The 57,671-nt window shown below is 31.2% G+C and carries 28 protein-coding genes, 3 tRNA genes and 1 pseudogene (2 of these 32 running past the window's edge); 24 read left to right on the top strand and 8 right to left on the bottom strand.

Translation table 4 applies throughout. The features are described from left to right. A protein-coding gene (locus tag QJQ40_RS01320) for an SGNH/GDSL hydrolase family protein (protein WP_282861506.1) crosses the window boundary here: on the bottom strand, positions 1-2,190 show its 5' portion. The gene continues 3,756 nt to the left of window position 1, outside the view; only the first 2,190 of its 5,946 coding nucleotides appear in the window; the start codon lies at positions 2,188-2,190; its stop codon lies beyond the left edge, outside the window. A gap of 350 nt (positions 2,191-2,540) precedes the next feature. On the opposite strand from QJQ40_RS01320, the gene QJQ40_RS01315 reads away from it, so the two are divergent. Next, entirely contained in the window at positions 2,541-10,463 is a 7,923-nt protein-coding gene (locus tag QJQ40_RS01315; RefSeq protein WP_282861504.1) for an ABC transporter permease, read from the top strand. A 714-nt stretch (positions 10,464-11,177) separates the two neighbouring features. On the opposite strand, the gene QJQ40_RS01310 is transcribed toward QJQ40_RS01315, so the two are convergent. The 3 genes from QJQ40_RS01310 to QJQ40_RS01300 form a co-directional block, all read right to left on the bottom strand. Then, positions 11,178-12,605, bottom strand: a complete 1,428-nt coding sequence (locus QJQ40_RS01310) for a hypothetical protein (RefSeq protein ID WP_282861502.1) — start codon at positions 12,603-12,605, stop codon at positions 11,178-11,180. Then, complete coding sequence (locus QJQ40_RS01305; RefSeq protein ID WP_282861501.1) at positions 12,532-16,743, bottom strand: P97 family adhesin; 4,212 nt, start codon at positions 16,741-16,743, stop codon at positions 12,532-12,534. Before QJQ40_RS01305 ends, QJQ40_RS01310 begins: the two co-directional genes overlap by 74 nt. Positions 16,744-17,546: 803 nt before the next feature. Beyond that, on the bottom strand, positions 17,547-17,765 hold the full coding sequence (locus QJQ40_RS01300) for a hypothetical protein (protein WP_282861500.1): 219 nt from the start codon (positions 17,763-17,765) through the stop codon (positions 17,547-17,549). Between the two features lie 49 nt (positions 17,766-17,814). Here QJQ40_RS01300 and QJQ40_RS01295 point away from each other — a divergent pair, with 49 nt between their 5' ends. Beyond that, a complete protein-coding gene (locus QJQ40_RS01295; protein WP_282861498.1) occupies positions 17,815-20,436 on the top strand; it encodes a hypothetical protein in 2,622 nt (873 codons plus the stop codon). A 304-nt stretch (positions 20,437-20,740) separates the two neighbouring features. Beyond that, positions 20,741-22,383 (top strand): annotated as a pseudogene (locus QJQ40_RS01290) (IS1634 family transposase). A gap of 234 nt (positions 22,384-22,617) precedes the next feature. Here the strand turns inward: QJQ40_RS01290 and QJQ40_RS01285 are convergent. After that, positions 22,618-28,092 (bottom strand): P97 family adhesin, encoded by a 5,475-nt coding sequence (locus tag QJQ40_RS01285; protein WP_282861495.1) that lies wholly within the window; start codon positions 28,090-28,092, stop codon positions 22,618-22,620. A gap of 124 nt (positions 28,093-28,216) precedes the next feature. Beyond that, the gene (locus QJQ40_RS01280) at positions 28,217-32,533 is read right to left on the bottom strand and encodes a P110/LppT family adhesin N-terminal domain (RefSeq protein WP_282861494.1); all 4,317 of its coding nucleotides are present in this window, start codon (positions 32,531-32,533) and stop codon (positions 28,217-28,219) included. Between the two features lie 398 nt (positions 32,534-32,931). Here QJQ40_RS01280 and secA point away from each other — a divergent pair, with 398 nt between their 5' ends. From secA to ychF, 17 genes are all read left to right on the top strand, one after another. Beyond that, positions 32,932-35,907, top strand: coding sequence for a preprotein translocase subunit SecA (gene secA / locus QJQ40_RS01275; protein ID WP_282861493.1), 2,976 nt, complete (start codon positions 32,932-32,934; stop codon positions 35,905-35,907). 873 nt (positions 35,908-36,780) lie between these two features. Further along, a complete protein-coding gene (locus QJQ40_RS01270) occupies positions 36,781-37,479 on the top strand; it encodes a purine-nucleoside phosphorylase (protein WP_282861492.1) in 699 nt (232 codons plus the stop codon). Positions 37,480-37,482: 3 nt separating this feature from the next. Beyond that, on the top strand, positions 37,483-38,766 hold the full coding sequence (locus QJQ40_RS01265) for a thymidine phosphorylase (protein ID WP_282861490.1): 1,284 nt from the start codon (positions 37,483-37,485) through the stop codon (positions 38,764-38,766). Between the two features lie 40 nt (positions 38,767-38,806). Then, positions 38,807-39,472, top strand: coding sequence for a deoxyribose-phosphate aldolase (gene deoC / locus QJQ40_RS01260; protein ID WP_282861488.1), 666 nt, complete (start codon positions 38,807-38,809; stop codon positions 39,470-39,472). An 83-nt stretch (positions 39,473-39,555) separates the two neighbouring features. Continuing rightward, entirely contained in the window at positions 39,556-40,170 is a 615-nt protein-coding gene (upp, locus tag QJQ40_RS01255; RefSeq protein ID WP_282861487.1) for a uracil phosphoribosyltransferase, read from the top strand. 2 nt (positions 40,171-40,172) lie between these two features. Further along, positions 40,173-40,871, top strand: coding sequence for an MPN527 family putative ECF transporter permease subunit (locus tag QJQ40_RS01250; RefSeq protein WP_334305357.1), 699 nt, complete (start codon positions 40,173-40,175; stop codon positions 40,869-40,871). A gap of 151 nt (positions 40,872-41,022) precedes the next feature. Continuing rightward, positions 41,023-43,650 (top strand): endopeptidase La, encoded by a 2,628-nt coding sequence (lon, locus tag QJQ40_RS01245; RefSeq protein WP_282861483.1) that lies wholly within the window; start codon positions 41,023-41,025, stop codon positions 43,648-43,650. 343 nt (positions 43,651-43,993) lie between these two features. Continuing rightward, a complete protein-coding gene (tuf, locus tag QJQ40_RS01240) occupies positions 43,994-45,202 on the top strand; it encodes an elongation factor Tu (RefSeq protein WP_010321121.1) in 1,209 nt (402 codons plus the stop codon). A gap of 967 nt (positions 45,203-46,169) precedes the next feature. Further along, complete coding sequence (locus QJQ40_RS01235; RefSeq protein WP_282861482.1) at positions 46,170-48,332, top strand: putative immunoglobulin-blocking virulence protein; 2,163 nt, start codon at positions 46,170-46,172, stop codon at positions 48,330-48,332. 111 nt (positions 48,333-48,443) lie between these two features. Continuing rightward, on the top strand, positions 48,444-49,070 hold the full coding sequence (locus QJQ40_RS01230; protein ID WP_282861481.1) for a hypothetical protein: 627 nt from the start codon (positions 48,444-48,446) through the stop codon (positions 49,068-49,070). Between the two features lie 78 nt (positions 49,071-49,148). Then, positions 49,149-49,970: a Rho termination factor N-terminal domain-containing protein gene (locus QJQ40_RS01225; RefSeq protein WP_282861478.1), complete on the top strand. Its 822-nt coding sequence runs from the start codon at positions 49,149-49,151 to the stop codon at positions 49,968-49,970. 106 nt (positions 49,971-50,076) lie between these two features. Then, positions 50,077-50,151 (top strand) — tRNA-Cys (locus QJQ40_RS01220). A gap of 9 nt (positions 50,152-50,160) precedes the next feature. Then, positions 50,161-50,237: transfer RNA gene (locus tag QJQ40_RS01215), tRNA-Arg, on the top strand. Positions 50,238-50,393: 156 nt separating this feature from the next. Further along, on the top strand, positions 50,394-50,981 hold the full coding sequence (gene rpsF / locus QJQ40_RS01210) for a 30S ribosomal protein S6 (RefSeq protein WP_282861476.1): 588 nt from the start codon (positions 50,394-50,396) through the stop codon (positions 50,979-50,981). Positions 50,982-51,033: 52 nt separating this feature from the next. Then, positions 51,034-51,582 carry a single-stranded DNA-binding protein gene (locus QJQ40_RS01205; protein WP_282861475.1) on the top strand — a complete coding sequence of 183 codons (549 nt, stop codon included), beginning with the start codon at positions 51,034-51,036 and terminating at the stop codon, positions 51,580-51,582. Between the two features lie 20 nt (positions 51,583-51,602). Next, entirely contained in the window at positions 51,603-51,866 is a 264-nt protein-coding gene (gene rpsR, locus QJQ40_RS01200; RefSeq protein WP_044284513.1) for a 30S ribosomal protein S18, read from the top strand. 15 nt (positions 51,867-51,881) lie between these two features. Next, positions 51,882-52,985 (top strand): redox-regulated ATPase YchF, encoded by a 1,104-nt coding sequence (ychF, locus tag QJQ40_RS01195; RefSeq protein WP_282861472.1) that lies wholly within the window; start codon positions 51,882-51,884, stop codon positions 52,983-52,985. A 46-nt stretch (positions 52,986-53,031) separates the two neighbouring features. Here the strand turns inward: ychF and QJQ40_RS01190 are convergent, their stop codons facing one another. Both QJQ40_RS01190 and QJQ40_RS01185 read right to left on the bottom strand, forming a co-directional pair. Beyond that, entirely contained in the window at positions 53,032-53,829 is a 798-nt protein-coding gene (locus tag QJQ40_RS01190; RefSeq protein ID WP_282861471.1) for a TIGR00282 family metallophosphoesterase, read from the bottom strand. 85 nt (positions 53,830-53,914) lie between these two features. After that, positions 53,915-53,990, bottom strand: a tRNA-Thr gene (locus QJQ40_RS01185). Between the two features lie 403 nt (positions 53,991-54,393). Here QJQ40_RS01185 and QJQ40_RS01180 point away from each other — a divergent pair. The 4 genes from QJQ40_RS01180 to QJQ40_RS01165 all read left to right on the top strand — a co-directional run. Next, the gene (locus tag QJQ40_RS01180) at positions 54,394-56,037 is read left to right on the top strand and encodes a hypothetical protein (RefSeq protein WP_282861470.1); all 1,644 of its coding nucleotides are present in this window, start codon (positions 54,394-54,396) and stop codon (positions 56,035-56,037) included. A 235-nt stretch (positions 56,038-56,272) separates the two neighbouring features. Next, positions 56,273-56,773: a hypothetical protein gene (locus QJQ40_RS01175; RefSeq protein WP_044285905.1), complete on the top strand. Its 501-nt coding sequence runs from the start codon at positions 56,273-56,275 to the stop codon at positions 56,771-56,773. Further along, entirely contained in the window at positions 56,764-57,300 is a 537-nt protein-coding gene (locus QJQ40_RS01170; RefSeq protein ID WP_044285904.1) for a DUF4231 domain-containing protein, read from the top strand. The genes QJQ40_RS01175 and QJQ40_RS01170 overlap by 10 nt, the downstream gene beginning before the upstream one ends. Further along, positions 57,293-57,671 carry the 5' portion of a DUF4231 domain-containing protein gene (locus QJQ40_RS01165; RefSeq protein ID WP_044284508.1) on the top strand. Its footprint extends 2 nt past the window's final position, so 379 of the gene's 381 nt are visible here — the first part of the coding sequence; the start codon lies at positions 57,293-57,295; the stop codon is cut by the window's right edge — 1 of its three bases falls inside, at position 57,671. Before QJQ40_RS01170 ends, QJQ40_RS01165 begins: the two co-directional genes overlap by 8 nt.

The following is a 57,671-nucleotide window of genomic DNA, read 5'->3' as shown; positions in this document are numbered from 1 at the left end:
TGTATAAATTTGCTCTGAAAAAATTGAAGCAATATTTTCAGAAATATCAGTAGTATTGATTTTTTTAATGACATCTAAGAAATTTTTGGCTGCTTGATCATTTAGTTTAGCCCAAACATTAGTACGAACAACAACATCGGCAATTGAAACTAAAAGATTAACAAGCGCGCTCTGGTCTGCCTCATCCAAGTTGAACTCAAAATTATCGTTAATAATCGATACTAATAATTTAACAGATTCATGATGTTTTAGTGTTTCTGAGATAAAATTTCTAATAAAAACAACATTATCGCTGTCATTATCAGGATTTTCTAAATAAGTACGAATTATTTCATGAAAATTCTGTGAATTTTTATATTCGTTTGATCGTTGATGGTAGTCAGTAATTATTTTAGAAAATAATTTTCTTATTGAGTCAAAGGTAAAGACAACTTTTAAGTCTTCCTTATTTTTGAGGTCAATTTTGATAATGTTATTTATTAGCAAATCTTGGATTATTGTTTGACCAAAAATGGATGAAAAAATTAATTCTTTAATTTTTTCAGGGTTTTTATCTGCAAATTCAGAAGTTACAACGGTATTTAAAACGTCAATTATTTGTTTTTCGTCAAAATCAGCAAAAATATAATTAACAAGGCCAGAAATTGTTGCTTTTTCTCAAGTTTTATTATTAGTTACATCTTGAACATAACTCTCAAAACGGTTGATAATTTTGCTAAAAAAGCCACTTGAGTAAATTTTTTGCAAAATTTCAGAAAAAGAAGCCCCTGAATTTTGGTTTTCTTGTCAAAAATCAGTCAAAATTTTTTGCACACTTGAATTATTTTGAACAGCTAACTGGACAAAACGGTTTAAAAACGCACCAAAATTATTATTTAGTATTACGTTTAGAAAATTTTCTATCGGTGATTCTGTTGCTTTTTTAACATTTTGAGTGGTTAGCTCTTCGATTTCAGAGTTTTCTGAAATAAATTTTTCAGGTGAATTCTCAACGGTTAAAGCCTTCAAAATTTCTGAATTTTGACCTAAATTTAGAATTCGACGGTAAGAATTAATGTCTTTTTTGACATAATTTTCGTCTCAGTTTAATTTAGTATTTGCATCTTTTTTGAATTCTAGGTCTTGTTCAAAAGCTAATTTGAACAGCAAATCTTGGGCCATTTTTTTATAGCCCTTAGTTGATGGGTGGATGTCTAGGTCATTTGTGGCAAATTCAGAACTTTTTTCTTGTCAAATTGATTCATTGTATAGATCAACATAGTTTACTTTTTGGCTTTTTGCGGCTTTTTTGATTGTTGAATTCAAACGCTGTATTACTAAATCAGCATAATTTTCTGGAACGCCAATTTCGTTTGTGAGCATTTTTTCAAAGAATTTAATGATTTTTGAAGACAAAGAATTATAGCCAACTAAAACTATTTGTAAATTAGGGTTGATTTTTCGTAAACTTTGAATTAGCAGTTGTAAATTTCTGTAAATTCTTTGAGTTGCAATTTCAATGTTTTGGGCAAATTCAAAATTTGCCTCAGCTTTTGTAGCGAGCTTTTGCATCGGCTTAGCGATTGTGCGAAAATCAATAGCTTCCATTAAATCATTTGCGCCTAATGAAAGTGTTAGCAAATTAGATTTTTGAATTTTTTGATATAGCTTTGGGTAACTATTTGAATTAAAATCACCAAAAATGTCACGAATTTGTTGTCCATAAGGTGAGTCTAATTTTTGGTCTAAATGATAATTGAAATTAAAATGGGTCTTGTCAGAATGTTTATAGACTGGATTTTCGGGATTAAGTAAGTAAAGTCAATCGCTAATTGTTGTTCAAGAAAGAGCCAAATTATCAAAGGATTTAAGTGCATTTGGTTTTATTTTTTGAATAAAACTAGCAAAAAAGGCTGGATATGATAGTCCATTAATTTTGTTATTTGCATCAATGTTTCCGCGGAGGTCAATAGAATAATCTCAATTAAAACCAGCAGAAATTGAATCACCAATTGATAAATAGTTAATTTGGTCTAAAAGTTTTTCAGTTTCCTGGGCTGAATGGGTTATTGGTATGTTAAAATGCTCGGTTTTATCGCGATTTTTTATACCAATCAAAGTAATTCCAGAGACGGCCAGAGATAAAGTGCCAAAACTTAAAAATATTTTGAATGCTTTAGAAAAATCAGGTTTGGAGATATTTTTTTTCATTATTTTACCCCGCTTCTTTTTGTTATTCCAGATTTTTTTAATACAAATGGATTAGATTGGTCCAATTAGATAAGGAGCAAACTAGAAAAATAAAATAAAATAAAAATTAAATTATACTACATTTTTAAATAAAAAAATCTTTTTTAAAAATTTACTAATTTAAAAAAGTTTTTTTAAGGCTAATTCGAGCATGAGTCCTAAAAATTTAAATCGAGATTTTAACTATATATATAATTTAATATTTATATATATGGTCAATTTGTAGAGCTGATTTTTTAATTTTAATTTATTTTTTTGTTTTTATTTTTTATTTTTTAAACTATAATTTTAAGTTTTAAGGTAGGTAGCCTATGAAAAAGATTTTTAAACACATATTTGCAATGTTTTTAAAAACTAAAGTTATTTTTGTTGGGCTAATAACTTTAGTTTTCTTTACCGCCGTAATTTTTACAACTTTATTCACGACAAATCGTGCCTATGAAGACCGGTTAGATGAGTATAAAAATTTTTCTGGTCTTCATGATGTAACGATTAATACTGAATTTAATTATTTTGGAAACGCCCAAAACGAAGGATATGATGAACTCAAACCAGATGTTTATCAGCCACTTGAGTCCGAAAAAAGTAAAAAACAACTAATAATAAAAGATAATTTTATTAGTTTAGGCTCAATTTCACCTAATTTAAGCAAGGATGAATATGTTCTCTCAAGCGAATTTAGTCGCGAATTTTACTTTAATGCAAAATTAAATGATGACAACACATTTTCACTGTCAAAGCAAGCATTTTTGCCAGTTTATACAACAAATGATGGTAAAAATTTTCAAAAAAAAGTAAAATCATATTCTCTGACAACAGCAGATCAAATAACCTTAGACAAAACAACTTACAAAGCCAGTGACATTCTTGTTTATTTCAAACAAGGGGATAAAATTATTATCAATTTTGCTAACTCACTTGTCATTAATGGTGTTACAAAACAAGCTACTTTTGATCCAATTTTAGGCTCAAGTTGACAAAGACAAGGAATTGGCTTTGAATTAAAAGGGCAAGATTTATATTCACTTTTAAATATTAGACAAACAGTTGAAGGTGATTTTGAGATTGGAACTGATAGCTCACCGTTTGTTAATTTTACTCGGAGTGGCGATTCTATTAATGCGCAGTTTAAATCTAGAACTTTTAATTTGAAAAAGGATATAAACTGAAGCTCTAATGAGTTTAAAATTTTAGATCCAGGTCAAAACTACCGACTATTACCAAACTGAGTTCGTGATCTAAGATCTAAAGTTGAGTATATCAATCACAAATATAAACTTAAAGAAATTGATGCAAATAGTCAAAATTTCACTGGTTTTATTAAAGAATATTTGCTTTATTTAAAAAATAATAACCCTAAACAATTTGAAGAATTACAAAATATTAACTACTGGGAAAAACGGATAATAACTACTGATGGTGATCATGAAACTGTTGTCTCTGCTGATCTTTCAATTGCAGATTTAACCGTTAATTTCCAAAAAAAGGATGATCCTTCTTTTGTAAGCACAATTGCCCAAATTGAACAATTAAATAGTAACAATTTAGCACTTGTTACAAATGAAGAATTAAATAACTTATCAAATTCAAATATTAAAAATGCAACCTTTTTGAAACTTTCACAAAATGTTCAAGAATATGCAAATATTTATTTTTATAATTATTTGCAAGATTATTCACAAAAAGTTAATGGAAGAGATGTAAAAGTAGTTGACTCAATTGGAACAAGACAAACTTTTACAATTGATGTTCAACAAAAAGGTCAAAATTCAACAACAAACCAAGTAATTCATTTTATTAATTCCGGAATTAGTCCTGAAGTTTTTAATAAAATCAGTTTTGATAATCAAAATTTAGAACAAAAGCAACAACTTGGAAGACTATTTAACGAAATTCAAGATTATAAATCAAAAAGAGAAACTAAACTATTTCCACAAGTTGGAAAAATTTTAGATAATTCAAATACAAAAATTCCGCCAATTTTTCAGGCTAAAATAATTGCCGCTGCTCATGAGAGTTATGGTATTGATCCAAGTTTAATTGATTTAAAAGTAACTTTTGGTAATGTTGAATTTCAAGATGATCAAAAATTGCTTTACCAAAACATTTTAAATACAAAAATTGTCTTACTTAAAAAAGTTCAAGACGAAAATCCAATTCCAACTACAAGCAATTTTGCCAACCTCGATTTTCACGGAATAATTTTGCTGCCAAATTACCAATTTGGTTATGTTTTTAAAAACCTTGGTGAGACTAAATGGACTCTGCTTCCTGAAAATATTATAAAAACTGACTCTTCAGCTCCTGGAAGTCGCGAGCAGAGAACACAAGCTTTGCTTGCAAATTTCTTGGCAAGTAAAAACTTTGAAATTGATGCAAAAATTTCGCAAAATGGTTGATTTAGACGGGTAGATAATTTTTCAAATACAGCAACAATTCCGTTAATTTACTATTACTTTTCAACTAATGTTCAAAATGAAATTGACACCCAAAAATCAGCCCGTTCATTATTTTTACAAGCTGCTGATGCCTTAAATAATTCTGTTTTAGTCGATAATGGCTTTTTCTTAAAACCTGATGTAGATGCAATTTTTGCCGCTCTTGCTAATGCTGCTGATGAAATTAAATTAGTTGATATTCTTTCTTTTCGAACTAAAAATTATAATTTACTTTCTGAATTACTTGTAAAGGCCGGGCATAATTTAATTAAAAATAACCGCCCAACAATTATTAATGATGTTCTTGCTAATTTTGTTGACCAAATAATTCATAAAACTGAAGAATCTGCCGTTTCAAATTCAGATCGAAGTCTTTATCTTCTTAGACAAATTTTTTCACTAAACTCAGTTTTGTCTACTTTTGGTGTTGATATTTTTGATCAAATTCAACGACTTGGTGGAGTTGAGGCACTAGCTAAGGCAATTAAAAATCCGATTAATTTATTAAATGGATTTAAAAAAATCATTTATTCAATTGACTTTGAAAAAATGCTTACTAATTTAAACAATTGATTCGAAGAAGCTAACAAAAACAAATCAAATTTAATTAGTCTTTTTTCAACTGCTGATTTTGTCAAAGAATTTTTGAAGTCAATTGACCAACAAAGAATAAAATCAGGCCTAATTGATATTGTTAATGAAATTGATTTTAATGCAATGTTTTCAACTGTTGTTGACCAAAAAACCAAAGGCTTTTTTGGATTTTTAACAAAACCAATTGTTGAAAAATTTGCAAAAGACAAACAAGCTCAAATTATCAAAATTCTTGGAAAATTAAACGGAAAAGGTAGCGACAGTCCTTATTCAAACATTAACGAAGGTCTAATTGAATTAATTACTAATTTTGACATTGCAACTTTTGCAAAAAATCTTGATTATTTAACCAAAACCTCTTTTTCAGATGGTTATGATAAATATGTAAATTTGCCTGAAAATTTGAAAAAAGCACAAGAAAACCAAGAATTTTTCAAGCGAAATCAACTACAAGCTAATGATTATTTAATTTCCCTTGTTGGAACCTTCCTTAAAGATGAAAAAACAAGACAAAATACAATAAATTCATTAATTAAAATAATTAATGCCTCATCAAAAGGGCAAGATTCAGGAAGTGGAGAAGTTGGTCTTCGTTATTTCCTTCCTGGAGTTGATGAAGAAAAAATTGACATTTATGACTTACAATTTATTAGTGCTAACTGAAATTCAGCCGTAAATACTGATAATTTGCAAAAAAGTAAGCAAATTGATGTTCTTGCAAGTTCTATTCTGACAAAACTCACTGAGAATCCTGAAATAAAAATTACAAATCTAACACTAAATGAGCGAATTTTTCTAAATAGATATTTAAGAATCGCTAACCTTGATAATATTGAAGATATTAAAAGTAGACTTCAGGAAATCAAAGACATTTTTGAAATCTTTAATTTTAAAAATTATACAAAAACCGGTAATATTATCACAAATATTAAACCGCCAAGTCTTGAAGATACAAATATTTTTGCAAGTTCTGAATCTATTGGTGATATTCTTTACTTTTTAACAAATTCAATCAAAATTCCAGCTCCAGTTGAAGATGGCAATTCTGGTGGAAATCCACTAAAACTAAAGCCAATTTATATTTCAGCCTCAGCCGATCAAATTGATAAATTACAAAGCTCAATTATTAGTAGTCCGAGTTCAATTATTCCACTTGCAATTCGTAATTACCGTTTTTGAATTCGTTTTGTTGCTGAAAACAACCTTCCAAACTTAGAACTCCAGCAAGCATTTAATAAATTATATTCTTTTGCTAGTTCTTCTTCAACAAATGGAATTTTAAATGAAACACAACTTTTTGGTGGAATTAAAAATCTCCAAAACCAAGAAGGACTTTTTGCCGGCCTTCCTGCTGCTTCAAGGTCAATTTTACAACCTTATCTTACAAGTTTGCATTTAAAAAACGATAGTACCTTTAAAAATCTTTTAAATGACCCAGTTTTTGACAAACAATATACTGACCAACATGGTAATAAAAAAACTATTAAAAACTGGCTAATTGAAAATCAAACTGAATTAGTTGAAAATTTAGGATATTTGGCTTATTATTCACAAAATTATCCTTTTGATGCTAACTTTAATAAATCTGTTAAATATATAATGGATAATTATTTGCTACAAAATAAATTTTCTGACTCACCTTTTAAAAAACGCTTTTTATCAACACTTGTTGCTCAATATGCTAATTTAAATCCTCTGCTTGTTGGGTTAAATTTAGACTCTCTTGGACTTGGACAATTTTTTTCAGCACAACTGCCACAAATTCCTTTATGATTCTCAACAAATCCTGATGCCTTAACAGAAACTGAATCAAACAATTTTAACCTTGCCTTTATTTTACAATCAAGAATTCCATCTGTAAGACAAATTCAAGCTGATCCTTCAGCGCAGCAGTCACAACTCATTGAGCTCTTATCATCACAAATAAAAAATAGTGAAGAACTTCCGCCATTTATTTATAGTAATTTGGCAAGCAGTGTTTCGCTTGATTATTATAAATTAAAAGATATTTCTGCTTCAATTTTGGAAAAATCAAAAGATAATCCTGAATTTTTTGGTGTTAATATTTACAAATTTTACGAAAAATTCTTCGAAAAAATCATTGTTACCCGTCTTGCAAGCAACTCAATTAATATTGATGATAATCGTGCATATGTTATCAAAGTCAATAATACCTATTTAGAACAAAATCAAAAAGAAATCTACCAAGGACAAATTCCTGACAATGCTAGTGATATTGAAAAATTAATTGATCAATTAGATGATAAATACATTTTAAATGCTGGCGGTCTTAAATATATAATTGTCGGTTCTGATTTTAGTGTTGATTATTTATACCCAGTTATTGACGAAAAAAATATTAAACTTGACCCGACAAATCAAGCCTTAGCGTATGTAAATAAATTCGGTTTTGATAAAGCTCGCTTTTCATTCCGTTCAAATCCAGTAAAAAATTACTTATTAATTAAATTGAAACCAGAAGGCGATCTAGAAAAATTCAAGCAAGACACTGATGACTTAATTGCCAAAAATTTTGCCCTAAATCGTCTCCAGCGAACATTTAGTGCTAATGAAATTGACTTTTTAAATCCCGAAAGGTCCTTGCGAATTTCAGTTGGAACAAATATAATTTCTACTTTTTCATCAATTAATATTTATATAACATTATTTTTATCAATTCTAGTACTTTTTGCTGTTGCCTTTATTATCAAACGTTATATTTCAACAAACAATAAAGTTCTTGGAATTCTTCGGGCTCAAGGATATACACTCTTTGAAATTGCTTCTTCATTTCTCTCAATTGGTTTACTGATTTCATTTATTGGTGGATTTCTTGGCTATCTAGTTGGATTTTTTGTCAAAATTCCGCTTGTTGGTTTGATTTCACAATTTTGAGAATTTGATGTAAATCTTTATAGTTTTGAGCCAATTTCGTTTGTATTTTCCTTTATAGTTCCATTTTTAGCAATCAGTGGACTAATTTATTTAGTAATTCTTTGAAACTTAAAACAAAAACCAAACCAATTATTATCAGGAATTAGTGAAATTAACACTTCAAAATTTGCCCAGGGAGTGGCAAAACTATTTCGAAAAACCAAAATTGTCAACAAATTTTCAATTTCACTTGTTATTAATTCAACTTGAAAAATTATCTCACTAATAATTGCAATTATTATTGTCCAATTTGCGCTAATTTTTTCACTTTCTTCCCATAATATTTTCCAAAACACAATTACAAAAACTTACTCAAATCGTCATTATACATACAAATTAAATCTCTTTAGTCCAACGCGTGAAGGTGGACCGTTAGTTGTTTATAATCCAAAAAATCTTGAGAAAAACTTATATGTTCCAATCGGATCAGGTTCAGAGATTAACACTAATTCGCCAAATTACTTCCGTCCAGGAAATCCTTCAGTTTTTGGTGATACCAACCAAAATGGTGAGATAAATATTAACTCAAAAAATCCGGTTGTTCTTTCTCGATCAGGACTAAATATTAAAATTAGTGAATCAAATAACCTTTCAATTTTTGATATTGTTCTTTCAAATCTTCCTGAATCATTAAGAAATAATATTTTTTCAATTTCCAACAAGGTTGTCCACCAAATGGAACAATCACAAAACATTGAAGAAAAAATCGCTAACAAACAACCATATTTCAAATACTTAGCCGATCCGGGGAATGTTAATTTAGGTAGATTTTGGTACTTTAAATTTGATCCTGTAAAGAACGACTACCTAGCTCACGAAGTATCAATTTTTGGTCAAGTTCAAAATCGTGATGAATACCGGAAATTTTTAGTCGAGTCATATTTGAACCCAAATGTTGAAAAAGACTTTACCGTTTCCTTTGGCGGAATTTCCCTAAGCCCTAATGCTGAAAATGTTCCCCAAAATCAAGTCTATACTTACATTGACACTTCTTATAATGACGGATCTTCAGTCGAAAATGGTCTTAAAATTTACGGTTATAATACCCAAAGTCAAAATAACCCAATAACTGAAATCAAAGATGAATCAAACCAAGATTTACTCAAAGTCATTAATGATTTCAAAATTGAAAATGATATTTATCCTTTAGTTGTCAACCACGTTTTTGCCAAAAAACACAATTTAGGGCTAAATTCAATAATTGAAATGCCAATTATTAACACTGTTGACCGTTATTTAGCAAAAATTCGTGATATTCCACAAAAAACTGCTAAATTTAAAATAATTGGTATTTCTGATACTTATATAAATTCAGAATTAATTACCTCACAGGACGTTGCAAATAAACTTCTTGGTCTTGATATTTTTGATTCAGCCTTAGAATTTTATAATTTAAAACCATTTAACGGATTAATTCTCGCTTCGCCTGATATTGAACAAATTACTAATTCCTTTACTTTATACTCACCTTCTGGATACTGAGCAGGTAGTACAGAGATTAATGTTGATTCACTAAATCAAGATGATACAATTGGTTTTTTTGCTAACATTTTTGGTTTTAGTGAAAACGAACAAGACCAAAGCAAAGGGGCCTTACAACTTGCTGGTTACACAAAAGAAGAAATTTTAAAAATTATTAACCTCAAAAACCAGCAACAAAATCCAACCTGAATTAACCAAAATTCAAACTTAGATTTTGCATCACTCTCTAACCAAACCTTTGTCAACCAAAACCTTTCCTCAATTAAACAAGCGCTCAAAAATTTCAACGAAATTTATGGTAATACAATTTATCAAATTGCACCCCAAGGTGTTGAGGCTAAAAATATTGAAACAAACTTTATTTCTAACTTTGCTAATCTTTTTGGAGCCGGAATTAATATTGTTGTCATTATTTTCCTAGCGGTTTCCTTAATTATTTTAATAATTATTGCTTCTTCAATCATTAATGAAAACCAAGAAAACATTGCAATTCTAGACGTTCTTGGCTATTCAAATCGAACAAAATTAAGACTTTTCTATAGCATTTATCTCCCAATTTTAATTATAGCAACTCTAATAAGCGTTCCTTTTGCAATGCTAGGAATGGGAATATTTAGCTCGTACATTCTTGCTTCAAACTCAATTTTCCTTGCTTTAGCAATATCAGTTCCTGTCTTCTTTATCGCGCTATTAATAATTAGTGTAATTTTCTTTGGTGTGCTTGGAATTCTCTGACGTTTCTTAACAAACCGTAAATCTGTTTATGTAATTAAAGAACAAAATTAATTTTCATTTGCTTACTGATTTGTTTTAATTAAAACATAAGTCAAAAATAATCTAAAAACTTGGGTAGACCCCAGGTTTTTTATTTACTCTTTTTTAATAGTTAATTTGAAATTTTTTCCGCTAAAAATAACTATCAAAACAAAAACACTAAATTTTAAAGCTAACACTCACGAAAGAAAATTTACTTATTAATCAAATAGGGCAAACTAAAAAAGCTAAAATTTTGACTCAAAAAGCAAAATTGCAAAATTTTTAAACTACTTTTTTAGTTTAAAACACTGACAAAAATCAAAAAAAATACAACTACTATTTAAACTCAATGCAAAAAGAAAACTCGTTTTCATTTTGCATTGAGCCTAAAAAAATATATGAAGTTTTGAAAGAACAATAACCAAAAGCCCTAAATTTAAAGATTTCTAAACGGGTAAATTTAAAGCATTCCATTATATTTAAAAACATAATGGATAATTCGCATTTTCTGATTTTTTTATGGCAAAAACATAATTAATTCCCCCTTAATTCAATATCCAAATTTATTAATTATTCTTAAGTGAAACTTATTATAACATAATTTTTTTTGTACCAAACATTTTTTTTTTTTTTTTTGCAAAAGGTTAATTTTAAAATAATAAAAAACCCCTTTTGGTTAAAACTCAAAGGGGTAATTTATTTGTGTTTAATTTGTGCTTAATTTATTTGTTGAATTAAGTTTATTTAGGATTGTTTTTTTCTGTGAATGTTGAATTCTTTGAAGACATCTCCAAAGGCATTATTAGTAAATCCACGGCCACGGGCTTTTTTAAGATCTAAAGGATCAGAGATAATATTACCAAAATAACGGTCATCAACTACATATTCAGTGTCAATAATTGGTAGTCATTTTAGTTTTTTATCTTCTTGTTTGAATATTCCAGCAAATCTAACATTTGTTGAGAAAAAATGTTCAGGAATTACAGTTTCAAATTGAATTCAACCTTTGTCTTTATAGTGTGGATTTTTTGACCCTTGTTTTAGCATATTAGCTTTGAGCATTGCAATTTGATTATTATCGTTTTGGAAAACAAAACGTCAGTCATCAGTGTCTTTGACATCTTGATAGTAGTCTTGGGTTGGAATTGGTAGATTTGTTGTTAGTGTAAAAGTACGAGTGTCACGATTAAATGCGGTTTTTTGAACTTTGAGTGGATAGCCCCCATCATGAATTTGGGTTCAACCTTGCGGTAAAAGGTTGACTTTTTTGAAAGCTTCTTCGTTATGTTTTGTGCGAATTTCGGCAACTTCTGAATTTTGAAAGTTAGGCCACCAATTAGTAAAATTCGGAGCAATCATTTTTATGTTTTTTTCAAGTTCATCAGGATTAACGAACAATAAGTCATTTAAATTAGCGCTTATTATATTTGATTGTTCTTGAATTAGTTTTCTTGGATACCAAAGGTTAAAATAAGCACTTCCTCAGTCAGCGGCATTAGCTCCTACTTTTTCTTTAACATTATCAGTGTATTTGTCATTAATATCTTCTTGTTTTTGGTCAGGATCATTAAATAAATCAGTAATAAAATCACTTGCATTATAAAAAGTAACTTTTGTTGGCTGATTTGTAATAATATTTAAATAGTTATTAGGTAAACTAAAATTATTATTAGTAAAATTTGCCTGACTTGGGTGTTGGTTAGTTCAACCTTTACGAGTTGATTGTTCTTTTGTTTGGTTTAGTCGATAAGAATAAAGATCAACATTTGTTGCTGATTTAGAATATAATTTTTGGTATAAATAACCATCAGGATCAAAAACTTTAAATGACAAACTAGTTAGACTTTGAACCTGAGGCACAGGAAACATATCAACAAGTGGATCAAAAAGGGGTTGGACTTGGAGGTAAGGGACTTGTACAGGCGGTTGGGATCCGGTATTTAGACTTATTGCTCGCCAACCATAGACAAAAAAGGTTGAATCTTTGACTTTAGATACATCAAAGTTTGTTGGATCATGTAAATTTTTTTTGGCAGCAAAAACTACTTGTGAAGTGCTTCATGGCACGCCAACAGTCCGCTCAACAATAAATTTTGGTTTAATAAAAGTAATTGTTGAAGTTTGTGTATTTGATTGCTCTCTCTGGCTGTGTGTGTGTGTGTGTGTCAGCATCTGAATTTTCTTGACTCAAAATGTTATGAACTCTCATTGATTCAAGATCAAATTTTTTGTCAGATAACTCAGAGGCTATTTCAATTGGCGCGTTAATTAGCCTTTTAATATTTGAACTTTCTAAATCAAACTTGAGGGTATTATTATTAATTAGCTGGAGATTTGCAACTTTAACTTCGGAATTAGTGTTTGTTAGACTATTTAGCGATAATTTAATTGGCGAATGGTTTGAATTTTGAATATGAGCTAAAGATAAAATATGCGTTTTAGTTGTTTCATGTCTTTTATAAGCATCAACTATAGGACTTATGAGCTTAGATACAGACTCAGAAACTTTGCCTCTGAGACCCTTGATGATTTCTGATAACTGTTTTTTTTGGAATGCTTGCGATAAAGCTTCGGGGGTTGGAGTTTCTATTAAACTAGTAGTTTCCAAACGCGAGAGAATGTCATTTGCTATTGCTTCGTCAAGAACATCGGCTTGAGGAGAAATGTTTATTAAGGCTGGATGAATTGTCAAAGGTACAGAAGATAACCACTGACTTGTTGGCCTACCGGTTGCATCAACCTGTATTGGATTTTTAAATTCAAGAGTTATTGTTGTTGAATTTGCCAAGGGTTGGTCTGGATTGTATTGTTTTGCTCAGGAAGTATTTGAAATTTGGGGAGATTTTGCTAATTCAGGAATGTTGTCTTGTTGTTTGTGGACTATTAGACTTAGACTCTTATCTGATTTAACTTTGCTAGTTGTATTTCCGTCCACAACATTTTTTACTAAGGAAAGACTAACGCTGTAGACTTGCGGTGAGATTTCTTTGACTGAATCAATTTCAAAAGTGATATTTGGATCAAGTTTATTAAAATAATCACTAAATTGTTGACCCAAAAGGATTTCAAGTTTTTGTTTTAGTGTTTGTAAGTCTTGATTTGAAGTCTGGCTTGAGTCAGGAGCTGGGCTAGTCTGGGAGTTGTCTTGAAAAGGAGTCGCAAAATAAGGACTCTCGTCTAGGGTAGAGAAGGTTGATACCTCTACAACAACTGGTCTTAGTTTGCCTTTGAAAAATTCATCTTGATTGATCTCAGGTCTTTTAACCTCTGGACGAGGCTGACCTGGAACTTTGTCGTCAATTCAACGAATTCCTAAGTCATTTGGCTTAACTGTTTCTTCTTCTTCTTCTTCTGTTTTTGGTTTTTTCTTGTCATAAATTGAATTAGCAAGAATTTGTAAATGACCAAATTTTTCAGCATCAAGAATTAAGGACTGACTTGAAAGAGGTGCATCTTCAATCATTTGGTCTAAATTATTTTTTTGTTTTACTTCTGCTTCGGACTGCCCTGAAGTGCGGACAAAAATTGTCTGCGGACTTGAGGCAATTACATCATCAACAAATTTACCAGCATTATCATCAAAGCCAACAACATATTTAATTTTTAGACCAATTATATTGCCTTGATCTTTAGAAGCTGCAGTATCGTCTTCAATTTCAAATTTAATTGAAGGACGGGCACCTGAGTCTTGATATTCATTTCAATTATTAGCTAAGGCTGCCTGAGTATAAAAAGCAAAAACTAAATCACTAAGAGTTGAGATTTTACTAAAATTCTGATCTTTAAAAGGAACCTGAGGATTATTATCATTATCTACAGTATTTCAAAAAGCTGGTTGTTTAGCAATTTTAATTGCTTCTTGGTAGTTTTTAAGAATTTTGTATGTTAGTTTTTTATCTTTTTCTTGTTGTTTTTCTTGACCAATAATTTTGTCTCAAATTGCAAAAGGTAAACTTGCTAACTGGTTTTTATCACTAGCAAGTTTATTTGCAATTTCAGCTTTTCAGTCTTGAGTGGCTGGGGTTGAACTTGAACCAGTTGAAGTTGACTGAGCTGGAAAATCTAGACTTGCTGGTAAAAATAAAGCCATTCCTTGATTTGGGCTTGTAATGTCATTAGCAAAATAACCATTAAAATCAAGAAGTTTGAGTCCAAATTTTGTTCCCACAAAATCGTCTTGGTTTTGCTCAGCATCTTGCTGGCTTAGAAAATCTTGGGAGTGCTGGTAGTTATCAAATTTGGTTTTAATTTTTACTTTTGCTAAATCTTCTAAGGTTGGATTTAGCGGTAAGTCTTGGTATCCTTCAAATTCAAGACCCATTTGACTTCCAATATTAACAAGTTTTTTGATTGCCTCTTTAGGATCTAATGATAAAAGATAACGGAAATAAGCAAATAAAGAAGCACGATTTTTAAATACTGAAGTTGAAACTGAATAAATATCAGCATTTTTTAAAGACTGAGCTGAGTCAATTGTTGCATTTAAATTGGCTATTTCCTTGTCAGTCGGAACTTGTATATTTTGGGCTTGCAGAGTTGAGCCTAATTTAAAATCAATATTGTAAGAATTTGGATCACTAAAGAGACTAATTAGTTTTTTATAATCTTTTTGGTCAATTAATTGTTTAATTTCGTATTTTGAAAGTAAATAAGACTTTGGGGCACCTGGTCTAATATCATAAGGATTTTCTTTGGTTGCTCCTAAGGTTTGACTAGCTGACTGAGACGGAAATGGGGAAATAGCAGCTAGTTGTTGGGCGGCCTGTTGGGCGCTTTGGACGTTTTTTAATTGTTTTAGTTGCTCGCTAAGCTCAGGATAAAGGCTGGCTAGGGCATCTTCGATACTTTGATCACGGAAATTATCAAGTTTAAAACTTACAGTTTTTTCTAAAATAGTTTTAATATTTTGGCCTTGATCACCAAAAATTGAAGATTTTAGCTTAATTTTGATTGGCAGTTCAATAAATAATTTTTGTGAGACTGAGTTTTGACGGATTTTAGCATTTGAAACTAAAAAGTCATAATCAAGATGCTCGCGTAAGTTATCAAAAAGTAAATCGTATTTACCAAAAGAAAAACTCAAGCCACGTGTTAAGCTAGCATCAATTATATCTTTAATTGCAGCAGGTTTGCTTACAAGTTCTTGAAGTTGTTTATAAAAATTAATTGCATCATAACGAAACAAAGAAAATTTATCAACAGGCTTATTAGAAGGTTGTCTTAATAAATCGCGGTCAAACAAACTAAGTTGAGAAGGAAGTAAAACTCCAGTTGTCGGGTCAACCTGAGGCTTATCTGGATCAATATAATAATCAGAAGCATCAAGTAAATTAACATCAAGTTGATCGCTTAGATCTTTTGTATTAGCAAATAAAGTAGACTTATCGTTTGCGACTAAATCAATTGAAGTTAAAAATGACTCATCTTTATGTTTATAGTCAGCTAAAGTCGCTTTTGCCTGAGGTCCGAATTCAGTTTTTAAATATAAACGAACCGCAGGGACTTTTTGGTTTAGACTTATTGCTCACTCATTTGGACTTTGTGGATTTTTAACAAAACTAAATACAAAAGGCTCTTCTAAGTCACCTTTGGCAAAACCAAAGCCTTGGGCTTCAAGACGAATTTTTGCTTTAATTGCTTGAATGTCAAAAAATTTACTTAAATGAGACTCAAATTCCTCTAATGTTTCAAATTGATTTAATGTTTTTGCAAAATCATCAGCACGAGTTAGGGCTAAAGGTTTAACAGATGTTGATGAAAAATGAGAAAGTGGTCTAGGAACTAAATTAGCAAAATTTGAATCAACAATATCACTAAATTGGGTCAGTGCTGCCTTAGGAGCATCAACTACTGAAAGGTAAATTGATTTTGTTGCCGAGCGGGCAACATTTTTGTCTTCAAGAGTTTCCTCAAGATGAAAGGAAAGGAAAAAACGTTGTTGTTCATCTTGGGCTTCAAATTTTTCAATAACAACTTTGTATTTGTTTGGAATTGCTAAAACACTACGGCCATTATTAGTTAAAAAATTGAATTTTGATGCAAAATCGCTAAATTCACTATTGCTGGCATTAAAAGTTTTATCTCCTAAAAGTGCTTGTTTAACAGTTTTATAGTCACTTGTAAAGTGAGCAACGCTTGGTTTAAAACTTACTGAATCAATTAGCCCGAGTTGACTAACAACACCTTGGGTAGGATTAACTCCGCGATATTTAGTTTTAGCAGCAAGTCCGGCGACAGTTCCAAATACTGTCGACATTAGTACAATTGCAGCTGCACTACCAATTAATATTTTTGCGTTTTTCTTTTGCATAAAATGCTCCTGGTTTTCCCTTTTTTATCATTTTTATTATTTTAACAAAAAGAATTATACTAAATTTAAAACTTATTTTTACGTAATTTTAAAATTTTTTTTAATTAATTAAAAATACAATTAATAAAAATTTATGATATTTTCCCGAATTTCCCAGTTTGATGAGATAATCCTAAAAAAGTATCCGGTTTTGGCACTTTTTTGACTTTTTTGACAAGCCCAGGGGAAAAATAACTATCAAAGCAAAAACGCTGAATTTTAAATCTAGCACTCATGAATGCAAAATCTACTTAACAGTTAAATAAAGCAAACTAAAAAAGCTAAAATTTTGACTTAAAAAGCAAAATTATGAAATTTTTAAACTACTTTTTAGTTCAAAATACTGACAAAAACATAAAAAATACAACTACTATTTAAACTCAATGCAAATAGAAAACTCATTTTTATTTATATTGAGCCTAAAAAAATATATGAAGTTTTGAAAGAACCATAATCAAAAGCCTTAAATTTGAAGATTTCTAAACGGTTAAATTTATGGCATTCCATCATATTTAAAAACATAATGGATAATTCGCACTATCTGACTTATCAGACAAAAAACATAACTAATCCCTCCTTAATTCAATATCAAAATTTAGTAATTCATTCTTAGTGACTCTATTATAACATAATTTTTTCTACTAATTTATTGCCAAACAACCAGCTTTTTGAAATACACTAGATACTCATAATAATCCTCAAGTTCCTTTTAAAGATCAGAATTTTAGTAAAATCTCAACTCTTAGCGATTTAGTTTTTGCCTTTTATACCCAGGCAGCCTTAGCTAATAATTGAAATGAATATCAAGACTCAGGAGCTCGTCCTTCAATTAAATTTGAAATTGAAGACGGTGGAGATGCTTCTAAAGATCAAGGTAATACAATTGGTCTAAAAATTAAATATGTTGTTGGCTTTGATGATAATGCTGGCAAATTTGTTGATGATGTAATTGCCTCAAGTCCGCAGACAATTTTTGTCCGCACATCAGGGCAGTCCGAAGCTGAGGTAAAACAAAAGAATAATTTAGACCAAATGATTGAAGATGCTCCCCTTTCAAGTCAGTCACTTATTCTTGATGCTGAAAAATTTGGTCATTTACAAATTCTTGCTAATTCAATTTATGACAAGAAAAAACCAAAAACAGAACCAGAGACTTCAAGACAAGACTCAGGTATCCGTTGAATTGACGACAAAGTTCCAGGTGAGCCACGTCCAGAGGTAAAAAGACCTGAGATCAATCAAGATGAATTTTTCAAAGGCAAATTAAAACCAGTTGCCGTTGAGGTATCGACTTTCTCTTCTCTAGACGAGAGTCCTTATTTTGCGACTCCTTTCCAAGACAGTCCTCCGGCTAGTCCAGCTCCTGATTCAACATCTGAGAGCACAAATGAAGACTTACAAAGTCTAAAACAAAAACTCGAAATTCTTTTGGGTCAACAATTTAGTGATTATTTTAATAAACTTGATCCAAACATTAGTTTTGAAATTGATTCAGTCAAAGAAATCTCACCGAATGTCTACAGTGTTAGTCTTTCCTTAGTAAAAAATGTTGTGGACGGAAATACAACAACCAGAGTAAAATCAGACAAGAGCCTAAGTCTGATAGTCCACAAACAACAAGACAACATTCCTGAACTAGCAAAGACTCCTGAGGTTTCAAATACTTCCTGAGCTAAACAGTATAGTCCAGACCAGCCACTAGCTAATTCAACAACAATAACTCTAGAATTTAAAAACCCAATACAGACTGATGCCACCGGTAAGCCAACAAGTCAGTGGTTGTCTTCGGTGCCGGTGACAATTCATCCAGCTGAATTAGCTTTAAGTCCGCTGCAGCCGGTGATTGCGCCAACGGTAAAAAATACCGGATTGGCGAAACTCTCTGGACCATATGTATACTTTAATGCAAATAATCAAACTGATATAGACAAGAAAAAAGAAGCAGCAGCAAAAGCTACTAGAGAAGCAGAATCTAAAATTGAATTTGCGGAAACAAAATTAATTGAGTCTTCACCAGTTTCGATCCCAAATCCACAGCATCAATTAGTTCAACTAACATTGAATCCGTTACTCAACCAAAGTGTTGTTGATTTTAAAATAAGCGATCTAAAGGTAGAATCACCAACAAAGTTATCATTCAACCTTGAAAGTAGTGACATAAAACGTTTAATTAATGCCCCTATTGAAATAGCAAAAGCGTCGGATTCTTCTACTGGTCCCTCAGTAACTCAAGATACAAAAGCTACTACAAATATTGTAAAAATTAAACCTAAACTAGTCTTACAAGGAGCAATTGGTGTTCCTTGAAGCACAATAAAAAAACCCGCTAAGTCCTTGAAGCTCCTCAAAACAGATATTGAAAAAGTATTCTTTAGCCGAGTGCCAAGTTGAGCAAAAACTCAATTTGATACCAAAAAAAGCATGTTTTCCAACTTAGCGAATAATCAAAACGTTAACCCGCAACAAGCCGGAAGTAACTGGCATGGTTTTTATCTAAATGACAACGATCCCCTTTCCCGACTATTAGAAAAAGACCCTGCTCAAGATCTTTCTGCTCTATCACTTAAAGTCTTTGACCCTTCAGGTTATTTAAATCAAAGATTAGCTAAAGAAGGAGAGCAAGGCAAAACCCCAACTACTAGTCTTAATTTATATTCATACCAACTAAATAAAACAAAAGTAGAAAATGTTAAAAAAGGATGAACAAATGTTCACCCAAACCAATTTGTTAGCCCAGGTGAAAACTTCAGACTTACTAATGATTATTTAAATATTATTTTAAATCAACCAACAAAAGTTACTTATTATAGCGCAAGCGATTTTGTAAATAATCTATTTAATGATCCTGACAAAAAAGATACTGATGTCCAAGACAAATATACAAAAACTGTCAAAGAAAAAGTAGGGGCTAATGCTGTTGATTGAGGAACTGCTTATTTGAATTTCTGATATCCAAAAGAATTAATTCAGCAACAATCAAATATTATTAGTGCTAATTTAACTGATCTCTTATTCGTTGATCCTGACGAATTGGAAAAAAACGAAAAAATGATTGCTCCGAATTTAGTTAATTGGTGGCCTAATTTCCGAAATTCAGAAACTCCATTTATTAGAACAACTGAAAATACAGATGCAAAAAACAAAGTTCTTCAAAATCCACTTGGTTGAACACAAGTTCAAGATGGCGGATTTGGCCTTCGGGTAAGAAAAACTTTATTTAACCGTGATACTCGTACATTTACACTAACAACTAACATTCCAGTTCCTACCCAAGATTATTCAGCTGTTAAAGATACAGATGACTGACGTTTTGTTTTCCAAAACGATAGTGGACAAATTGCTATGTTAAAAGCAATTCGTTCTACTACAAGTAATAACCCAGATTTCAAAGACAATGGTGCAGTTCAGTTTCAAACAGTTATTCCCGATCATTTCTTCTCTTCAAATGTAAGATTTGTGGGAATATTCAAGCAAGAAGATCAAAAACTACAATGACTACCAATTGCCGATACTGAATATATTATCGATGACCGTTATTTTGATAATATTACCACTGATCAACTTGACTTTAAAAAGGCAAATGCCCGTGGTCTTACTAACAATGCTTTTGGTGAAATCTTTAAAGAATTTAACATCCACAAACCAAGAAAATAACTAAATTTTAATTAAATAAAATAATTTCCCCTTTGAGTTTCAACCAAAGGGGATTTTTATTATTTTAAAATTTAACTTTTGCAAAAAAATGCCTGGTCTAAGAAAAAATTTAATTATAATTAAACTTCTTCCCGAGTTTCCCAGTTTTAAGGCAAAAATTCGCTTTTTAGTGAATCTAAATATGAAAAAACACCGGTAAATCCGTGTTTTTTGATTTTAAAACCTTAATTTTTATTACTAGCATTTACTATCATTTTAAATAATTTTATGGTATAATTATAAATTATGAAAAAACAAAATAAAGATGGTTTTATTTAATGTTTGAGGATCTTCAAAAGATAAACCATACAAATATGTTGGCTGAACACAAGGTTATGGCAAAGGTGCAAAACGTTGATTTAGTTTAGGAAATGAGCGGAATTTGGAAAAAATTAATCCAAATGCTATTCAAATTATCAGAGAAAAATTGAAATTATTTTCAAATTTAGATGACAAGGATAAAGTCAAGACTATTTTACTTGATTCTATTAAAAAATCAAGCATAATCGAAAGTTCGGTTTTTGTTGGTGGTGAATTAATTGAAAAACTTATTGAAAAGCACAATATTTTTGAATCACTTCCTAAAAGTAGACATAAAAATATGAAAGAAATTTTTAACTACTTAATTTCAAAGCGAATTACTGACCCTGGCAGCATTATTAATGCTTTTGATAAAAAGGATGACTACTCAAATTAAATAAATGCTTCCAAAAATAGCTTTTATAGACTCTTAGATCTTGTCTTTGAGTCACAAAATCAGCTTTTAAATAGTGTCAACAAAATGGTTATAAGCGAACTTGGAAAAAGGGACAGTGAATTTTATTTTGATTCATCAACAATCTATTTTGAGACATTTGAAAGAAATGGATTAAGAATTCCTGGCTATTCTAAAGATGCTAAATTCAAAGAAGATCAAATTGTCATTGGCTTGGCGTGTGATAAAAATGGTATTCCTTTTCATATTAAAGTTTTTAAAGGAAATACCGGCGATTCTAGTACATTAATCCCCTTTGTTTTAGATGTTGAATCCAAATATAATATCAAAAATATGACAATAATCGCTGATCGCGGCATGTCCACTGCCGCAAATATTCGATTTCTTGAATCTAGAAACTATAATTTCATTATTTCTTATCGCTCAAAGGTAGGAACTCAAAAATTCAAAAATTATTTACTAGATCCAAGCGATTATGTTAATGTAAGTGCGGATTTTAAGTATAAAAAAGAAGAATTTTATTCATCATATAAAAATAAAAGATTCACCGAAAATATTAGAAGAAGAATTATTACTTATAGCACAAAAAGAGCAATAAAAGACAGAAAAGCTCGTGAAGAGCAAATCCAAAGTTTTATTAAAAAACAAAATAAAGACGGTTTTATCGAGGTAAACAAATTGTTTGGTAAAAACCTAAATATTTTAAGGAAATTTCAAACATGAAATTTCAATTGGATCAAAGCAAAATTGACAAAGACAAACAATTTGATGGCTACTATGTTTATGAAACAAATATACTAAATTCGAATGTCTTAGACATAGTTGAAAAATACCAAAAACAGAAAAATATTGAAGCTAATTTTAGAAGTCTAAAAGGTTTATTGAATATTCGGCCTGTATTTTTAAGAATTGACGAGCATATCCTAGCTCACATTCTTTTGTGTTTTATCTCACTAGTTATTTTAAAAACTATAATATTTAAAATTAACAAACATATTAGTGATAACAAATTATTTGAAAACAATCAATTAACTGAAGTTGGTCTAGTAACGATGTTGCAAAAATTAAGACAAAGGGTTGAATTTAACACTTTAGATCAGCAAATAACATTTAAAAATCGCGAAGGCGTTCCTGGTGATCCGAATATTTGAAATAGGTATGATTTTTACTTTGATATCTTAATAAATCGGTAAAAAAAATTGTAACTAACTTTTACCAAAAAACTTAAAAAACTGCCTAAAACCAGATGCTTTTTTAAAATTACCTTATGAAACTGGGAAACTTGGGTTAAAATTACCTTATGAAACTGGGGAACTCGGGATTTTTTCTTAGACCAGGCATTTTTTTGCAAAAGTTAATTTAAAATAATAAATTACCCCTTTGAGTTTCAACCAAAGGGGTAATTAATTTGTTTAATTAAAATTTAGTTATTTTTTTGGTTTGTGAATGTTAAATTCTTTGAAGATTTCTCCAAAAGCATTGTTAGTAAGACCACGGGCATTTGCGTTTGCTAAGTTAAGCTTATCAGTGGTAATGTTGCCAAAATAACGGTCATCGATAATATATTCAGTATCGGCAATTGGTAGTCATTGTAGTTTTTGATCTTCTTGTTTGAATATTCCCACAAATCTTACATTTGAAGTAAAGAAATGATCAGGAATAACTGTCTGAAACTGAACTGCGCCATTATCTTTATAATCAGGATTGTTTTCTTTAGTTAATCGAGTTGCTTTAAGCATTGCAATTTGACCACTATCGTTTTGGAAAACAAAACGTCAGTCATCAGTATCTTTAACAGCTGAATAATCTTGGGTAGGAACTGGAATATTAGTTGTTAGTGTAAATGTACGAGTATCACGATTAAATAAAGTTTTTCTTACCCGAAGGCCAAATCCGCCATCCTGAACTTGGGTTCAACCAAGTGGATTTTGAAGAACTTTCTCTTTTGCCTCTTTATTTTCAGTTGTTTTAATAAATGGAGTTTCTGAATTTCGGAAATTAGGCCACCAATTAACTAAATTAGGAGCAATCATCTTTTCGTTGTTTGTTAGTTCATCAGGATTAACAAATAATAAATCAGTTAAATTAGCACTAATAATGTTTGATTGTTGCTGAATTAATTCTTTTGGATACCAAAAGTTCAAATAAGCAGTTCCTCAGTCAACAGCATTAGCTCCTACTTTTTCTTTAACAGTTTTTGTGTATTTGTCTTGAGGATCAGTATCTTTTTTGTCAGGATCATTAAATAGATTATTAACAAAATCACTTGCACTATAGTAAGTAACTTTTGTTGGTTGGTTTAAAATAATATTTAAATAATCATTAGTAAGTCTGAAGTTTTCACCTGGACTAACAAATTGATTTGGGTGAACATTTGTTCATCCTTTTCTAACTTTATCTTCTTTTGTTTTATTAAGTTGGTATGAATATAAATTAAGGTTAGTGGTTGGAGTTTTGCTTTCTCCTATAGCTAATCTTTGGTTTAAGTAACCTGAAGGGTCAAAGACTTTTACGGAGAGAGCGGAAAGATCTTGAGCAGGGTCTTTTACGAGTAGCTGGTAAAGTGGGTCATTAATATTGGCTCAACTACGGAATGTATTACCATGGATTGTGGCGGCTCTACCATTTTTACCGAACTCAGGGAAAACTTGGGCTTTTAGCGTATGTGCATCTTTTTTTGATCATTGCGGGATTAGATCTTCAAATCATTTATCATTTAGGTTAAGGTGCTTTGAGAACTTAGCGGGTTTTTTTATTGTGCTTCAAGGAACACCAACTGCTCCTTGTAAGACTAGTTTAGGTTTAATTTTTACAATGTTAGATATTGGTTGCTGGTTAGTCTCAGGTTGAGATTTTTCTTCCTCTGTAGAAGAAGCAGAGGAAACGTTTGCTATTTCAATAGGGGCATTAATTAAACGTTTTATATCGCTACTTTCAAGACTAAATGATAACTTTGTCGGAGATTCTACCTTTAGATCGCTTATTTTAAAATCAACAACACTTTGGTTAAGTAATGGATTTAAGGTTAGTTGAACTAATTGATGCTGTGGATTTGGGATCGAAAGTGGCGAAGAAGTAATTAATTCTGGATTTTTAACTTCAATTTTAGATGCTTCTCTAGTTACTTTTTGGGCATCAGTAAGTTTTGTGTTGATGCTATTATTACCTTTTGCAGCAAGAAAGAAAGTATATCTTTTTGGAAGGACCGCCAATTTTGAATTTTTCAACTCAGGAGCTATCACCGGCTGCAGCGGACTCAAAGCTAATTCAGCTGGATGAATTGTCACCGGCACTGAAGACAACCACTGACTTGTTGGTTGACCATTTTCAAGCGGTATTGGGTTTTTAAATTCTAGAGTTATTGTTGTTGAATTAGCTAGTGGCTGGTCTGGACTATACTGTTTAGCTCAGGAAGTATTTGAAACCTCAGGAGTCTTTGCTAGTTCAGGAATGTTGTCTTGTTGTTTGTGGACTATCAGACTTAGGCTCTTGTCTGATTTTACTCTGGTTGTTGTATTTCCGTCCACAACATTTTTTACTAAGGAAAGACTAACACTGTAGACATTCGGTGAGATTTCTTTGACTGAATCAATTTCAAAACTAATGTTTGGATCAAGTTTATTAAAATAATCACTAAATTGTTGACCCAAAAGAATTTCGAGTTTTTGTTTTAGACTTTGTAAGTCTTCATTTGTGCTCTCAGATGTTGAGTCAGGAGCTGGACTAGCCGGAGGACTGTCCTGGAAAGGAGTCGCAAAATAAGGACTCTCGTCTAGAGAAGAGAAAGTTGAAACTTGTACGGCAACTGGTTTTAATTTGCCTTTGAAAAATTCATCTTGATTGATTTCAGGTCTTTTTACCTCTGGACGCGGCTGACCAGGAACTTTGTCATCAATTCAACGGATACCTGAATCATTTGGCTTAACTGTTTCTTCTTCTGTTTTTGGTTTTTTCTTGTCATAAATTGAATTAGCAAGAATTTGTAAATGACCAAATTTTTCAGCATCAAGAATTAAGGACTGACTTGAAAGGGGAGCATCTTCGACCATTTGGTCTAAATTATTTTTTTGTTTTACTTCAGCTTCTGACTGCCCTGAGGTGCGAACAAAAATTGTCTGCGGACTTGAGGCAATTACATCATCAACAAATTTGCCAGCATTATCATCAAAGCCAACAACATATTTGATTTTTAGACCAATTATATTACCTTGATCTTTAGAGGTTGCAGTATCTTCTTCAATTTCAAATTTAATTGAAGGACGTGCTCCTGAGTCTTGATATTCATTTCAATTATTAGCTAAGGCTGCCTGAGTATAAAAGGCAAAAACTAAATCACTAAGAGTTGAGATTTTACTAAAATTCTGATCTTTAAAAGGAACTTGAGGATTATTATCAGTATCTAGTGTATTTCAAAAAGCTGGTTGTTTGGCAATTTTAATTGCTTCTTGGTAGTTTTTAAGAATTTTGTATGTTAGTTTTTTATCTTTTTCTTGTTGTTTTTCTTGACCAATAATTCTGTCTCAAATTGCAAAAGGTAGACTTGCTAACTGGTTTTTATCACTAACAAGTTTTTTAGTAATTTCAGCTTTTCAGTCTTGAGTTTGGGTTGTAGTTGAACCTGAACCAGCTGAAGTTGACTGAGTTTGATTAGGATCTAGACTTGCTGGTAAAAATAAAGCCATTCCTTGATTTGGGCTTGTAATGTCATTAGCAAAATAACCATTAAAATCAAGAAGCTTGAGTCCGAATTTTGTTCCCGCAAAATCGTCTTGGTTTTGGTCGGCATCTTGCTCACTTAGAAAATCTTGGGAGTGCTCATAGTCATCAAATTTGGTTTTAATTTTTACTTTTGCTAAGTCTTCTAAGGTTGGATTTAGCGGTAAGTCTTGGTAGCCTTCAAATTCAAGACCCATTTGGGTTCCAATATTAACAAGTTTTTTGATTGCCTCTTTAGGTTCTAATGATAAAAGGTAACGGAAATAAGCAAATAAAGAAGCACGATTTTTAAATGCAGAAGTCGAAACTGAATAAATATCAGCATTTTTTAAAGCCTGAGCTGAGTCGATTGTTGCATTTAAATTAGATATTTCTTTGTCACTAGGAACTTGTATGTTTTGACTTTGCAGAGTTGAACCTAATTTAAAATCAATATTGTAAGAATTTGGATCACTAAAGAGACTAATTAGTTTTTTATAATCTCCTTGGTCAATTAATTGCTTAATTTCGTATTTTGAAAGTAAATAAGACTTTGGAGCACCTGGTCTAATATCATAAGGATTTTGTTTGGTTGCACCTTGGGTTTGACTAGCTCATTGTGACTGAATTGGCGAAGTAGCGGCTAGTTGTTGGGCGACTTCTTGGGTGCTTTGGGCGTCTTTTAATTGTTTTAGTTGCTCGCTAAGCTCAGGATAAAGACTAGCTAGGGCATCTTCGATTTTTTGATCACGGAAATTATCAAGTTTAAAACTTACAGTTTTTTCCAAAATAGTTTTAATATTTTCGCCAGTGTCGCCAAAAATTGATGATTTTAGCTTAATTTTAATTGGCAGTTCAATAAATAATTTGCCTGAAAGTGAATTTTGACGAATTTTAGCATTTGAAACTAAAAAGTCATAATCAAGATGCTCGCGTAAATTATCAAAAAGTAAATCATATTTACCAAAAGAAAAAGTCAGACCACGTGTTAAGCTTGCATCAATTATATCTTTAATTGCACTAGGCTTGCTTACAAGTTCTTGGAGTTGTTTATAAAAATTAATTGCATCATAACGAAACAAAGAAAATTTATCAACTGAATTATCAGAAGCTCTTCTTAATACATCACGTTGAAACAAACTAAGTGAAGAAGGAAGTAAAACTCCGGTTGTCGGGTCAACTTGAGGCTTATCTGGATCAATATAATAATCAGAAGCATCAAGTAAATTAACATCGAGTTGATCGCTTAGATCTTTTGTATTAGCAAATAAAGTAGACTTATCACTTGCCATTAAATCAATTGAAGTTAAAAATGACTCATCTTTATGTTTATAGTTTGCTAGTGTTGCTTTTGCCTGAGGCCCAAATTCAGTTTTTAAATATAAACGAACCGCAGGGACTTGTTGATTTAGACTTGTTGCTCACTCATTTGGACTTTGCGGATTTTTAACAAAACTAAATACAAAAGGTTCTTCTAAGTCACCTTTGGCAAAACCAAAACCTTGGGCTTCAAGACGAATTTTTGCCTTAATTGCTTGGATGTCGAAAAATTTGCTTAAATGAGATTCAAATTCCTCTAATGTCTCAAATTGATTTAATGTTTTTGCAAAATCATCAGCACGAGTTAGACTCAAAGGTTTAACTGAACTTGAGGAAAAATGACTAAGTGGACTAGGAGTCAAATTAGCAAAATTTGAGTCAACAATATCGCTAAATTGAGCTAGTGCTGCCTTTGGGGCATCAACTACTGAAAGGTAAATTGATTTTGTTGCCGAGCGGGCAACATTTTTGTCTTCAAGAGTTTCTTCCAAATGAAAGGAAAGGAAAAACCGTTGTTGTTCATCTTGGGCTTCAAATTTTTCAATAACAACTTTGTATTTGTTTGGAATTGCCAGAACACTACGGCCATTATTAGTTAAAAAATTGAATTTTGATGCAAAGTCACTAAATTCAGTGCTGCTAGCATTAAAAGTTTTGTCCCCTAAAAGTGCTTGTTTAACAGTTTTATAATCGCTCGTAAAGTGAGCAACGCTTGGTTTAAAACTTACCGAATCAATTAGCCCGAGCTGACTAACAACACCTTGGGTAGGATTAACTCCGCGATATCTAGTTTTAGCAGCAAGTCCGGCGACAGTTCCAAAGACCGTCAACATTAGTACAATTGCAGCGGCACTACCAATTAATATTTTTGCCTTATTCTTTTGCATAAAACCCCTCCAGGTTTTTTTAGTATACTTTTTTAATTTAAGTTAGCTATTTAATAACTAAAGACTTAATTTAAATTTATTAATATTTATTATTAACAAATTAACAATGTTAATTAATTATTGATTATTTAAAATATTGATCAATAAAGGCTTTACGGATCTCAAGACGAGCTTTGTCATCTTTGGCCATTTTTTCACCTTTAAAGACCGCAAGAGCTTTAAATGTTATTCCTTCACGATCTTTGCCTGAAGAATCAAGCCCACTAATTATTCGATCACCAATTTGGGAATAATCAATTCCACGACCAAACATTACACCAATTGGGGTATCAGGATTAATATTCTGTTTAGCGTCTTTATAAATTGACTGTAGTTGACTTGTTCAAACATATGGCTCTTGATTTGGTTCTCTTTGGGCAATTAGACTAAATGTAACGGATGATTTATCAATACGAACTTCTAAAATTCAAGTTTTATTTAAGAATGACTCAAGTGAAACATTATCACTTGGTCTTGTGTGATTAAATCAAATACCATCTTGATAAATTTGACCTTGACCTTGGGTAGAAGAATCAGCGGCAGTACCACTCTGAGGTATGAATTTTTTAAAGATTTCATTTACATCTTCAAGTTTAACGGTTGGGGGAGTTTGGGCACCTGCACTACTTGAACCACCTGTACCAGTTCCAGACAATTTTGCAGACTCGGTGATTTCAAAAGTATCAACAAGATCATCACCTTGTTTTTTATAATCATAAAGTTTAGATGGATCTTGTGTACTTGCTGGATCAGCATCACGTAAAACAACTAATGATTTTGTTTGGTAATTGTGTTCTGTTGTTGCTATTTGATTTTTATCAATTGCTAATGAACGGGCTTTTTCAATTCTTCAACCAAGATTTAGGACTGGTGAAATTCTTTTGTCATTTGCATCAATAGTTCTGAATAGTTCAAGATAACTTGCTCCAAAAGAACCACTTTGGGCTTCTGGGGCAGTTGATAATAATTTATATGACTGATCTTCTAATTTATTTGTTTTTACAAGATTGTCTTCAGGTTTGAAAACAAAATACATTACACCTTCTTGCAGAGTTGATTTTTCAACCTGGCGTCCACGTGTTTTAATGAAGTTTTTGGTGTTACCATCAAATTCATAAACAGAACCTTGGTTGTCAAAATCATAAACAAGCGGTTGCTTAATTGTTATACCTTTGCCATCAAGGGCTCTTTGGTTGTAAAAACCATTGTCTTGAAGTAATTTATCAAGTGCGCTATTGTCAGTAAAATTATTTACTTTATATTGGAAGGATGTTTTTGTTGAATTAATATTAGTTAAAATTGAATTTGTCTGACCTTCATGGGCATGAAAATCAAGACCAGAACTTCCGTCAATAAAGACATCTGGGCTATAAGCAAGTGATGTTTTAAGAGCAGTATTATTTTTATTAACACCAACAAGTCCAAATGTTGATGAAGCGATTGTGTCATTGTCACTGTCGAGAACTTCAAAAACAAAGTTATATGAACGATTTTTGGCATCATATTGACTTGATATTGCTAATTTTTGCCCTGATTCTAATTTAAATCCTGCAAACTTATCAAGATAATTAATTAAATAATCACCAAAAGCAAATGTTTGTTCTTTTTCTTGAGCTGGAGTTGCTGGATCTTGGAAAGCTGTTGCTGTATTTGCTACTGAAGATGAAGAAGTTGTTACAGTACTTGAACTTGAGCTTGAGGATGAAGCTGAACTTGAAGATGAGCTTGAACTTGAGCTTGAGCTAGAAGATGCATCTGAACCAGTTGAACCAGAAGCACCTGAAGTTGCACCAGAAGTTGAACCTGCTGCTGGAGCTGTAGATGCACCTGGTGCTGGAGTTGCAGCTGTATCTGTACCTGGGTTTGCTGGTGCCGGTGCTGGTGGATTAGCTGGAGCTGCTGGAGCTGGGGTAGCTTCAACTTTAGGTTTTTGCAAACTCATTTCATTAGTAATTGGATTTAGTGTTGATTTTAAATAAGCCTTGGCATTATTTTTTTCAGTATCTGAAATACTAAATCATGAGTCAAGTTTTGCAGTTTTGAAAATAGAATCAAGATCACTTTGGAACAATAGATAAGGAAGTGAATTATTTAAAGTTCCTTGGTGGTTGTTACCAACTAATTTTTCAAGTTCATTTTGAACTTTTGAACCTTCTGTGTTAATTGTAATTGGGAATGTTCAACCAGTAAATCTAAATGAAGAATGATCTTTTTCTGGAGCACTAGGAGTTACTTCAATAGCAACATTTACCGCTTTAGACTCATTACTTTGAGCTTCAGATTCTTTAACAATATCTTTAGAAACATCTAAAAATGGAACATTTTTAGGACTTACTTCTAATTTGAAATTAGAATCAGCTTCAAAATTAACATTAAGTTTTAGAGTTTTATCTGTGCTTTTCTCATCTTGATTTTGATCTAAAGAAAAATCAAAATTATAATTATCAACTTTAAGGTTATCTTTAGTTTCAAATCAAAAATCTAATTGATCTGGGGTAACTAAAGCAGATATACCTTCAGACTCAGTAGTTGGTAATTGATAATTATAAATTTCAAAATAAGGGGCATAAAATTCTTTATCTTTTTTAGCTATTTCTTCAGCAGTTTCTACAGCAGGTTGTTGTGGCTGTTGAACTTGAGATTCTTGTTGCTGCTGTTGTTGTTGTTGTTGTTGTTGTTGTTGTTGAACTTGCTGTTGTTGTTGAACTTGCTGTTGTTGTTCTTGTTGAGCCTGAGGTTGGCTAGTTGAACTAAGTGCTGCAACTGAAGTTTGAACAGCGGTAGGTTGTTGGGTTGAAGCTGGTTCTGTCGGAAGATCAATATTATATTCATCTTTTAGATAAGTTTTGAATGCTTCAGTTACTTTTGAATCTTTTTTGCTAAGTTCTACTAATTGTTTTTGTAATTCGCTTTGAGTTTCTCCTTGACCTTGAGCCCCAGGTTGTGCTGATGTTCCTGACCCTTGTTCAACAGGCTTAGTTTCTGTAGGTGAAAACTCACCCTTGATTGCTTTTTTAACTAAATCAGGGTTTTCTAGATATTTTTTAAGAACTTCGGCTACCTTTGAATCTGGTGCTGAACTTTTTGTGTTATATTGAGAAATTAATTTAGCAATACTTTGATTAGGATTTTTTCTAAAATATTCCGCAACTTGTGGTTTTAGACTAATATATTTATTTTGATTTTTATTTATTTTTGCAAATATTTTATCTTTAATTGACTCAACTGAACTAAGACCGGTAATTTCTAGTCCAATTAATTTTTCTTTGTTAGATTTATCCAATAATTTTAGTCAAATTTTTGCAGTACCTTTTGCATCGTCAATATCAATTTTAACTAGTGATTTTTCAGAAGTAACTGGTAATAAAGTATACTCATTTGGAATTAAACTCTGTAATCCAGAAGCGGCAATTAATTCAAGTCCACCAAATGATTCAAGAGTTTGTTTAAGTGCAAGTTCAAGATTAGGATTTGTTGGTTTTAATTTAGAAACTAAAGGAACTTCAGGGGCTTTTGGGGTTGCATCAACTTTGGGGGTTTCAGGAGAAGAACCGTTTGGTTGTCCAGATGCACCATTTTGGGCTCCAGTACCTGTTCCAGCTGAACCATTATCACCAGTTGCTCCGTCTGTTCCTGTTCCTCCATTTGTTCCTGCGCCATTTCCGCCAGTTCCTGCACCTGTTCCACCACTTGCGCTTTCTTGAAACTGAGTTGCTACTCCAGCAGCAACGCCATCTGGAGTTTTAGTTATAGCGTCAAAAATTTCAGGAGAAATCTTACGAAGATTGGTTAGTAATTGATCTTGAAATTTAAGGGCAAAAGCTGAAGGAAAAATTGAATCTGAAGCAAACTTTTTAGTTAGTTGAGACTTATCAAGATTGTATTTTGAAGACTCAGCAATGAAATTTTCAAGAAAATCTTCTTTGGCAATTGCACTAAATCCAGAAAGATTTGCAGTAAAAGCACGACTTGCTACTTCTTTTTTGGTTTTTTTATCAAAAACAAAAACGGTTAAGTTCTTAATTGAATTTGACTCAACCTTTGTTTCTTCAGTTACTTGAATATCGAAAAATAAATTAGAAAATTTGTTATCAACTTTTGAAAAATCAACTGCTTGACTTAATTTAAAGGCATATAATTTATCGTTGTGTAATTTAAATGCCTGTGAAGCTGAAATTTTGCTTCACTCGGGTTTTAGACTAAAATTGCTGATGGCGGCAACCAAATCAGCATCGTTTATTGGCGGGTTTAATTTCGTTTCGGACTTGTCATTATCAAATTGTGAAAGGTAAGACGAGCTAAGAGCTGATCGTTGCAGACCAATACCAACTCCGGCTGTAATTCCGATGAAACTAAGTCCCGCTAAAACTATTAATACTTTGTTGCGAATTTCTTTTTTCATAATGTAAAAAATTATACCAAAAAAAATTAATTTTTTTTATTTTTGAAATACTTAATTATCCTTTTTTTTTTTTTTGCAGGTTGTTTGAATTTCCAAATATATTATAAATTATTTTTTTGACTAACGAATGATTTTCTCCTATTTTTTTAAATTATAATTTTCATAAATAGTAAAATTATACCAAAAAGAAAATTATTTTTTCCTTTTTATTCAAAAATATGCTAAAATTAAGGCATTTTCTGCGTCCGTAGTAAGACTAGTATCAAAACTACCCAAGCCAAAAACCGCCCTAATAAATAAAATAAAAATAAATTATATATTATATTAAAAAATGTGGTATAATTTTTAGCGGTTAAAAGAAAAGAATGAGTTAATAAATTAAGGGGGAAACTATTCTAATGAAAAAGGTTATCAATTTTTTTAAAACTTCTTCAGAACTACGGCTTGCATACCGTCTTTTAAAGCAGATAAACCAAAAGCGCGGTTATTATGGTTCAATGACCGATCAAGATCTTGCAAATCAGACAAATGTTCTCAAAAAGCGGCTCGCAAATGGTGAAAAACTCAAAGATATTCGGGTTGATGCCTTTGCCGTGGCTCGCGAGGCAACAAAAAGAATCCTTGGAAAAACGCCATATGACGTCCAGATTCTTGGTGGACTAATTCTTGACATGGGTTCTGTTGCTGAGATGAAAACTGGTGAAGGTAAGACAATTGCCTCAATTGCGCCAGTTTATCTTAATGCACTTTCAGGCCAAGGAGTTATTGTCTCAACTGTAAATGAATATCTATCTGAGCGGGACGCTGAAGATAATGGTAAAGTTTATAATTTTTTAGGTCTTTCTGTTGGAATTAATAAAGCCCAAATGGATCCTGAAACTAAAAGAATGATGTACGCTGCAGACATTACCTACTCAATTCATTCAGAATTAGGATTTGACTATTTGCGTGATAACATGGTCTATAGTGCTGCTGAAAAAGTTCAAAGAGGACTAAATTTTTGCCTTATTGATGAAATTGATTCAATTTTAATTGACGAGGCTAAAACTCCTTTGATTATTAGTGGTGGAAAATCCAACCTTCCAGCTCAGTATTTATCTGCCAACCAATTTGTAAATACACTTGTAAATGAAGATTTTTATATCGACCAAGAAACAAAAGGTATTAAATTGAATGACAAAGGTATTGACAAAGCTAATGCTTTTTTTGGTTTGCGCAACCTTTATGAAATTGAAAACTCTGAACTTGTACACCGAATTCAAAATGCCCTTCGCGCCAATAAGGTAATGAAAAAAGACGTTGAATATATTGTCCAAGACGGTAAAATCGAGCTTGTTGACCAATTTACCGGGCGAATTATGGCCGGAAGATCTTATTCTGAAGGTCTCCAGCAAGCCCTTCAGGCAAAAGAAGGAATTGAAATTGAACCGGAGACAAAAACATTGGCAACAATTACTTACCAAAACTTTTTTCGTCTTTTTAAAAAACTCTCAGGAATGACCGGAACTGCAAAGACCGAAGAGCAAGAATTTATCGATGTTTACAATATGCGCGTCAATGTTATTCCAACCAATAAACCACTAGCGCGCCGCGATGAAAAAGATGAAATTTTTGCCACAATTGAGCAAAAAAATAAGGCAATTATCGCCGAAGTCCAACGAGTTCATAAAACTGGCCAGCCAATACTAATTGGAACCTCCCAGGTTGTTGACTCTGAGACTCTATCAGAAATGCTTAACCAAAAAGGGCTGTTTCACACAGTTTTAAATGCAAAACAAAACCAACTCGAGGCAGAAATTATCGCAAAAGCAGGCCGTAAAAATGCAATAACAATCGCAACTAATATGGCCGGTCGGGGAACAGATATTATTCTTGAACCTGGAGTTATTGATCTTGGCGGACTTTATATTTTAGGGACAGACAAGGCTGAATCAAGAAGAATTGACAACCAACTTCGTGGTCGGGCTGGTCGCCAAGGTGATATTGGTATCTCAAGATTTTTTATTTCCCTTCAAGACCAGTTATTGCGCCGTTTTTCCAATTTTGAACAAATTTTTGACACCTACGGGCTAACTGCTGGGGCAATTAAAGGAAAATATATTCACTCAGTTTTACTAGCAGCCCAGAAAAAAATTGAAGGCTTTAACTTTGATATGCGAAAAACCGTGTTGAGTTATGATGATGTTATTCGCCAGCAGCGTGATTTAATTTATACTCAACGCGATATTTTGCTCCAGATTGACAATTTTGATCACTATATTAAAAAGATGATCATTAGAACTGTTGAAGTTATTTTAGGTTATGACTTTATTTTGCTGCCAAACCAAGAAATTCACTATAAAAATTTAGTTGATTTTTTAAATGACAACCTTTCAAGAATAACTCGCTATGATTTTGGCCAAAGCGGACTGGAAAAATACCCTTTTGAAGAACTTAGCAACTTTTTAGTCCAGGAACTAAATAAAATTTATTTTGAAACTCTCCAGCCAACACTAAAAGAAAATATTGGCCAAAACTATTTTGACTCCGAGCGGCACATAATTTTATCTGTCCTTGATAATCAATGGCAAAATCATATTGACACAATTGACAAACTTCGCTCTTCGGCAAATTTAGTCCAGTATTCCCAAAAAAATCCTTACCAAATTTTTACCGAATCGGCTACTTCAAAATTTAACATTTTAATTTCCGAGTCAGCTTATCAGGCAATTGTTGGTCTTTTTAATAATTCTAATGCCGAAAAAATCGAATATGTCCAGGCAATTCTTTCTGATGGTAGCGCAATTTCTTATCCGTCTGACACCCCAGATCACATCGTTGCCCAGCTAATTGCAACTAATGAAGACCGAATTGCTTATGCAAAACAAATTGAAAAAGAATCCCAGCCTGAATTTATTTACGAACAACTCAAAAATAATAACATTCAAAGACTCGATGCTAGCGGCGGATTTGAACTCTGACAAATTGCCAACAATAAACTTGTTAATCTCAAAGAAGATATGCCCCTTGATGAAAAACGCAATATTTTGCTAAGAATGAATCAAGAACAACTTGAACTTTTGGGCCAAAAAGAGCTCAAAATTGACTCTGAAATGCCAGCAACTGAGCCAGGCCAAAACGCTGAGAACTTTTTTGAGACAGATCAGCAAAACCAAACCAAGCAAAATAATCAAGATGACTTTTTACCTTCAAACTTCTTTTTTGATGTAAAAGACGATCCGGATGCGATCATGAAAATGTTAGAACTTGACAGGCAAAAAGAAATGGCCAGTGCTGAACAGAGCACCCAACAAGAGCCAGAAAATCTGGAAAATACAGAAAAAACCGGGCTTGATCAGAATTCTGACTTGCAAAATTCAAGCGACCAGCAATAGTCAGAGAGTCAGAAAATCTGGAAAACACAGAAAAACCCAAGCTAGATCAGACCTCTGACTTGCAAAATTCAAGCGACTAAAGGACCCCCCTAAAATTAAAGAAAAACTTTAAAGTCCAAAGGAAATAAGAAAACTTGCTTGTTTTTACTTTTTTCTTGGTTTTTTACTAAAAGATGCTAAAATTGGCAGAGAGGATAAGTCAAAGGATGCTAAAAAATACTAATGTTTTGCTTTTATTGGCGAAAATTAGCTATTTTTTGTCTCTTTTAGGTTTTGTCCTTTCTGTTGTAGAAAATTTTTTCTACTTTTGGTTCTTTCAAAACTTCACCTTTGCGATTTTTGTAGGCCTTAGTGGTCTTGCTAGTTTTTTTGTTTTTTTGTTGCTTTTTTTGCTGTTTTTGCCAAAAATTAATCCAATTTATTGAAAAAATAGTTTATTTAATGACAAAAGATTCCAGAAAGATTTGTGCAATTTTTCGCAGAAAAAAGGTAAACCCTTTTTAATTGCAGTTTCTTTAGCTTTTTCATTTTTAATTATTTTCAATTTGGTTAATTTATTGTTGTACGGGATTATTTATTATAGTTTTTCATTAGTTTTTGGTTCTTGCTTTAGTCTGTTTTGGATTAAGTTTCGAATTTGCGCAAAATGTTATGCCGTTTAGAAATCTTTTTAACATTTGCAAAAATTTAGTGTCCAAAATGCTTTTTTATATTATAGTTTTTCATTAGTTTTTGGTTCTTGCTTTAGTCTGTTTTGGATTAAGTTTCGAATTTGCGCAAAATGTTATGCCGTTTAGAAATCATTTTTAACATTTGCAAAAATTTAATAGCCAAAATGCTTTTTTATATTATAATATGCCTAAGAGGAGAATCATGACACCACATATTGAAGCTAAGAAACATGAAATTGTGCCAGTTGTATTAATGCCCGGAGATCCACTTCGTGCAGAATTTATTGCTAAAAATTTCTTAACCGACGCCAAACTTGTTTCAAAAGTCCGTAATAACCTAATTTTTACCGGCAAATATAAAGACAAAGAAGTAACTATCGCTGCCTCAGGGATGGGTTCTGGTTCTATTGGTATTTATGCCTATGAACTGTTTAAGTTTTATGATGTTGAGAAAATAATTCGGATTGGATCAGCTGGTTCTTATGATAAGGATCTTGAAATTTTTGACCTTGTTATTGCAAAATCAGCTTGATCAGATTCTTGTTCATTTCCAGCACTTTTAGGTCAGGGTCAATCTCATTTAACTTATCCTGATTTGGAACTTGTCGCTAATTTATTTCATAGTGCTGAAAAATTAGGTTTGAGTCCGGTTTATACAAATATTCACTCAACTGATGTTTTTTACTCTACCCGCGATTTATCAAAAACAATCGAACTTTCAAGAGCACAAGCAGTAGAAATGGAATCTTTTGCTCTTTTTACAATAGCTAATCACTTGCAAAAAAAGGCAGCTTCAATTCTTACAATTTCTGATAGTTTAATTACCAAAACTTCACTTGATCCTTTAGCAAGACAAGAAAAATTTGAAGAAATGATTGAAATTGCCCTTGGAGCACTTTAAAATATGAATTTATTTGAAATTATTGAAAAAAAAGTCAAAAAAGAACATTTAACCGAAGAAGAAATTCATTTCATGATCAATGGATTTCTGTCTGGTCTAATTGCCGACTACCAATTTTCTTCATTTTTAATGGCAATTTTAATTAATGGCCTTGATGATGATGAACTTTATTTCTTTACTCGCGAAATTATTGCATCCGGTAAAACAATAAATCTCAGAAAAATTAACGGAGTTAAAATTGACAAGCACTCAACAGGCGGTGTTGGTGATAAAATATCACTAATAATAGGGCCAATTTTTGCCGCCCTTGGCTACAAAGTGGCCAAAATGTCTGGAAGAGGTCTTGGATTTACTGGTGGTACAATCGACAAACTTGAGTCAATTCCCGGATTTCAAACTCAACTAACCGAAGCTAGTTTTTTAGACCAAGTTCAAAAAATTGGAATAGCAATTACCGCACAGTCAAATGCAATTGTTCCTGCTGATAAAAAAATTTACGCGCTTCGTGATGTTAGTGGAACAGTTTCATCAATTCCGTTAATTGCAAGTTCGATAATGTCAAAAAAAATTGCTACTGACACAGATGTTATTTTAATTGATGTAAAATGTGGAAGTGGCGCTTTTATGACTGATCTTGGGCAAGCAAAAAAATTAGCAAGTAAAATTAAAATGCTCGGGAAAAGATTTGGGAAAAAAACTATTGTTAAAATTACCAACATGGATGCCCCGCTTGGACGAATGATTGGGAATAAAAATGAAATTATTGAATCACTAGCGATTCTTCAAGGTCAACAGTCACAGCTTGCTGATTTTGCAAAAGAATTAGTGGCCCAAACACTTTCTGAAATTGAAAAGCTAAAAATTGAAAAAGCCCGTGAAAAAGTTACTAAAATTATTGAGTCTGAACTTCCAAATGAAATTTTCTTAAAAATGGTAGTAGCCCAAGGCGGAAATCCGGCAACAATTCAGTCTTCAAACTTTTGAATTCCAGCATATAAGGAACAAATTTTTGCACCTCAAAGCGGATATATAAAATGGGAAAATGCAATAAATTTTGGAAAAATTGTTGCATTTTTAGGCGGAGGTCGTACTAAATTAAACCAAAAAATCGACTATGAAGCCGGAATTTGTCTAGAAGTTGAATCTGGAACATATGTTCAAGACGATCAGTTAATTTTTAGCCTTTATTCTTCTAATCCGATTGACTTGAGCAAAATTCAGGATTTAATTGCAAAAACTTTTTCAATTAAGCCTGAGCCAGAAGTTGAAAATATGTTTTTAAATTAGCCTAATTTAAAAACATATTTTTTATTTTAAAAGGAGATTTATGAATTTCAATAAATTAATTGATCACACAATTTTAAAAGCCCAGACAACTTCTCAAGATATCAAAAACCTGATCGCTGAAGCAAAAAAATACAATTTTGGAGCTATTTGCATCGCACCTGTCTGAGTTAAGTTAGCAAAAAAAGAACTAAAAGACACCGATATTAAAATTGTCACTGTAATTGGCTTCCCGCTTGGAAATCAAGTTAGCGCTGTAAAGCAAAAAGAAGCCAGTCTTGCAATAATGCACGGGGCTGATGAAATTGATATGGTAATGAATATTGGCAAATTTAAGGAAAAAGAATTTGACTTTGTTATCAATGAAATTAACCTAATAAAAAAAGAAATTGGAACAAAAATTCTGAAAGTTATAGTCGAAACCGCACTTTTATCAGCAAATGAAATTGCCGAGGCTACTAAAATTGTAAGCAAATCAAATGCAGATTTTATTAAAACCTCAACAGGATTTTCTTATCGCGGCGCAACTGTTCAAGACATTGAAATAATGAGCGCTAATAAAAGTAAAAACTTACAAATAAAAGCAGCAGGCGGAATTTCGTCAATTGAAGATATTAAAACATATTATAAATTAGGCACTACTCGTTTTGGGACTTCTAAGTCTGTAAGTATTGTTGAAAATTTGGACGATAAAAAATCTGAATATTAGTCTTTGAATTTTTTAAATTATGTTATAATTTAAAAAATTCAAATTTCAAAGTTAATTTTAATTTTAAATTTAAAGGAAAAATTATGCAAGTGAATGTTAGTCATCCTATAATTGCTAGCGAAATTGCTAAAATAAGGCAAAATGTTTCTTTAGTTGATTTCCGGGCTGCAATTGAGAAAATTTCCTATTTACTTGCCTTCCCTGTTTTAGCCAAACTTAATTCAAAAGATTTTAGCGGCACATCTGTTTTACAAGAACCTTTTTCAGGAACAAAAATTAGCGACTCTGTTGTTTTTGTGCCAATTTTACGCGCTGGATTTGCAATGTTAGATCCTTTTTTGAATCTAGTTCCTGATGCGAAAGTTGCACCTGTGGGAATGAAACGGAATTTAGATCTTTCCAATACAACTTACTATCTAAATTTGCCAAAAGCTAGTCCAAATTCAGTTGCAATTATTTTAGACCCTATTTTAGCAACAGGGAACTCGATAATTAGCACGATTGATTACCTTATTGAAAAAGGGTTTGACAAGATAATTATTGCCACAATTTTAACTGTTCAAGAAGGTCTTGATAAAATTGCCAAAAAATACCCGCAAGTAAGTATCTTTTTTGGTCAGAAAGATGAAAAACTTAATGAAAAAGGTTACATTATTCCTGGAATTGGTGATGCCGGTGATCGTTTCTTTGGGGACTAAAGTTGAAAACTTCAATTTCGTGAAATTCTAACTATAATTTCAAAATAGCAATTACTGGAATTTTATTTAGTCTTTCGCTGCTTTTTTTTATTTTTTCACACAATTATTTTTCATGACCGTTTTTTCAAACTCTTGGACTAAAATTTGACTTATCCACCCTTTTTTTAGTGCCAATATTCTTGCTGGGTAGTGTTTGGTTGGGTTTTTTATGCCTTTTGGTTAGGTTTGCAATCGGTCCTTGACTTATTTTTAACCATTTTGGCGGAATTGACATTATCTATTTTGGCCATTTTGTACTATTTTTAGCTTCAGTTATATACATTTTTTCATTTTTTGGTTTTCGTTATCTTTTTATCAAAATTTTTAAAAATTTCGCTAAAATAAAAAGGTTCATTATTTTATCACTAATTGTCTCAACACTTACAACCAGTTTGATGATGACTTTTTTAAACGGAGTTTTGATTCTTCCAGTTTATTTAAAACTTTTTAAAGCAATAAGTTCAGTATCTCTTGACTTAGTTTATAAGGGGTGGGATAATATTCAAAAAGAGCTTTTAAAAACCGAAAATTTTTCGTATTGGTCTTTTATTTTTAGTGTTTTTATTCCTTTTAATCTTGCAAATTTTGCTTTCCAATCAGTTTTAGCTTCTCCCATTTACATGATTATTGAACATTTTCACAAAAATAAGAGGCTAAACTAAGCAATTTATAAGCAGAACTTCGTTATAATAAAAAATTTATTTGTAATTTTGCTAATTTTTTTGACTTGTTAAAATTTTTTTAGTTTTTGTGATATAATTATTTAGAAAAAATTGAAATAAACAATCAAAGGACATTTGAGGAGTTTTTACTATGCCAGTTCATTCATACCGATTTTTAGTTGCATCAGAGGATATTTATTTCCCAAACACCGCTCAGCAAACTATTAGTTTTAGTGACCCTGAATCAATTAAGATTCTCAGGGAAATTTACCATTCAACTTCACGGACAACTTTAACAAACAAAGAGTTGTTAATTGTTTACCGTAAAGAAAATGAAGAAGTAGATTTATTTGAAGAAGAAATTATCGATGAACAACTCGACAAAAAAGCCGCTGAACAAAACAAGTCAGGGGCTGCTGGTGCTGCTAAGTCTAAAACTTCAGAAAACGAAAAGCTAACTGTAGATCCCAAAATCGAAAATGACTTTTCGCCAAAAATTGTTGACATTGATGAACTTTCTAAATATGCTTCTCTAATTAGAGTTCAAAGTTATCGAGCAAAAACTAGACCTGATAAAAGCGATTGGCAAACCGTAATTTTAGATTTTACTGTTCTTGAAAAAGTTCAAGTTGTAGATTTAATAACTGACCCAAATAGTACAAAAGCTGACCAAATAACTATTAAATCAACTCGCGAAATTATAAAAAATCGTGAAATTCACGTAACTTTAATTAATGATTTACTTGAATTTGGGCGAAAAACAAAAAACTTTAAGATGCCAGGCGAACTTCTTTTGGTTGTTGACAAATTTCAAAATAGTAACACCGAAGTTGAAAAAAATGAATTCATCAAAGGTGTAACAAACACATTATCTTCATCAGTTAGTCTTAGCTATCAACAAAAATACCATTTATTTTCACTAAATTCTTATGCCTCAAAAATTAAAAAACTATACGAACACGTTCATACCTTTAATGAACAAATTCGTCTTGAAGATGAAATTAATGTTATTCTAAAATCTAACCTTGACAAACAACAAACAGAATTTATCCTCAAAGAAAAAATTAAGGCAATCCGTAAAAAATTAGGCGAAGATTCCCGCTATGAAGATGAAATTGAAGAGCTTTTACACTCAGAAATTGGAAAATTAATTTTCCCAAAAGAAGTTGCAAAAACAATAAAACGTGAAGCTAACCGTCTGAAATCAATGATGGCGACTTCACCTGAATCTAATATCACCAAAAATTACCTTGATTTACTAGTTGCCCTACCTTGAAGACGTGTAAGAAAAGACATTTTAGATATTCAAAATGTTCGCCAAAAACTTGAAGAAGCACATTATGGACTTGATGAAATTAAAAAACGAATAATTGAATATCTTGCTGCCCTAATTCACCGGCGTTCACAGTCAAATCAAGAGCCAACCCTTGAGAAAATTGATGGTGACTACTGCGATTCAAATTTATTTGTCAGCTCTAAAGTGCAAAAAGGAAGAACTAACTCAATTCCAATTTTAACACTTGTCGGGCCTCCAGGAACTGGAAAAACTTCAATTGCAATGGCAATTGCTGAATCAATTGGCAAAGAATTTGTGAAAATTTCTCTTGGAGGTGTCCGGGACGAGGCTGAAATAAGAGGTCACCGTCGGACATATGTCGGAGCTCTCCCTGGAAAAATTATTCAAGCTCTAAAAAAAGCTGGCGTTTCAAACCCCTTAATTTTACTTGATGAAATTGACAAAATGGGTTCAGATTTTAAAGGTGATCCAGCCGCTGCAATGCTTGAGGTTTTAGATCCTGAACAAAACCGTTTTTTCCAAGATCACTATTTAGAACTTGAATATGACCTGTCCCAAATTCTCTTTGTTGCCACCGCTAATGAAATTCATGACATTCCTGAGCCTTTACTTGACCGGGTTGAAATAATTGAGCTCTCATCTTACACTTTTTTAGAAAAACTGCAAATTGCAAAATCACATTTAATTCCTGCAGTTCTCAAAGAAAATTCTTTAGACCCAAAATATTTCCCAATTGATGATGAGACAATCGACTACCTCATTCGCTACTATACTCGCGAGGCAGGTGTTCGGGGACTCAAACGGGTTTTTGACAAAATTGCAAGAAAAATTATTGTCAGACTGCTTGAAAACACGCTGGCCGAGAACTTTAAAATTGATGTCAAATTTGCCCGTGAACTTTTAGGAATTGAAAAATTTGACCCCGATCCTGTTGATGCTAGTCCGCAAATTGGAACTGTAAATGGACTAGGATACTCTCCACTTGGTGGTTCAACTTTGCAAATTGAAGTTAGCACAATTCCGGGGCGAGGTGATATTAAACTAACTGGTTCGCTCAAAGATGTAATGCAAGAATCAGCAAGAATTGCCCTGTCATATGTTCAGTCTAAAGCTAAAGATTTTGGAATTGACTTTGATTTTGAAAATACACTAATTCACATTCACGTTCCAGAAGGTGCTGTTCCAAAAGATGGGCCGTCAGCCGGAATAACTTTTACAACCGCAATAATTTCAGCCCTCAGCCAAAAACCAGTTTCACATGATATTGCAATGACAGGCGAAATCACACTGCGGGGAAAAGTGCTTGGAATTGGCGGCCTAAAGGAAAAATCACTTGGGGCCTATAAAAGCGGAATTAAAACAATTTTTATCCCGCAGTCAAACGAGAAAAATCTTGTTGATCTACCTGATGAGGTTAAAAACTCAATCAAATTTATTCCGGTTGAGACTTACCAGCAAATTTATGACTTTATTTTCAAATAATTTTGCTTTTGTGATATAATTATTCCTTGTCCTTCGGGTTATTATTTGTCAAAAAGGATACTTTCAACAAATTTAGACTTTATTTCAAATAGTTGGACTTTTGTGATATAATTATGCTTTGTCTTTCAGGTTATTATTTGTTAAAAAAGGTATAAAATGAAAAACATAAAAAATTCTCAAAATAATTTTCGATTTTTTTGGTATAATTAACCTTGAAAATTAAATTGAGAATTTTTGAAAATTTCTAGCACTTAAAACTAACTAAATAGGATAGGAAATAGTTGCAAGGCTATTCAGTGGTGGTTTTTAGTTTGTTTTAAAGCAAGTAAAAGAAAGGAAAAATATGGCAGTTGTTAAAACTGGTGCAAAAAAAGATTTTGACCGTTCAAAAGAGCATATCAATATTGGGACAATTGGTCATGTTGACCACGGAAAAACCACTCTAACAGCGGCAATTTCAACTGTATTATCAAAAAAAGGTCTAGCTGAAGCAAAAGATTATGCTTCTATTGACGCAGCCCCTGAAGAAAAAGCGCGTGGAATTACAATCAATACAGCCCACATCGAATATAGCACAGATAAGCGTCACTATGCCCATGTTGATTGCCCTGGTCACGCCGATTATATTAAAAATATGATCACAGGAGCAGCGCAAATGGATGGTGCCATTCTTGTTGTTGCCGCAACAGATGGTCCAATGCCCCAAACTCGTGAGCACATTCTTCTTTCAAAACAAGTTGGTGTGCCAAAAATGGTTGTTTTCCTAAACAAAATCGACTTACTTGAAGGTGAAGAAGAAATGGTTGACCTTGTTGAGGTTGAAATTCGTGAACTTCTTTCTTCATATGATTTTGACGGAGACAACACTCCAATAATCCGTGGTTCAGCTCGTGGTGCTCTTGAAGGAAAACCTGAATGAGAAGCTAAAGTTCTTGAACTAATGGATGCAGTTGACTCATACATTGACTCGCCAGTTCGTGAAATGGACAAACCATTCTTAATGGCAGTTGAAGACGTCTTTACCATTACAGGTCGTGGAACTGTTGCTACTGGTAAAGTTGAAAGAGGGCAAGTTAAACTAAATGAAGAGGTTGAAATTGTCGGTTACCGTCCAGAACCTAAAAAAACAGTTGTAACCGGAATTGAAATGTTTAACAAAAACCTTCAATCTGCAATGGCTGGAGATAATGCCGGAGTTCTTCTTCGTGGTGTTGACCGTAAAGATATTGAACGTGGTCAGGTTATTGCCAAACCAAAAACAATTATTCCCCACACTAAATTTAAAGCAGCAATTTATGCGCTCAAAAAAGAAGAAGGTGGAAGACATACTCCATTTTTCAAAAATTACAAACCTCAATTTTATTTCCGTACAACTGATGTTACCGGTGGAATTGAATTTGAAGCTGGCCGTGAAATGGTAATTCCTGGGGATAATGTTGACCTTACTGTTGAACTTATTGCCCCTATCGCCGTTGAGCAAGGAACAAAATTCTCAATTCGCGAAGGTGGAAGAACTGTTGGAGCCGGAACAGTAACTGAAATTATAAAATAAAAAATCTTTTATCTAACACAAACTTTAGGGCCTGCCCTAAAGTTTTTTTTTTTTTTTATTTTGCAGCCAAAATTAGTCAGTATTGAGGTCCCGAGTTTGCCAGTATAATGGCAAAAATTCAACTTTTTAGTGAATATAAATACGCAAAAATACCGACAAACCCGTGTTTTTTGCCCTAAAATCTTAATTTTTATCATTTTAAAATTAAACCTTTTCAAAAAAAAAAAAAAAAGCTTGGTCAAAAATAAAATTCTGTTATAATAGAGTCACTAAGAATAGATTAATAAATTTTGAGATTGAATTAAGGGGGAATTGGTTATGTTTTTTATCTAAAAAAATTGGAAAATGCGAATTATCCATTATGTTTTTAAATATAATGGTATGCCTTAAATTTAACCGTTTAGAAATCTATAAATTTAAGGCTTTTGATTATTGTTCTTTCAAAACTTCATATGTTTTTTTAGGCTCGCTGCAAATAAAAACGAGTTTTCTTTTTGCATTGAGTTTAAATAGTAGTTGTATTTTTTATGGTTTTTGTCAGTGTTTTAAACTAAAAAAGTAGTTTAAAAATTTCATAATTTTGCTTTTTAAGGTAAAATTTTAGCTTTTTTAGTTTGTTTGATAAGTAGATTTTTCTTTGAGATGGCTAGATTTAAAATTTAGTGTTTTTGCCTTGATAGTTGTTTTTCCTGCGTTTGCCAAAAAAAGTTAAAAAAGCACCAAAACTAAACTAGGACACTTTTTTAATAGTATTTAATCAAACTGGAAGACTCGGGAAAATAATTTGGACTTTAGTTTTTTTAGTGTATAATTTTTAAATTTAAAAACGATTTCAGAGGTGGCTAATATGATTTTTTGCTCTTAAAAACATAAATTTACTGCTAAAGTTAGACATAGTTGGTAAAATTTATTATAAGTATTATTAAATTTAAACATTTATAATAAATAAGAAAATTTGGAGGCAAATATGAAACTATATTTTTCCCGTCGTAGAAAAGTTGTAATTTTAGCAATGGCAACAACATTGTTATCTTTAAGTTTGTACTCAGTTAATCAAGCATTAGTTAATTTTGATTTTTTGTCCAATGAAGTTAGTTATTCAACTCAAGCGCCTTCAATAATTTTAAAAAATCAGCCAAATGATACTGGATTTAATTCACCAGTAGCAAATACTGTTTTTGTTGCGACAAAAATAGAAACGCCTAAAGAGAAAATTGAAAATCCGGTTAAACCACAAATAGTAACACCAAAAATAGAAAAAATAGAGCCCTTACCTGAAAAAGTAACCCCTAAACCGATAAGAAAAATTCAAGCTGTTGAATCAACTATCCCTATTCGAACAACACCTGCGCGCCAAAGTCCAACTAGGACTATATCTTCGCGACCAACAATTTCAACTTCAAGACCAATAAGTCAACCTCAAACTCAAACTAGAAATAATTCGCGTTCTGTTAATGTTGGTGATGCAGCTTATCAACGCGCCCTTGGTTTGTGAAGACAACAGCAAGACCGAAAAATCGCTGAAGTTACACGTGAAAGAGATAAATATCAAGCTGAAGTTGCTGAAGCAGACCGTGTTATTTCAATTATTGAGGAGCACTGAAAAAAATACGCGCCAACTGATAAAGATGGCAAGCCAAAAGTTAGTCTAGAATCCTATCTTGAGGGGTATAAATACACTCGCTGAGTTGCAAATAATTACTTTGAGCGCGAGCAAAATTACTTAAAAGTAATAGAGCAACGAAGACAACTTGACCAACCTTTTACAGAACAAGAATTACAATTGATAAAAGATGGTTATACCCCTGATCCTTCAACCGATGGATGAGAACCAAAGGTCAATATTGTCGTAAATGGAATTAGGTCAAATAATAAAAAAAGATTAAATGCTGTTGACTCAAAATGAACAAGATATGATGGAACTAAAATTGGTTCACTAAAATATGAAGGATGAAATGACACTGATGTTAGTTCAGAAATTAGTGATCTCACCAATGGTAAAGGATTTTCTAACGGCAGCATTTCACTTATAAAATACACTCGTGCGCCTGGAAATACCGCTGGTAGTCTTTCAGAATTTAAAACTTTGGTTCTAAATGCCGATGATGATGTTGCTTTTAAAGCTTTTGCAGAGATTATGAAAAATGCTGCTAATGGTGACAATTCAATCAAGGCAATTGTTCTAAAAAATGTCGGGGCAAAGCACAAAACCCAAAATATAAAGCAAATTTTAGAACTATTGCCACCACAAATGCAAAAAGTTTCACTCTTTTTAGATGACCACCAAGCAATTAATGGTCTTCGTGGACTTGAAAAATTCACCAAACTAAGCGAACTAGAACTCTATAGTAATTCACGAACCAACGAGAGCAATTGAGCAATTAATCCTAATGCCCTTAAAAATGTCGACTTTATTTCTTTTGATTATATAAATAAAGGTGATATTCAGCTCCAACCTTGAGAAAAAGTTGCTGGATCAATTATTTTTGATACTCTCCGTTGAGATGAGGGCGATGATGTTTCCAAAGTTAACGAGGGACTTGAAATTGCTTTTAGTTCAAAAATTAATCAGCGTGTTTTCCAAGGAACTTTTGGTGGTCGAGGAGGATATCCGTTACATCTTGACTTTTCTTCATCTAAAAAAATTAAGACGCTAAAAGGTATTGACTTTGCTAAAACAGAGAAACTTTTTAACGAAAAACTCCAAAGTTGAGAAGTTGAAGCTGAATCACAAAAAAATCCTGGCCATGTTACTTTGCTTTTCCAATATTTATATTTTGGGGCCTCAAAAATAAGCGATTCTGGCTCAACAGGGTCAAATTATGTCTATAAAGTCGACACAAACGACTTTCAAAATTCCCAATTTACTTCAAGACTTGTTAATGGTCCTATCCAACAACCGGGAATTTATATAAAAGATGAAAATGGAAAAACCCTTTCAAATATTCCACTTTATATAACTGGTAGTTCATTTTCTGGTGATGCTTTGAGCCAATTATCCAAATTTGTTGACGTTGCAAAGAAAAGTGCCACTTTTAACAAAATTTATGTCGAAAATTCATCACTTCAAAGTCAACTTTCAAGTTTAGGTCTACCTGTTGAAACAAAAACAATTACAACAATAGACTAGGCTAATAAAAAGTAAAAAAAATAATTATTTTTTACTTTTTATGCCCAAAATTTCTTTTTTACTTAATTTTATTGAAAAAAGCATAATTAAAAATTTTAATAAAAGGGTAAAATGGATCCAATTAGTCATTGAGTTGATAAAATTCAAGAAAATCTGTTAAGATACCAAAAGGTTGTTGAACAATATCGAACAATAGCAATTTGGTGCAATCAAATTGAAAAAGTTTTTGCAATTAAGCCAAATTTACTTGATTTTCCACACGGAATTGGCCTTAAAAAAATACCATTTTTAAAAGACTGGCCAACAAGAAAGATAATAAGTCTTATTAACAACGGAAAATTAATAAAAAAATTCACTAATTTTCAAAAATGAAATATTCATACAAATCGAAGCTTATTTAATCAAATCAAAGCCAAATTGTTAGTTTGAGACTATTATTTATCATTTCTTGAAGGAAATTATTGTGAAACTTGAATTATCGAAGAAGTTTTATACACTAAAAATTTATATTTTTTTCGTGGCTTACTTTGAAAAAACGAAAATTACACAATGATAGTTGGTCTTAATAAATTTCAGGGAACTAAAAAATTTGCCAATGACTATTGCTCTTTTTATACCGCGCTTTTGACCTCAAAAGAAATTAGTGAAATTACAAAAAAAATTGATAAAATTTCAAAAATTGACCGAATTTGGTACAATTATCAAAACAAGGATATAGATCAATATTCCAAACTTTAGTTAAATATGTCATCTTTTTTATAATATTATTCTAAATTATTTTATAATTATATTATACTAATTTATATTGGAGGGTGTATGGTTTGAGAAAATCCATTTGGAAAACATAAAATTCCATCAGTCGATGAGTTGTGAAAAAATGAAAAAAAGCAATACCGAGTTTGAATTTTTTCTTTTCCGGTGTTACTCCTTTTGCTAAGTGTTTTTTTAAGTGTTCAACTTTTTTTAGACTTAGATATTAGAAATATTGGTCGAGTTTTTTCAATTTTATCAATTTTATTTACTGTTACAGCTTTATTTTTTTATGTCTATTCTGTTTTTACATCATATAAAGCAAAAGATTTTGCACCTATTGGCGATCGTTCCTTTTTTTTCACGTTCGTCTCATTTTCTAGCGCTGCTCTTTCAATTATAAATTCAACAATAGTAATGATTGGAAATTTAAGCCTTAATAATCAAAATTTTGCCGCAATATTGACTATTCAAATAATTCTTATTGGCCTAATTTTTGTCTTAATTCCGTTTTTCTATACAAAAGTGCTTAAAATTAAGTCAATATTCAAACTTTCTCGAACATTAGTCATTATTGAAAAACGTATTGATGAGATGAAAAAAGATCCTAAAGCATATTCTGAATTTATGAATATTTTTAACTTAGGTCACCAAAATCCAATGAATTCACAGCAAGCAAATAACCCTGAAAACACACAAACTCAAGAAGCTCAAAACAAACCTAAAACAAAAGAAGAAAGAATAAAAATTGCACTTGAAAAATTAAATTTAACACAATTACACGAAATTGCCCAAAAATTAGAAATTTCTGGTTTTGAACAGTTAAAAAAACAAGAATTAATTAAGCTCTTAACTCAAATTCTTGCACAACAAGACTCTGGAAAATAGTTTGATATTTTAAGCCTAAGAATTTTTCAGAAAAACAAAAAAATCAAAAATTTCTTTGTTTTAAACTAAAATATGTTATAATTATATTTAATGGTTTTTAGGCAATGGCACCATAGCCAAATGGTAAGGCATAGGTCTGCAACACCTTGATGTACCGGTTCGAGTCCGGTTGGTGCCTCCAGAATGTAATGCGCCCGTAGCTCAATTGGACAGAGTGTTTGGTTACGGCCCAAGAGGTTGAGGGTTCGACTCCTTCCGGGCGCGCCATATATAATATAATTAGACCAAGGAAAATTAACTAAATTATTTTAGTTAATTTTTTTATTTTTTCAGTTTTTTATGGTATAATTTCAAACTAGTTTTAAATTAAATAAAACATCCTTGGTTATTTTTATAACCCACAAGCCCATAAGGAGAATTAATATGCCAAAATATGAAATTATGACAATTTTAGACCCAAAAGCAGAAGCAACAATATTAGAAAATTTGCTTTCTGCAATTTTTAGTCAAAATTCGTCATACAAACTTGTTAAGCTTGAAAATTCAAGTCTTGCTTACCCTATTAAAAAATCAAAAACAGCACAATATTTTTTAATTAATCTTGACTCACCAGCTAATTTAATTGAGGAATTTGTTCGCCGTGCTAATATTACCAAATCAATTTGACGTTACTTGATAATTAATCTTGATTCTGAAAAAGGTTTTAACCAAAAACCAAAAAATGCCGATCGCCATAAAAGAACAAATGTAAGACGTGATCATTCAGATCGACCTAATTTCAAATCAGCACCGCGACCTCGTCAAGACCAAAACTCACCTAACCAGACAGAAAAAACTGATAAACCTTTTCAACGTCGAAATTTTAGAGCTAATACCCAAGGCGCTGGAAAACAAGGTTCTGGCCAACAGTCATCAGATAAGTCTAACTCATCTCAACGTGGAAAAACTTCATCTTCTTCAGCAAATCAGCAAGAAATTGATAATGCTAAAAAAATACAGGAATCCCAATAGTTTTTACCTATTTTAGTCAATAAATAAAAATAGGTAAAAACTATAAAAAATTATGAATCGAATTATTTTAGTTGGACGCGTTTCTTCTAAACCTGTACTTATGACATCAAAGTCAAATGTTAATTTTATTCGATTTAATTTAGCAATTGATAGACGAAAATATAGTCAAAATTCGCCTACAATTACTGATTTTATTCCCGTAGTTGCTTGACGACAAAATGCAACATTGCTCGACAAACTAATTACCGTAGGAAGTTTAGTAGCAATCGAAGGTTCTTTACAATCTTATCGTGTTATGTCAAATACAACAAATTATCTTACTAATTATGAAGTAAATGTTGATTACTTTCGTTTATTAGAAACTAAAGAACAATTAGAAATGCGCCGTCAAAAATTAGCTCAAAAAGTTGGTGAACCAACTTTTGAACCTTTATTTGATGATTTTCAACTTCCCCAGAATAATACAAAATCATTTCAAGAGGATAATATTTTTCAGACAGAGCCATCAGTAAACTTTGATGAAACTAATGTTGAAATTACTGGTGAAGATAACGATCCTTTTGCTGACTGAGAAATTGATGATCTTGATCCTAACAAATAAAATTAAAAAGGAATGCAAAAATGAACAAAAAATACGCTAAAAAATTCAAGAAAAAAGTGTGCCAATTTTGTGAAGCTAAACTTTTTTACATTGACTATAAGTCAACTGAAGTGCTTCAACGTTATATTAACTCTTTTGGAAAAATTCAACCTTCAAGAATTACAGGAAACTGTGCAAAACACCAACGTAAACTATCACTAGCAATTAAAAGAGCACGTTTTGTCGCTTTACTTCCGTTTGTTGGTGACAGAATCCGTGGAAGCTACGATAAAACTCGAGTTTAGTCATAAAAATATAATATGAATCTAAAAGCAGGTCTTATTGGACTTCCTAATGTCGGAAAATCGTCGCTTTTTTCAGCATTGACAAAAATGAATGTTGAAATTGCTAATTATCCCTTTGCAACAATAGACTCAAACATTGCAACTGTTGAAATCCGTGATCCAAGACTAATTAATTTAGCTGATATTGTTAAGCCAAATAAAATTGTATTTTCGACTTACTCTTTTGTCGACATTGCCGGTTTAATAAAAGGAGCTTCACTGGGCGAAGGACTCGGTAATAAATTTCTTGAAAATATTCGAAATGTTGACTGTCTAGTTCATGTTGTGCGCTGTTTTGATGATTCAAAAATAATTCACGTTAATAATCAAGTAAATCCTATTTTTGACATCCAAACGATAAATTTAGAGCTAATTCTTGCCGATTTAAGTTCAATTGAGTCAATTATTGCCCGACTTAGTAAAAAAATCAACAATACAAACGACAAACAAGCAAAAGTTGAATTTGAACTTGCTAAAAAAGCAAAATACCATTTGCAAAAGGATAAGTCATTACGCGACTTATCTTTAGATAATGAAGAGCGTCAAATAATCAAAAATTGGCAACTTTTAAGTATAAAACCAATTTTGTATGTTGCTAACATTGACCAAAAATCTGTCAGCGATCCCTTAAAAAATCCATATTTTTCTGAGCTTAAGGCTTATCTTGAAAAGGAAAATGCAATTTTAATCCCAATTTGCGTTGCCTTAGAACACGAAATTTCCCAACTTGATCAGGAAGAAAAACAACTCTTTTTACAAGAATTTGGACTAGAAAAATCATCTCTTGATTTTCTTGTTCTTAATAGTTTTAAACTTCTTGGCTTAGGAACTTTTTTTACTGTTGGAAAAAAAGAAGTTCGCTCATGAATATTTAGGAAAAATACAACTGCAGTTGATTGTAGTGGAATTATTCACTCTGATTTTGTTAAAAAATTCATAAGAGTTGAAATTATCGCATATGAAGATTTCATTGAGTTCAAAAGCGAAAAAGCACTTAAAGAAAAAGGTAAAATTCGTCTTGAGGGAAAAGAATACTTGATAAAAGACGCAGAAATATGCCATTTCCGCATAAGTAATTAGTTCAAATAAAATTTTAAAAAAACCAAAAAATTATACATCAAAAAATTTATTTATAAATATTGATTGGTATAATTTTTTGGTTTTTTAAATTATCAGTTATTTCTAAAATAACAGCATTAAATTGGCAATCATTATCCGAAGTTTGAAATTTTGTGCTTTTATTATAGCGAATTCTATTATAAACACCAAGAAATTTTACACCAATTGCATCATTTGCAGGACCAGTCATTCCAACATCAGTTATAAAAAGTGTTCCAAGCGACAATTCTCTAGCATCAGAAGTCTGAACATGGGTATGAGTTCCTAAAAGTGCATTAATTTTACCATTTAGATAAATTCCAAGCACATTTTTTTCACTTGTTGTCTCAGCATGAAAATCAACTATATGAAAATCAGCATCATCTTCGGCAATAACTTTGTCAATTGCATCAAAAAAATTATCAGCAAATTGGTGATTTCAAGGTTTGACTAACTTATTAAATGCCACACCTAAAAGTGAAGTTATTCTGAATGTTTTTCCATTTTTTAAAATTGTAGTAGTACCTTTGCCACTATATTCTTTGTCGATATTTAGCGGTCTAACAATATCTGGATTATCAATAATTAAAGCAATTTCAGGATTGGATCAAACATGATTGCCAATAGTAAAAATATCAACACCAAGCTCTTTTAAATATAAATAATCCCTTTTATTTAGTCCTTTTCTACCGGTAATATTTTCAGCCTGAACTATTATTAAGTCAAAATTATAGTTTTTTCTCAAAATATTAAGTTGATTTTTAAACATTTCTATACCAGGCGCACCAAAAATATCACCAACAAATAAGACAGTAGCAGATTTCATTCAATTCCTTTAAATTTTTCAAATATTTTATTTGAAAAAAAATTAAAAAAGATGCTTTATTTTAGCATCATTGGTCAAAAAGATATGGTGCCAACAACAGGAATCGAACCTGCGACCCCATCCTTACCATGGATGTGCTCTACCGACTGAGCTATGATGGCGCTTAATGCTTTAAAATTATAGCACTTTTTAATATTTTTAATCAAAAAAATATTAAAAAGTCAAGCAAATTTAAAGACAAAAACAAAAAAATACTTTCAAATGCAAGCAAATATTAAGTTTTGAAAGAGCCAAATTATTAATTCTTATTTGTTTTAATATTATACCACAAAAATTTTAAAAACCAAGTTTTTTCGTATTTCTAAAAAACTTGATGTATAATTTAGTTTGTAAAATAACGAAAAAAAATATTTTATAAACTATCTGTTTTAAATTGTGAATTGCTCTTTTAAAAATTAATTAGCAAATTAATGATGATAGGCTTATTTGAAAACTTGTTATAAAATCAGAGGCTGAATACAGAAAAAAACAAGGCTAAAATAAGCTAAATTAAGGTGTTTTTTGATGAAAAAAACAAAAGAAAAAAAATTTACAAGTTCATTAATTTTTTCAAAATATTTAAAAACTAATCTTCGGAAGAATTGATTTTTATCATTTTTTCTTATAGTTTTTTCAATTTTTTCAATTTTACTTATTTTGTTTTTATGAGAAGCTGATAAAAATTTTGATTTACCCATTTATAATTCACAAAATCAACGAATAACTATTGTCAGAAAAAATGGCAAAGAGTTTGGAAATAACGAAATTTCAGAGATAAAAAACTTAAAATCTGTTAAATATATTTCAAATGGTGAATCAGAATTAGATTTTGGTGATTTTATGAATGAAGACTCATCTACCGCTCCACCTTTTATACCAACTAAAATTTTGCCAGTTGAAATCAATAATTTTTTTAAAAATGATATGAAAAACTATACTAATTTTCATGGTAAATTTTTAGAAAATGATGATGAAATAATAGTTTCGCGAGATTATGCTGATTTAAAAAAAGTTAAAATTGGCGATTATATTGATTATAAATATCAAATATTAAACCGCGCAACTAATACAAATGAATTAATTTATACTAAAAAATTTAAGGTTGTAGGAATAGTAGGATTTGATAATGATCATCAAGATTATCTTGTTGTAATGTCTAATAATGCGTATAAAAATTTACTTGAAAATATTTTTGATAAGTCAAAAATATTTCTCAATCAAAACCAAGGTCAAAATTGGTTTTTTGAATCTTTAGTTAAAAAGTTAGCATACAATAGTGTAAAAACTTCAAATACAGAAAATGCTGTTGATTCTAAAGTTTCTACATTTTCTGATTTATATCCTAATGAAAATTTTAATCTTGATAAAAAAGATAAAAAGCTTAAAACAGGTCGTTTTACTGAAAATAAAAACGAAATTCTTGTTAGTCAAGGTCTAATTAATCATTTAAGTAAAAATTCCAATTTAAATTTAAATGTAGGTGATGAAATAACTTTTAAAATAGAAAATATTAATTTCTTATTTTTCAGAGATCATCCCTTTACTTTTAAAATTAGTGGAATCATTGAATCTGATGAAACGAATAGAATAGAATTTAACCAAAATATAGCTCAGCTTTTTTCTGATTCAATAAGTGAAAATAAACCTTTAAGACTAAGTGTTTTTTATGATCAAAGCGAGCAAAATTTATTGTCAAAACTCAAAGAAAAAGGGTTTGAATTGGCACCAAAAATTGATTATGTAGCTCATAGAGGTGTCGCTGATATTTGACCAATAATTGCATCAAGTGCAGTAATTATAATTTTACTTTTAACTACTGTTATTGTTTTTGTTTTTGCTTTAAGAAATTTCAAAATTAACAATGGAACTATTCAAAGTTTTGACGTTGATATAAGTAAAAAAGTAAATTTATATTGAATTTTAATATCATTATTTATTCTTATTGTTAGCTTTATACTGTTTTTTATTTCAATTAAATTGCCATTTTTTAGCGATTTTGTTGCCGATAAATCAGCAGGTTACATAATTGGTCGCATTAGTTTAGATCTTATTTGAATCTCATTATTCTATATTGTATTTTCGACTATTATTTTTAGGGTCACTGCTCATTTTTTAAAAATAAGAAAAGAAAAAAAATATAAACCAATTGAAAATAAATTAGTAAATTAATTTACTTGAAAAATTTCAGCTTTTTTTAACTGCCTAGTAGCCAAATAAAATTTGTGATTTTTCCTCAACATTAACATTGTACCATAATAAACAAAGTTAGCGTTTTTATGCTAACTTTGTTTAATTTCTAGTCATTTTTTAACTTTTTGGGACGTTTTTCAAAATATAAATCGATTAAGTGATATAATTATTAATTTTTATGATTAATAAAAACAATTAAGTTAGTGAGAATAAAATGAGTAAAAATGAAGCAGTTGATCAACTTATAAAATTTATCCAAACAAAACAAGCTAGACTAAAAAGAAACCAAAAAATTGCTTATTATGGCGCTAATGCTGTTAAATGGATAACTTTTTTTTCAAATATTATAGTAATTTCGCTGGCAATTTGGGTAATAATAACAGAAATTAATCGTTATAATTTAATTAAATCTGAAAATAAATCAGTTTTTAATGACCTTGGACTAACTATTGTTTTGGCTAGTTTTATTTGTCTTACTTTTTTTATTAACTTATTTCTTGCAGTTTTTCGTGAAGTTATGAAGTTTAAAGAATATAAAAAAGCCCAAAGAGAGCTAAGTTATTTGTATTTTCAAATTCAAAATGATCCAAATTATAGTTTTGAAAAATTTGAACAGGACTATCAATCGATCTCTGATTTTTATTTTCAAAAAAAGGATGTTTCAAAAATAAAAATTCTTAAAAAAATAGTTTTTGGTGGTAAAAAATGGTTATAAAAAATGTCCGACTTGATTCAGATTCTTATGAATTTGCAAAATTTTTATACAGAAAAACGCTTGTAAAAGCAAGGATTTTTCAAATTTTATTTTGAACGGTTTCCATTTTTAGTATTTTTTTTGGATTTTTTTCAACCTTAATGGGTATTTTTAAATTAGCTTCACCAAAATTAAGCGAATTTGAACCTTTTGCCAATTTTTTTATTTCAACTGACGAAAATGGAGCAAAAGTTGACCAATGACCAATTTTTGTCTTATGAATTAACCTGTCAATCTCAATTATTAACAGTCTTTTTGCGCTTTTTCTAATAAAACCACGTTGAATTCGCAACCAAGAAATTAATGACTTTTTAAAAATTGAAATTATTTTGTTTGAAACCAAAACAGGAAAATATGCAAATTCACAAAATTTACAAATTGAACTTTTTAATTCAATTTGTAAATTTTTAGGAATTCTCAAAGCTCTTGAAAATAAACAAAAAGAGCAAAAAACTAACATTGATAAAAAGGAACAAACTAATGAATAAAGAAAAATTGCTTTCAAAAATTGAACTTGATGTTATAAAATTAACGGCAAAAGCACGTGTTTCTAAGGGTATTTTTTTATTTGCTAGTATTGCCTTAATTTTAATGTCAGCTTTTAATGGCATTTTATCAGCTTATGCAATTACTAAAAATCCTAATCCAACCGCGGTTAAGTTATTTGTTGCAATTGCTTTTATTAATGCAATTATTAGTTTTGTTAGTTCACTTTCTTCTTTTTTTGTTTTTGAAAATGTTTATAAAAAGGCGACAGAAAAAATTAATTTTTATGAAGAGAAGAAAAATGAGCTTTTATCTCAAGATGCAAACATTGATGAGATAGCAAAACAGTTAGGGAACATAAAAATTGAAAATT

Origin of the sequence: Mesomycoplasma ovipneumoniae (assembly GCF_030012565.1) — a bacterium.
GTDB lineage: Bacteria > Bacillota_I > Bacilli_A > Mycoplasmatales > Metamycoplasmataceae > Mesomycoplasma > Mesomycoplasma ovipneumoniae_D.
The sequence above is the reverse complement of the archived record's forward strand: the minus strand, read 5'-3'. Positions and strand labels throughout refer to the sequence as shown.